Origin of the sequence: Pseudomonas sp. KSR10 (assembly GCF_022355455.1) — a bacterium.
Classification (GTDB): domain Bacteria; phylum Pseudomonadota; class Gammaproteobacteria; order Pseudomonadales; family Pseudomonadaceae; genus Stutzerimonas; species Stutzerimonas stutzeri_E.
In genome coordinates, this window is record NZ_JAKOEN010000023.1 from 64,702 (window position 1) to 121,280 (window position 56,579).

At 59.8% G+C, this 56,579-nt stretch carries 56 protein-coding genes and 1 tRNA gene (1 of these 57 running past the window's edge); 32 read left to right on the plus strand and 25 right to left on the minus strand.

Annotation, left to right across the window (positions count from 1 at the left end):
* Positions 1–212: 212 nt before the first annotated feature.
* Positions 213–539 carry an Arc family DNA-binding protein gene (locus tag MCB86_RS19940; protein ID WP_045161334.1) on the minus strand — a complete coding sequence of 109 codons (327 nt, stop codon included), beginning with the start codon at positions 537–539 and terminating at the stop codon, positions 213–215.
* A 220-nt stretch (positions 540–759) separates the two neighbouring features.
* Positions 760–942 (minus strand): PA3371 family protein, encoded by a 183-nt coding sequence (locus MCB86_RS23050; RefSeq protein WP_045161335.1) that lies wholly within the window; start codon positions 940–942, stop codon positions 760–762.
* A gap of 513 nt (positions 943–1,455) precedes the next feature.
* Here MCB86_RS23050 and MCB86_RS19945 point away from each other — a divergent pair.
* Positions 1,456–1,532 (plus strand) — tRNA-Arg (locus MCB86_RS19945).
* Between the two features lie 175 nt (positions 1,533–1,707).
* On the opposite strand, the gene MCB86_RS19950 is transcribed toward MCB86_RS19945, so the two are convergent.
* The 4 genes from MCB86_RS19950 to flgA form a co-directional block, all read right to left on the minus strand.
* Positions 1,708–2,457, minus strand: coding sequence for a flagellar brake protein (locus MCB86_RS19950; RefSeq protein ID WP_239611969.1), 750 nt, complete (start codon positions 2,455–2,457; stop codon positions 1,708–1,710).
* A gap of 73 nt (positions 2,458–2,530) precedes the next feature.
* Complete coding sequence (locus MCB86_RS19955) at positions 2,531–3,001, minus strand: flagellar protein FlgN (protein WP_045161338.1); 471 nt, start codon at positions 2,999–3,001, stop codon at positions 2,531–2,533.
* Positions 3,002–3,047: 46 nt separating this feature from the next.
* Positions 3,048–3,377, minus strand: coding sequence for a flagellar biosynthesis anti-sigma factor FlgM (gene flgM, locus MCB86_RS19960; protein ID WP_045161339.1), 330 nt, complete (start codon positions 3,375–3,377; stop codon positions 3,048–3,050).
* Positions 3,378–3,480: 103 nt separating this feature from the next.
* Positions 3,481–4,221, minus strand: coding sequence for a flagellar basal body P-ring formation chaperone FlgA (gene flgA / locus MCB86_RS19965; protein ID WP_045161340.1), 741 nt, complete (start codon positions 4,219–4,221; stop codon positions 3,481–3,483).
* 95 nt (positions 4,222–4,316) lie between these two features.
* On the opposite strand from flgA, the gene MCB86_RS19970 reads away from it, so the two are divergent.
* From MCB86_RS19970 to MCB86_RS20055, 18 genes are all read left to right on the plus strand, one after another.
* Positions 4,317–5,249 (plus strand): chemotaxis protein CheV, encoded by a 933-nt coding sequence (locus MCB86_RS19970; RefSeq protein WP_239611970.1) that lies wholly within the window; start codon positions 4,317–4,319, stop codon positions 5,247–5,249.
* The gene (gene cheR / locus MCB86_RS19975) at positions 5,245–6,111 is read left to right on the plus strand and encodes a protein-glutamate O-methyltransferase CheR (RefSeq protein WP_196298646.1); all 867 of its coding nucleotides are present in this window, start codon (positions 5,245–5,247) and stop codon (positions 6,109–6,111) included. The genes MCB86_RS19970 and cheR overlap by 5 nt, the downstream gene beginning before the upstream one ends.
* Positions 6,112–6,324: 213 nt before the next feature.
* Entirely contained in the window at positions 6,325–6,729 is a 405-nt protein-coding gene (gene flgB, locus MCB86_RS19980; protein ID WP_239611971.1) for a flagellar basal body rod protein FlgB, read from the plus strand.
* Positions 6,730–6,743: 14 nt separating this feature from the next.
* Positions 6,744–7,187 carry a flagellar basal body rod protein FlgC gene (flgC, locus tag MCB86_RS19985; RefSeq protein WP_045161344.1) on the plus strand — a complete coding sequence of 148 codons (444 nt, stop codon included), beginning with the start codon at positions 6,744–6,746 and terminating at the stop codon, positions 7,185–7,187.
* Between the two features lie 18 nt (positions 7,188–7,205).
* Positions 7,206–7,886: a flagellar hook assembly protein FlgD gene (gene flgD, locus MCB86_RS19990; RefSeq protein WP_045161346.1), complete on the plus strand. Its 681-nt coding sequence runs from the start codon at positions 7,206–7,208 to the stop codon at positions 7,884–7,886.
* Between the two features lie 31 nt (positions 7,887–7,917).
* The gene (flgE, locus tag MCB86_RS19995; RefSeq protein WP_239611972.1) at positions 7,918–9,198 is read left to right on the plus strand and encodes a flagellar hook protein FlgE; all 1,281 of its coding nucleotides are present in this window, start codon (positions 7,918–7,920) and stop codon (positions 9,196–9,198) included.
* A gap of 192 nt (positions 9,199–9,390) precedes the next feature.
* Positions 9,391–10,131, plus strand: a complete 741-nt coding sequence (gene flgF / locus MCB86_RS20000; protein ID WP_045161348.1) for a flagellar basal-body rod protein FlgF — start codon at positions 9,391–9,393, stop codon at positions 10,129–10,131.
* A 45-nt stretch (positions 10,132–10,176) separates the two neighbouring features.
* Entirely contained in the window at positions 10,177–10,962 is a 786-nt protein-coding gene (gene flgG / locus MCB86_RS20005; RefSeq protein ID WP_045161349.1) for a flagellar basal-body rod protein FlgG, read from the plus strand.
* A gap of 29 nt (positions 10,963–10,991) precedes the next feature.
* Positions 10,992–11,687, plus strand: a complete 696-nt coding sequence (gene flgH, locus MCB86_RS20010; protein WP_045161350.1) for a flagellar basal body L-ring protein FlgH — start codon at positions 10,992–10,994, stop codon at positions 11,685–11,687.
* Positions 11,688–11,700: 13 nt separating this feature from the next.
* Positions 11,701–12,804: a flagellar basal body P-ring protein FlgI gene (locus tag MCB86_RS20015; protein ID WP_045161351.1), complete on the plus strand. Its 1,104-nt coding sequence runs from the start codon at positions 11,701–11,703 to the stop codon at positions 12,802–12,804.
* A 10-nt stretch (positions 12,805–12,814) separates the two neighbouring features.
* A complete protein-coding gene (gene flgJ, locus MCB86_RS20020; protein ID WP_239611973.1) occupies positions 12,815–13,999 on the plus strand; it encodes a flagellar assembly peptidoglycan hydrolase FlgJ in 1,185 nt (394 codons plus the stop codon).
* A 2-nt stretch (positions 14,000–14,001) separates the two neighbouring features.
* A complete protein-coding gene (gene flgK, locus MCB86_RS20025; RefSeq protein WP_239611974.1) occupies positions 14,002–15,990 on the plus strand; it encodes a flagellar hook-associated protein FlgK in 1,989 nt (662 codons plus the stop codon).
* Between the two features lie 11 nt (positions 15,991–16,001).
* On the plus strand, positions 16,002–17,267 hold the full coding sequence (flgL, locus tag MCB86_RS20030; protein ID WP_239611975.1) for a flagellar hook-associated protein FlgL: 1,266 nt from the start codon (positions 16,002–16,004) through the stop codon (positions 17,265–17,267).
* Positions 17,268–17,397: 130 nt separating this feature from the next.
* On the plus strand, positions 17,398–17,712 hold the full coding sequence (locus MCB86_RS20035) for a helix-hairpin-helix domain-containing protein (RefSeq protein WP_045161355.1): 315 nt from the start codon (positions 17,398–17,400) through the stop codon (positions 17,710–17,712).
* A gap of 486 nt (positions 17,713–18,198) precedes the next feature.
* Positions 18,199–18,666, plus strand: a complete 468-nt coding sequence (locus tag MCB86_RS20040) for a YkvA family protein (protein WP_045161727.1) — start codon at positions 18,199–18,201, stop codon at positions 18,664–18,666.
* Positions 18,667–18,808: 142 nt separating this feature from the next.
* Positions 18,809–19,135 (plus strand): helix-turn-helix transcriptional regulator, encoded by a 327-nt coding sequence (locus tag MCB86_RS20045; RefSeq protein ID WP_045161357.1) that lies wholly within the window; start codon positions 18,809–18,811, stop codon positions 19,133–19,135.
* Positions 19,117–19,512 carry a hypothetical protein gene (locus MCB86_RS20050; RefSeq protein WP_045161358.1) on the plus strand — a complete coding sequence of 132 codons (396 nt, stop codon included), beginning with the start codon at positions 19,117–19,119 and terminating at the stop codon, positions 19,510–19,512. The genes MCB86_RS20045 and MCB86_RS20050 overlap by 19 nt, the downstream gene beginning before the upstream one ends.
* A complete protein-coding gene (locus MCB86_RS20055; RefSeq protein WP_045161359.1) occupies positions 19,512–19,979 on the plus strand; it encodes an SEL1-like repeat protein in 468 nt (155 codons plus the stop codon). Before MCB86_RS20050 ends, MCB86_RS20055 begins: the two co-directional genes overlap by 1 nt.
* On the opposite strand, the gene MCB86_RS20060 is transcribed toward MCB86_RS20055, so the two are convergent.
* The 7 genes from MCB86_RS20060 to minC all read right to left on the minus strand — a co-directional run bounded on the left by MCB86_RS20060 (position 19,946) and on the right by minC (position 28,374).
* Positions 19,946–21,742, minus strand: a complete 1,797-nt coding sequence (locus MCB86_RS20060; RefSeq protein ID WP_239611976.1) for a bifunctional diguanylate cyclase/phosphodiesterase — start codon at positions 21,740–21,742, stop codon at positions 19,946–19,948. The two genes, MCB86_RS20055 and MCB86_RS20060, sit on opposite strands and share 34 nt — an antisense overlap.
* A 97-nt stretch (positions 21,743–21,839) precedes the next feature.
* Positions 21,840–23,936, minus strand: coding sequence for a carboxy terminal-processing peptidase (locus tag MCB86_RS20065; protein ID WP_239611977.1), 2,097 nt, complete (start codon positions 23,934–23,936; stop codon positions 21,840–21,842).
* Positions 23,937–24,381: 445 nt separating this feature from the next.
* Complete coding sequence (locus MCB86_RS20070) at positions 24,382–25,671, minus strand: M18 family aminopeptidase (RefSeq protein ID WP_239611978.1); 1,290 nt, start codon at positions 25,669–25,671, stop codon at positions 24,382–24,384.
* 91 nt (positions 25,672–25,762) lie between these two features.
* Entirely contained in the window at positions 25,763–26,398 is a 636-nt protein-coding gene (locus MCB86_RS20075) for an RluA family pseudouridine synthase (protein WP_239611979.1), read from the minus strand.
* Between the two features lie 82 nt (positions 26,399–26,480).
* On the minus strand, positions 26,481–26,738 hold the full coding sequence (minE, locus tag MCB86_RS20080; protein WP_019341568.1) for a cell division topological specificity factor MinE: 258 nt from the start codon (positions 26,736–26,738) through the stop codon (positions 26,481–26,483).
* Positions 26,735–27,550, minus strand: a complete 816-nt coding sequence (minD, locus tag MCB86_RS20085; RefSeq protein WP_239611980.1) for a septum site-determining protein MinD — start codon at positions 27,548–27,550, stop codon at positions 26,735–26,737. The genes minE and minD overlap by 4 nt, the downstream gene beginning before the upstream one ends.
* Positions 27,551–27,642: 92 nt before the next feature.
* A complete protein-coding gene (gene minC, locus MCB86_RS20090) occupies positions 27,643–28,374 on the minus strand; it encodes a septum site-determining protein MinC (RefSeq protein ID WP_045161363.1) in 732 nt (243 codons plus the stop codon).
* A 160-nt stretch (positions 28,375–28,534) separates the two neighbouring features.
* On the opposite strand from minC, the gene MCB86_RS20095 reads away from it, so the two are divergent.
* The gene (locus MCB86_RS20095; RefSeq protein WP_239611981.1) at positions 28,535–29,485 is read left to right on the plus strand and encodes a lipid A biosynthesis lauroyl acyltransferase; all 951 of its coding nucleotides are present in this window, start codon (positions 28,535–28,537) and stop codon (positions 29,483–29,485) included.
* Here the strand turns inward: MCB86_RS20095 and MCB86_RS20100 are convergent.
* The 4 genes from MCB86_RS20100 to MCB86_RS20115 all read right to left on the minus strand — a co-directional run bounded on the left by MCB86_RS20100 (position 29,475) and on the right by MCB86_RS20115 (position 33,216).
* Positions 29,475–30,320, minus strand: a complete 846-nt coding sequence (locus tag MCB86_RS20100) for a pirin family protein (protein ID WP_239611982.1) — start codon at positions 30,318–30,320, stop codon at positions 29,475–29,477. The genes MCB86_RS20095 and MCB86_RS20100 overlap by 11 nt on opposite strands.
* Before the next feature lie 94 nt (positions 30,321–30,414).
* Positions 30,415–31,170 (minus strand): VacJ family lipoprotein, encoded by a 756-nt coding sequence (locus MCB86_RS20105; protein WP_239612129.1) that lies wholly within the window; start codon positions 31,168–31,170, stop codon positions 30,415–30,417.
* 7 nt (positions 31,171–31,177) lie between these two features.
* Complete coding sequence (locus MCB86_RS20110; protein ID WP_045161366.1) at positions 31,178–32,470, minus strand: serine/threonine protein kinase; 1,293 nt, start codon at positions 32,468–32,470, stop codon at positions 31,178–31,180.
* Positions 32,471–32,991: 521 nt separating this feature from the next.
* Positions 32,992–33,216: a DUF2061 domain-containing protein gene (locus MCB86_RS20115; protein WP_045161367.1), complete on the minus strand. Its 225-nt coding sequence runs from the start codon at positions 33,214–33,216 to the stop codon at positions 32,992–32,994.
* A gap of 255 nt (positions 33,217–33,471) precedes the next feature.
* Between MCB86_RS20115 and MCB86_RS20120 the strand changes: the two genes are divergently transcribed.
* The 5 genes from MCB86_RS20120 (at position 33,472) to MCB86_RS20140 (ending at position 38,238) form a co-directional block, all read left to right on the plus strand.
* Positions 33,472–33,786: a DUF485 domain-containing protein gene (locus MCB86_RS20120; RefSeq protein ID WP_045161368.1), complete on the plus strand. Its 315-nt coding sequence runs from the start codon at positions 33,472–33,474 to the stop codon at positions 33,784–33,786.
* On the plus strand, positions 33,786–35,441 hold the full coding sequence (locus MCB86_RS20125) for a cation acetate symporter (protein WP_045161369.1): 1,656 nt from the start codon (positions 33,786–33,788) through the stop codon (positions 35,439–35,441). Before MCB86_RS20120 ends, MCB86_RS20125 begins: the two co-directional genes overlap by 1 nt.
* 180 nt (positions 35,442–35,621) lie before the next feature.
* A complete protein-coding gene (locus MCB86_RS20130; protein ID WP_239611983.1) occupies positions 35,622–36,428 on the plus strand; it encodes an SDR family oxidoreductase in 807 nt (268 codons plus the stop codon).
* A gap of 110 nt (positions 36,429–36,538) precedes the next feature.
* Positions 36,539–37,684 carry an MFS transporter gene (locus MCB86_RS20135; RefSeq protein ID WP_045161372.1) on the plus strand — a complete coding sequence of 382 codons (1,146 nt, stop codon included), beginning with the start codon at positions 36,539–36,541 and terminating at the stop codon, positions 37,682–37,684.
* Positions 37,685–37,815: 131 nt separating this feature from the next.
* Positions 37,816–38,238, plus strand: a complete 423-nt coding sequence (locus tag MCB86_RS20140) for a hypothetical protein (RefSeq protein ID WP_045161373.1) — start codon at positions 37,816–37,818, stop codon at positions 38,236–38,238.
* A gap of 3 nt (positions 38,239–38,241) precedes the next feature.
* On the opposite strand, the gene MCB86_RS20145 is transcribed toward MCB86_RS20140, so the two are convergent.
* The 6 genes from MCB86_RS20145 to MCB86_RS20170 all read right to left on the minus strand — a co-directional run bounded on the left by MCB86_RS20145 (position 38,242) and on the right by MCB86_RS20170 (position 47,545).
* Complete coding sequence (locus MCB86_RS20145; RefSeq protein WP_045161374.1) at positions 38,242–38,472, minus strand: YheU family protein; 231 nt, start codon at positions 38,470–38,472, stop codon at positions 38,242–38,244.
* A 9-nt stretch (positions 38,473–38,481) separates the two neighbouring features.
* Positions 38,482–41,241 carry a hybrid sensor histidine kinase/response regulator gene (locus tag MCB86_RS20150; RefSeq protein WP_239611984.1) on the minus strand — a complete coding sequence of 920 codons (2,760 nt, stop codon included), beginning with the start codon at positions 41,239–41,241 and terminating at the stop codon, positions 38,482–38,484.
* A 210-nt stretch (positions 41,242–41,451) separates the two neighbouring features.
* Positions 41,452–42,651 carry an osmoprotectant NAGGN system M42 family peptidase gene (locus MCB86_RS20155; RefSeq protein WP_239611985.1) on the minus strand — a complete coding sequence of 400 codons (1,200 nt, stop codon included), beginning with the start codon at positions 42,649–42,651 and terminating at the stop codon, positions 41,452–41,454.
* 111 nt (positions 42,652–42,762) lie between these two features.
* Positions 42,763–44,505: an N-acetylglutaminylglutamine synthetase gene (gene ngg, locus MCB86_RS20160; RefSeq protein ID WP_239611986.1), complete on the minus strand. Its 1,743-nt coding sequence runs from the start codon at positions 44,503–44,505 to the stop codon at positions 42,763–42,765.
* An 89-nt stretch (positions 44,506–44,594) separates the two neighbouring features.
* Positions 44,595–46,367 carry an N-acetylglutaminylglutamine amidotransferase gene (locus tag MCB86_RS20165; protein WP_239611987.1) on the minus strand — a complete coding sequence of 591 codons (1,773 nt, stop codon included), beginning with the start codon at positions 46,365–46,367 and terminating at the stop codon, positions 44,595–44,597.
* Between the two features lie 323 nt (positions 46,368–46,690).
* Positions 46,691–47,545 carry a LysR substrate-binding domain-containing protein gene (locus MCB86_RS20170; protein ID WP_045161381.1) on the minus strand — a complete coding sequence of 285 codons (855 nt, stop codon included), beginning with the start codon at positions 47,543–47,545 and terminating at the stop codon, positions 46,691–46,693.
* A gap of 93 nt (positions 47,546–47,638) precedes the next feature.
* Here MCB86_RS20170 and MCB86_RS20175 point away from each other — a divergent pair, with 93 nt between their 5' ends.
* Positions 47,639–47,875: a DUF1127 domain-containing protein gene (locus tag MCB86_RS20175; protein WP_045161382.1), complete on the plus strand. Its 237-nt coding sequence runs from the start codon at positions 47,639–47,641 to the stop codon at positions 47,873–47,875.
* Positions 47,876–47,933: 58 nt separating this feature from the next.
* Here MCB86_RS20175 and mnmC read toward each other — a convergent pair whose 3' ends face one another.
* Complete coding sequence (gene mnmC / locus MCB86_RS20180; protein WP_239611988.1) at positions 47,934–49,907, minus strand: bifunctional tRNA (5-methylaminomethyl-2-thiouridine)(34)-methyltransferase MnmD/FAD-dependent 5-carboxymethylaminomethyl-2-thiouridine(34) oxidoreductase MnmC; 1,974 nt, start codon at positions 49,905–49,907, stop codon at positions 47,934–47,936.
* A gap of 178 nt (positions 49,908–50,085) precedes the next feature.
* On the opposite strand from mnmC, the gene pap reads away from it, so the two are divergent.
* Entirely contained in the window at positions 50,086–51,567 is a 1,482-nt protein-coding gene (gene pap / locus MCB86_RS20185; protein WP_239611989.1) for a polyphosphate:AMP phosphotransferase, read from the plus strand.
* 145 nt (positions 51,568–51,712) lie between these two features.
* On the plus strand, positions 51,713–52,897 hold the full coding sequence (locus tag MCB86_RS20190; protein ID WP_239611990.1) for a thiolase family protein: 1,185 nt from the start codon (positions 51,713–51,715) through the stop codon (positions 52,895–52,897).
* Between the two features lie 80 nt (positions 52,898–52,977).
* On the opposite strand, the gene MCB86_RS20195 is transcribed toward MCB86_RS20190, so the two are convergent.
* Entirely contained in the window at positions 52,978–54,369 is a 1,392-nt protein-coding gene (locus MCB86_RS20195) for a class II fumarate hydratase (protein ID WP_045161732.1), read from the minus strand.
* 147 nt (positions 54,370–54,516) lie between these two features.
* Between MCB86_RS20195 and MCB86_RS20200 the strand changes: the two genes are divergently transcribed.
* The 4 genes from MCB86_RS20200 to MCB86_RS20215 all read left to right on the plus strand — a co-directional run.
* Positions 54,517–55,041: a DUF2059 domain-containing protein gene (locus MCB86_RS20200; protein WP_239611991.1), complete on the plus strand. Its 525-nt coding sequence runs from the start codon at positions 54,517–54,519 to the stop codon at positions 55,039–55,041.
* Between the two features lie 15 nt (positions 55,042–55,056).
* Positions 55,057–55,356 (plus strand): BolA family protein, encoded by a 300-nt coding sequence (locus MCB86_RS20205; RefSeq protein WP_045161387.1) that lies wholly within the window; start codon positions 55,057–55,059, stop codon positions 55,354–55,356.
* 146 nt (positions 55,357–55,502) lie between these two features.
* Positions 55,503–56,438, plus strand: coding sequence for a rhodanese-related sulfurtransferase (locus MCB86_RS20210; protein ID WP_239611992.1), 936 nt, complete (start codon positions 55,503–55,505; stop codon positions 56,436–56,438).
* Between the two features lie 65 nt (positions 56,439–56,503).
* On the plus strand, positions 56,504–56,579 hold the 5' end (the start) of the coding sequence (locus tag MCB86_RS20215) for a DsbA family protein (RefSeq protein WP_239611993.1). It continues 557 nt past the right edge of the window; 76 of the gene's 633 nt are visible here — the first part of the coding sequence; its start codon is at positions 56,504–56,506; the stop codon falls past the right edge of the window.

Consider the following 56,579-nt stretch of genomic DNA (forward strand, 5'->3'; position numbering starts at 1 on the left):
GCGGCCGCTTCGCTGGTCGCGCTAAAGAATAAGGCCCTGTATCGATGAGATGCAGGGCATTTTTTTTGCGGATGCGTAGATGTCGCTCGGTCAGTATCGGATGGAACGAAGTAGCCAGAAAGTTGGATAGGATGATCACCGGCAAGAATGGCAAACGACAACGCCCCGGCTGAACCGAGGCGTTTGGACCCTTCCGCAGGCTACCGGTATTGTCAGCCTTCGTCTTTTGCGGCTTCGGTATCTTGTGCAATCAGGGAAATCAGGGCGTTCTGCTGTCGGTGGGCGAGTTGGCGGAAGCGCTGAAGGAGTTCACGCTCGTGAAGCGTCAGTTCCGGGCTATCTAGGCGCATAGCCGAATCATCGTCAAGTGCGCCTTCCTGGAGAAGGCTTTGCTCCAGACGGGCGATGATCTCAGAGTTCATGCTGCGATGATGATTGCGCGCAACCTCGGCGATACGCTCGCGCATCCCGTCTGGTAGCCGAACCACGAATTTGTCAGCCGTGCGGCTGGAATAAACTGCCTGCTTCATAGGGCGCATAGTAAACCGGTTAGTCAGGTGGGCGATGGTGGCTTATTGCCGTTCTAGTCACCGGTCTGACACCAAACAGCGGTTGCTGTTCCACGACCTAGGAAAAAGATGCTAGACGACTTAATGACGTCAATTATACGACGACAAAATGAACAGTAAAGGTTTTGGGTGGTGGCCAATAGCCTTTACTGTGATCTACCGCTGATCTGGCCCTTTAAAACCGTTCATCCTAGCGTAGGACGGGGTCGAACTTGATCCGCCGACCGAGGGCTAGGGATATGACGAAAAGCGTCCCGAAAAGGACGGTACCGCAGTCGACAAGCGTATCCCAAAGTCCCGGGAGGCTAGCCCCTATGCTCAAAACACCGCAAGCAACGCCGAGTAAAAGGAACAAGCAACCATAGACAGACATTTTTTATCTCCGTGTGGAACCTGTGGCGATTAAAACTTATCTCTTAAAAGACCCAGCGTTGCGGCTGCACAGGCTTGCTTACTTCCTGGCTGATGGTCTGCGCCGGGGCTGACAGCCTTGGTGTGGTTAGTGCGCTGGGTTGTGGTAGTGCGGCTGGAAAGCGATCCGGGCCTGGCATTTCTTGCATCGAAGTGATAGCAGCCAGAACCGCGGTGCTGAACAGAAAGGCTGGGCGTAGCATCGGCGTCTCCTTCGCATAAATGGTCTGGATGACTTAAGCATTCGCCGTGCCAGGATTTGCTCACAAAAAACTGTGTTATTTCAATGGCTTACGGTTCATCAATAAGCCGATCTCATGCGCTTTGCATGATGCGGTCAAATACTGTCGTGCAGATTGCAATGACCGAGTGGGGGTGAATTTGTATTCGGTATTTTGATGTCTGGTTGATGCCATGGGTGCCGCAGCAAGCATGACAAACGAGCCAAGGCCCGCTAACATGCTGCCCGCCATGCGTCCCAGTAGCTCAATTGGATAGAGCATCCCCCTCCTAAGGGGAAGGTTGTGAGTTCGAACCTCGCCTGGGACGCCAGTTTTTTCGCATGCGTGAAACGACGGTCAGTGCCGTATGGCAGCCGCTAGGGCTGGAGAGGACAAGGTGCAAGGCGCCGAGGCTGTACGCCGGCTCGGCTTGTCGGGATAGCGAGGCGCTTGTTGCGGTTGTTTCGTTGTGCTGCATGTTCAGCGATAGCGCGCGGAAATCTACTTCAGCTAAAACGGTCGCTTGCCTGGTCTCGTCGTGCTTCGCGTTGGAGCTGGTAGACGAATCGCTCGATCTGTCGCTGCGTCAGGCCACTGATGCGATAGAAGCGCATCCCACAGAAGGTCAAGTCCAGCTTCTCATCAAAAATAACGTGGCGTAGCTCGGCTGCGGTTGTGATGGTGCCGAAGGGCAATTTGGCGGAAAGTTGCTCATATACCCGACCCGCTTGGAGACCGTGCTGTACGTCGCCCTGGAAGCTCAGCTTGCAGCCGGTGGCCGACATGTCCAGCACTTTGCCTTCCAGGGGTTTTTTGATTGATTTACCGCTTAGTTCGACGGCGATAGGCTGCCCGCTCAATTGGGCTCGGTAAGCGTTACGCCGCTGATGATAAATGATCTGGCCGGGCAGCGGAGTCCAGTAGCAGCGTGCGTCGTCCAGTTCGCCAAGGCGCACGGCGTGCTCGTTATTCCAGGCGACGCGTACACCCTCGTAGTAGCCCTCGATCTGGAACGGCTCTCCGGCGGTCATCATTCTCTCACCGTCGTTCGGAATGAGTTCGTCTAAGGCAATCCAACCCTTTTCGCGGTTTATCTCGATCAGATAGGTCTGATAGCGCTGATTGCGTTCGGTGAAGCGAACCAATAACGGGATGCGGTTTTCCAGCAGCAATCGCAGGTTCGCATGGACCTCAACTGCGGTCTTAAGTATTTGAGGAGGCTGGGGACCTTCATCCTCAGCGAAGGGATTAGACACTTAGCTCTGCTCTCCGGCATGTAACGACGTCGGCTGCATGATAGCACTTTGCCTTTATCGGGCTGCGTGTGTTTCAAGCCTGGCTGAGCGGACGATGATTGGCGCTCCTGGCAGCAGCGCCGCGACGGTCGTAAAGGTCGGGTGCCTGGTTGGTGCCCTGCAGCACCTTCAGCATGCTTCCCACTGCATTCTGATTGGCGCGGATCAGCTTACCGTTGCGCTCGTTGGCGTTTCGGCAGGCTTCAAGAATTCCGTCGAGTTGCTCTGCCTGATCGACAATGTCCGTGCCGAGTGCCGAACTTGCGGCAAATGCCAACAGACCGCTCCTGTCGGCGCTTAGCTGTGCCGTGGCTAGCGTCTGGCTGCGAAGGGCACCATGTTGATTCAGTAGCGCAAGCAGCGCTTGTTTCTGTGTGAGCAGCTGTTCGAGCCTTGAGAGGTCGCGTTCAGCGAGCGCCTGGTATTCTGCATCGGTGAGCTCAAGAAGCTTCCGGGCGGTGCCGATATCTTCGACGAGCTGCTGAAGCAATTCAGTGTCTTGCATAGTGGCCTCTAACGCGTTGACGCTTGGCTACCTTAACTGCCAAAACTCAACGCTGGCTTTCGAACGCCAGTAGCTTCGATGCTACTCGCTGACTATCTACCTGATAACTGCCATCGGCGATGGCCTGCTTGATCTGAGCTACACGTTCTTGGTCAACGACGGGCTGCTGATTCAGTTTCTCCGACGTCTGCTGAAGGCGCTGTGCTTCGGGACTCAGCTGGACGCTTTCGCCGGATACCGATGCGCTGCCAGTACTCTTCGCTGCATCGGTAGGCGTTTGCTGAACTCCGGGGCGTTCGGTGTTTTGGACGTTGGGGCTGCGTCCGCTAGTGGGTGAATTGACGGCGCTGTTGGGCCGGTTGAAATCGATAGCCATGATCGAAACCTCGAATAAGTCAGGACGCTTGCCTGCTTTTCGGCAATGCCTCAGAAAACTTTAGCTTTTTTTGCAGATGGCGGCGGCGTCGATCTCATCTCCGCTACATATCAACTTCCACCTGGCCGGGACCGACGACGCGGGCCTTGATCGTTCGCCCGGATCGCTGGTTTTTGACCCGAATCTGGGTACCGAGTGCGCCATCGGACAATGCTTCTCCAGGCATTCTCACATTTATCGTTGAATTTTTCGCGCTGATTACTACCTGATCGCCTTTACGAACGACCTCGGCAGCAGAAATGTACGTAGGGGCAAGCACCTGGTCCGGGAGGGCACTACGGGTGATCTTGTTGCCCAGCACCTGATCGAATGCTGTCAAGTAGCCTTGAGTCAGTACGCTGACGTCACGCTCGGCAAGTGCAACATCGGCCTGTTCCACAACGCTCTCACGGGCCAGCGGGCGCCGGGCGACAATAACCTCGCGGAACAAATGGACCTGTGCCGGGACGAAAACGGACCAGGGGGCGGCACCTTCGCAACTGACTCGCAATGTGGTGCGGCCGATCGGCTGCGCGGGGCTTTCGAGCTTGACCGTCAGAGGACGATCACAGGCCGCCAGGCGCAGGCGTGGATCGAGCCTGTTGATCTCGATCTCGTGGCGCGCTCGAATTTGGCTACGCTGCAAATAGTCGGTTACTTCCCGCTCAAGAAATTCGCGGGTCGCGTCGATAAGCTGTTCAGGTCGTGTCACGCTCGCTGAGACAGCAAACTGGCTCAGCCCGCATAAAACCGATAGCAGGATCGCTCGGAAAAGCGTATTGCATGGACGCCGGAAAAAAGTCATCTGTTTGCTCATGACATGAGAGAAGCAAGGGACGTGCCGTTAGTCCAAGCTTTCATGGCATCTGAACGTCCATTTGCGCGCAAGAGGAAACTGGCATGGCCGGTGTATTGGATTCGGTTAACCAGCGTACCCAGCTGGTCGGGCAAAATCGCCTGGAGCTGCTGCTATTCCGTCTGGATGACAAGCAGCTCTATGGCATCAACGTATTCAAGGTCAAAGAGGTCCTGCAGTGCCCTCGGTTGACCGTCATGCCTCGGTCGAGTCCAGTCGTTCGTGGAGTCGCAAACATACGGGGCAATACGCTATCGATCCTCGATCTGTCCCTGGCCACCGGAAAACCGGCGCTACAGGATCTATCCAATAGCTTCGCCATCATTGTCGAGTACAACACCAAAGTGCTTGGCTTTCTGGTGCGTTCCGTCGAACGGATCGTCAACATGAACTGGGAGGCTATCCTGCCGCCTCCGAAGGGTGTTGGGCATGATCATTATTTGACAGCCGTGACCCACGTGGACGGTCAGATGGTCGAGATCATCGATGTCGAAAAGGTCCTGGCCGAGGTCGCGCCTGTATCCGAGCAACTGTCGGTAGGCATTGCGGATAAGGAAACCAGTAGCAAGGCGTCCGTTAGCCGGGTTCTGGTCGTCGATGATTCTTCTGTTGCGCGAAAACAGATTATTCGTTGTCTACAGAATCTGGGAATCGAGGTAGTGGCGCAGAACGACGGTCGTCAGGCGTTGACCTATCTGAGAAAGCTCGTTGAGGGCGGTAAGAAGCCATCCAAGGAATTCGTGATGATGATTTCCGACATCGAGATGCCGGAGATGGATGGCTACACGCTGACGACCGAGGTGCGGCAGGATCCGTCTATGCGTGATATGCATATTCTGCTGCATACTTCGCTTTCCGGCGTGTTCAACCAGAGCATGGTCAAGCGAGTCGGTGCAGATGATTTTCTTGCCAAATTTCAGGCGGACGATCTGGCCAATCGAGTGATAGAACGGATCCGGACTACGGATAACAATTGAGGCATCGTCCTCTCAATACGACTGGTGGGCATTATTAGTGTCAGGTGATCCGGATTTTGATCAGTTCCGAGTATTCCTAGAGAAGACTTGCGGCATCCTGCTCGGCGGAAATAAGCAGTATCTAGTATCCAGCAGGCTGAATAAGTTGATGGAGCAGCAAGGGCTCAAGAGTCTGGGAGAGCTGGTCAGGAAGATTCAGGCCCAGCCACGTAGCGGTTTGCGCGAGCAGGTCGTGGATGCGATGACGACCAACGAAACGCTATGGTTTCGCGACACCTATCCGTTCGAGGTGCTCAAAAACCGTATTCTGTCCGAGTTGCTGAAAGGCGCTCCAGGTCAGCGCTTGCGGATATGGTCAGCGGCCTGTTCATCGGGGCAGGAGCCTTACTCGTTGTCGATGTCCATCGATGAATATGAGCGCAGCAGTCCTAGCCAACCGAAGCCTGCGGTACAAATAGTGGCCACCGAATTGTCGGGGGCCATGCTTGCCGCATCCAAAGCGGCAGAATATGACAGCCTTGCTATTGCTCGAGGCTTATCAAGCGAGCGGCTGCAGCGCTATTTTGATGTCAAGACGCCTGGGCGCTGGGTGGTCAAGCCTGCTATTCGCAGCCGCGTCGAGTTTCGTGTACAGAACCTGCTCGACAGTTACGCAGTTCTGGGAAAATTCGACGTGGTGTTCTGTCGCAACGTCCTCATTTATTTTTCCGCCGATGTGAAGAAGGACATTCTCAAGCGTATCCACGCGACTTTGAAACCAGGCGGCTACCTGTTCCTGGGGGCATCCGAGGCGCTGAACGGCTTGCCCGAGCTGTACCAGATGATTCAGTGCAGCCCAGGCATCATCTATAAAGCGAAGTAGTGCTCCAGTCGCCTAGCGACTGCGCGACGACGCGGCAGAAATCTGTCGGTTACGAGTGACTAAGCGGCAAAAGCCTGGAAAGGGCTTGCCGCTTTTGACGCATTGCTTGTAACGGCCTCAAGTAAACTCCTTATAAATCAATAGATTGAGTATGTGGCACGGCCTTTGCTGGTGGTTTGCTAAGCAGACTTGTATCCGGCAGAGGGCCAGATCATGAGCATCAGTTTCGATAAAGCACTGGGAATCCACGAAAAGGCGCTCGGCTTTCGCGCGCAGCGTGCCGAGGTGTTGGCCAACAATATCGCCAACGCCGATACGCCGAATTACAAAGCACGCGACCTAGACTTCAGCGCCGTCCTCGCCGCACAGAACAGTAAAAATCAGGGTGGGTTTGTGGTCGCCGTTACCAGCAGCAAGCATATCGCTGCCGAAGGTATGGAGATTGCTGATCCGGGGCTGCGATTCCGCACACCTGCTCACGCATCGCTGGACCAGAACACCGTCGATGCACAGATCGAGCAGGCCGCTTACGCCGAGAATGCCATCGATTTTCAAGCCAGCTTCACCTTGCTTAACGGTAAGTTCAGGGGGCTTATGAGCGCCCTGCGCGGCGAATAAAAGGAGCGAAACCTATGTCCCTTAGCAGCGTATTCAATATTGCCGGCAGCGGCATGAGCGCCCAGAGCACTCGCCTTAACACTATTTCCAGCAATATCGCCAACGCCGAGACGGTGTCGTCCAGTGTCGACCAGACCTATCGTGCGCGTCATCCGGTATTCGCCACCCTGTTGCAGCAGGCCAACGGCTCGCCAAGTGAGTCGTTGTTCTCCGAGCAGGACCAGGCTGGTGCCGGTGTTCAGGTGCTCGGTGTGGTGGAAGACCAGAGTGAGCTGCAGGCGCGCTACGAACCCAACCATCCGGCGGCGAACGAGGAAGGCTATGTCTACTACCCGAACGTCAACGTGGTGGAAGAAATGGCCGACATGATTTCGGCCAGTCGCTCGTTCCAGACCAATGCCGAGCTGATGAACACGGCCAAGACCATGCTGCAGAAAGTACTGACCCTGGGCCAGTAACCCTTACGAGAGATTGCCATGAGCACAACAGGCGGCGTTGGCGGTACCGGTTCGGTACTCGACCAATATCAGATCAAGGATCGCGAAGTAAAAAGCAACGATCTCGGCAAGAACGAGTTTCTCGAATTGCTGGTGACTCAGTTGAACAACCAGAACCCGCTGGAGCCGCAGGAAAATGGCGAGTTCATTGCTCAGTTGGCGCAATTCAGCACGGTAGAAGGGGTTGAGAAGCTGAACTCGAGCATGGAAACCATGTTGTCGGGATATCAGTCATCCCAGGCGCTACAGGCCTCCTCACTGGTTGGCCGCAAGGTGATCGTTCCGACAGACAAGGCGGTGGTCGACACCAGCGAAACCTTCAAGGCCAGCCTGGTATTGCCCACGACCAGCAGCAACGTATCGGTCAACGTTTATGACAGCTCCGGGACGGTAGTGAACCGGATCAACATGGGCCAGCAGGAAGCGGGCAACGTTTCGTTCATGTGGGACGGCAAGGATTCGAGCGGCAAAACCTTGCCGCCGGGAACCTACCGATTCGAAGCACAAGCCACCTATCAAGGCGAAACCAAGGGGCTGTACACCTTGCTTCCCGCCAACGTAGACAGCGTCACGCTCGGACAGAACGGAGGTGAGCTGATGCTCAACCTCGCCGGTATCGGCAGTATCGGCCTGTCTAAAGTTCAGGTTATCGGTCAGTAACTACCGGCGCGTCCGGTAACAGGAGCAATTCATGTCGTTCAATATCGGCCTCAGCGGCATGCGTGCCGCCAGCAAAGATCTTAATGTCACGGGTAACAACATCGCCAACGCCGGTACGGCGGGCTTCAAGCAATCGCGCGCCGAGTTCGCCGATGTCTATGCCTCGTCTGTGCTCGGCACAGGTAAAAATCCTCAGGGTAGCGGTGTTCTGCTGGCGAACGTTTCGCAGCAGTTCAATCAGGGCAATATCAACTACACGCAAAACGCGCTGGATCTGGCCATCAATGGCAACGGCTTCTTCCAGGTCAGCAACAACGGTGCATTGAGCTATACCCGCGCCGGCTATTTTGGTACCGACAAGGAAGGCAATCTGGTCGATAACTTCGGCTACAACTTGCAGGGCTATTCGGTTGATGGCAACGGTAATATCCAGACGGGTCAAGTGAGCGACTTGAAAATCCAGACCGCCAGTCAGGAGCCGAAGGCGACGACGAAGATCACCCAGGGGTTCAACCTCAATTCGACCAATACCGAGCCGGTTAACACCCCGTTCGATCCAGCCGACCCGCTGAGCTACAACTCATCGACGTCGACAAACATCTATGACGAGCAGGGTAATGCGCACGTCATGACGCAGTATTTTGTCAAAACCGGTACTGCCAACACCTGGCAGATGAACGTGCTAATAGATGGGCGGAATCCCGCTGATCCGGTGAACAGCACTGCACCTAGCACAACAACGCTTGCCTTCAGCCCTTCGGGAAGTCTTGTCAACCCGGCCAGCGGTAGCAACGCGATAGCTGGGTGGCAGCCTGCTGTCCAGAACACTGACGGGACATGGTCCCTGAATAACGCGGCGCCAGCTGCTGGGCTGGACATGACGCTCGACATGCGGGGTTCGACCCAATACGCCAGCGCATTCGCAGTCAACAGCGTAAGCCAGGATGGTTACACCACCGGTGAGCTGGCCGGCCTCGAAATCAGCGAGAGTGGGGAAATTTTTGCTCGCTATACCAATGGTCAGTCCAAAGTGCAGGGCCAGATCATTCTGGCTAACTTCGCCAACGTTCAGGGTTTGACCCCGGTCGGCAAGACGCAATGGGTGCAGTCATTCGAATCTGGCGAGCCGGTACGCAATCCGCCTGGCAGCGGTACGCTGGGTTCGTTGCAGGCCGGTGCGCTGGAAGATTCCAACGTCGAACTGTCGGACCAGCTGGTCAACTTGATCGTTGCGCAGCGCAACTATCAGGCGAACGCCAAAACCATTGAAACCGAGAGTGCGATCACTCAGACGATCATCAATCTACGCTAACGGTTTTGCTATATGGGTCGAGGTGGCGGGAAACTGCCGCCTCGCTTTTCCAAGGTCCTTCGGGGCCTTTTTTTATATAAAAAATTTGTTGTTTTTCAATCATGTACTTAGCGTTGGTGGGGTTGGCATGTGTCTTGCTGAATCTCTATGTGCAGATTCAATTAGCGTCAATTCGTGTGTTACGGAGGTTCCATGGACAAGATGCTTTATGTAGCAATGACGGGGGCGAGCCAGAACGCTCGCGCCCAACAGGCACATGCCAACAACCTGGCAAACATCTCGACTACGGGCTTCCGACGCGACTTCGAACAGGCGCGCTCGATGCAAGTTTTTGGTGACAGTTTTCCAGCGCGTGTTTATGCGATGTCGGAGCGTCCTGGGACGGACTTTAGTGCCGGCACGCTGCAAGAAACCGGTCGAGACCTTGATGTGGCGGTCGAAGGCGACGGCTGGATCGCGGTGCAGGCACCGGATGGTAGTGAGGCCTATGCCCGCACTGGCAGTCTGAACATCGACACCCTCGGCATGCTCAGGACCGGCGATGGTTTGCCGGTACTCGGCAATGCTGGGCCGATTGCCGTGCCGCCGGAAGAAAAAGTGGAAATCGGCGCCGATGGGTCCATCAGTATCCGAGCGCTTGGCGAGGATCCGAACGTGGTGGTGACGGTCGACCGCCTCAAGCTGGTCAACCCCGATCCGAAGCAGTTGCAGAAGGGTACCGACGGGCTTATCCGGATGAAGGATGGCCAGCCCGTCGAGGCCGACGCTGCGGTCCGTGTGACTTCGGGCTTTCTCGAGGCCAGTAACGTCAATGCGGTGGCAGAGATGACGTCCATGCTGGCGTTGTCCCGGCAGTTCGAGCTTCACGTGAAAATGATGCGCACCGCCGAAGAAGATGGCGCCGCTGCGGCCCGAGTCTTGCAAATCAGCTAGTAACTAACGCGTCGCGCCCGAAAACCGGCGTACGAGGAGAAGAACATGCTTCCAGCACTGTGGGTGAGTAAGACGGGTTTGTCCGCCCAGGACATGAACCTGACCACCATTTCCAACAACCTGGCCAACGTATCCACCACGGGCTTCAAGAAAGACCGCGCCGAATTCCAGGACCTGCTGTACCAGATCCGCCGCCAGCCCGGCGGGCAATCCTCGCAGGACAGCGAGCTGCCTTCTGGTCTTCAGCTGGGTACCGGTGTGCGAATCGTCGGTACGCAGAAGCAGTTCACCGCTGGCAGCCTGCAGACCACTGAGCAGCCGCTCGACATGGCAATCAACGGCCGTGGCTTCTTTCAGGTGCTGCTGCCCGACGGCACCGTTTCTTATTCCCGTGACGGCAGTTTCCATCTGAACGCCGAAGGCCAGATCGTAACCTCCAACGGTTATGCCCTGGAGCCGGCCATCGTCGTGCCGCCGGAAACCCAGACATTCACCGTAGGCGAGGATGGCACCGTGTCGGTGACCACGCTCGGCAACCCGGCGCCGCAGATTATCGGCAATCTGCAGACCGCTGACTTCGTCAACCCGGCCGGCCTGCAGGCCATGGGCAGCAACCTGTTCCTGGAAACGGCTGCCAGTGGCGCGCCGCAGGTCAGCACGCCCGGTCTCAATGGATTGGGCACGGTCCTGCAAAACACATTGGAAAACTCCAACGTCAGCGTCGTCGAGGAGTTGGTGAACATGATCACCACTCAGCGCGCCTACGAGATGAATTCGAAAGTCATCTCCACGGCCGATCAGATGCTGTCTTTCGTTACCCAGCAGCTGTAACAGCTGTCAGCCGCTGGATTGAGGTGAATATGCGCCGCTTGTTGTCCGTCCTTCCCCTAGTGCCCGCCGTGATCCTGTCCGGCTGCATGGCGCCTGCGCCTAAGCCCAATGATCCTTACTACGCGCCGGTGCTGCCGCGCACGCCGCTGCCGGCCGCGCAGAACAATGGTGCGATCTATCAGGCGGGTTTCGAGACCAATCTCTACGACGATCGGAAGGCCTATCGGGTTGGCGACATCATCACCATCACGCTCAATGAAAGGACGCAGGCAAGCAAGAACTCCAACTCGAAGATATCCAAGGACAGCAGCGCCAATATCGGACTCGGATCGCTGTTCGGTGGCGCCGTTTCGATGGCCAATCCGTTGACAGGAAACAGCATGAGCCTCGGTGCCGAGTACGAAGCGGCGCGTGACACCTCCGGTTCCGGCCAGGCGGGGCAGAGCAATAGCCTGTCCGGCTCGATCACCGTGACTGTCTCGGACGTGCTGCCCAACGGCATCCTGGCGATCCGCGGCGAGAAATGGATGACGCTCAATACCGGCGATGAGCTGGTGCGCATTGCCGGCCTGGTGCGTTCGGACGATATCGCCACCGACAACACCGTACCTTCGACCCGTATAGCCGATGCGCGCATCACCTATTCCGGCACTGGCGCCTTCGCCGATGCCAGCCAGCCAGGTTGGTTGGATCGTTTCTTCATCAGCCCGTTGTGGCCGTTCTAAGCAGGTGCCGGCAATGAAACTGTTCAGCTCGATCGTAGTTGCCTTGCTGTGCCTGGTCGCCATTCCGGCGCAAGCCGAGCGGCTCAAGGACATCGCTACCATTCAGGGCGTGCGTAGCAACCAGTTGATCGGCTACGGCCTGGTGGTCGGCCTCAATGGCAGCGGCGACCAGACCACCCAGACGCCGTTCACGGTGCAGACCTTCAATAACATGATGGCGCAGTTCGGCATCAAGGTACCGGCGGGTGGCAACGTGCAGCTGAAGAACGTGGCGGCCGTGTCGATCCATGCCGATCTGCCACCCTTCGCCAAGCCGGGACAGACCATCGATATCACCGTTTCGTCGATCGGTAATGCCAAGAGCCTGCGTGGCGGTAGCCTGCTGATGGCGCCGCTGAAAGGTATCGACGGCAACGTTTACGCCATCGCCCAGGGCAACCTCGTGGTGGGCGGCTTCGATGCGGGCGGTGCGGACGGTTCGCGGATTACCGTCAATATTCCGTCTGCCGGCCGTATTCCCGGTGGCGCGACGGTCGAGCGGCCGGTGCCGAGCGCATTCAATCAGGGCACGACCCTGACAATGAACCTCAACCGCCCGGACTTCACCACGGCCAAGAACATCGTCGACCACATCAATGAGCTGCTTGGCCCGGGCGTGGCCCAGGCGCTGGATGGCGGCTCGATCAGCATTACCGCGCCTCTGGACCCGAGCCAGCGCGTCGATTACCTGTCGATCCTGGAAAACCTCGAAGTCGACGTTGGTCAGGCGGTGGCCAAAGTGATCATCAACTCGCGTACCGGCACCATCGTGATCGGCCAGAACGTCCGTGTGCAGCCAGCCGCCGTAACCCATGGCAGCCTGACGGTAACCATTTCCGAAGATCCGCAAGTCAGCCAACCGAACCCGCTGTCGGACGGGCAGACGGTGGTCGTGCCCAACTCCAAGGTGAAGGCGGAGCAGGAAGCCAAGCCGATGTTCAAGTTCGGCCCGGGCACCACGCTGGATGAAATCGTTCGAGCGGTGAATCAGGTGGGCGCAGCGCCCAGTGACCTGATGGCTATCCTCGAAGCCCTCAAGCAAGCCGGCGCGTTGCAAGCCGACCTGATCGTGATCTGAGGACGAACCGATGGAAAATCGACTGGGACTCGGGCGGCGTACGCCTGACAGTGGCAGCTACTCCGACCTGAACCGCCTGAACCAGCTCAAGGTAGGTAAGGATCGTGACGGCGCAGAGAACGTGCGCAAGGTCGCGCAGGAGTTCGAGTCCCTGTTCATGAACGAGATGCTCAAGTCGATGCGTTCGGCCACCGAGGTCATGGCGCAAGACAATCCGCTCAACAGTCAGGCCAGCAAGCAGTACCAGGACATGCACGACCAACAGCTATCGGTCACGCTGTCCAAAGAGGGCGGTGGCATTGGGCTCGCCGACGTGCTGGTCCGCCAGCTGGCCAAGCAGCAGGCGCCGAGCGAGAAGCCGAATCCTTTCGCTCAGGTGGCACAGACCGAGGGTGCGAAGTGGTCGAGCAACCCCAATTCGAAGATTGCTGCGGTGGATCCGACGCGCAACGATTCCCAGCTGCTCAACCAGCGTCGTCTGGCGCTGCCGGGCCGTCTGGCCGAGCGTGCAGCGGTTGAAGTTGCAGCCACGAACTCCCAGCCCAACCAGAGCGGCGGCGTCCAGCCGCTGGTCAACCTCGACTGGAAGCCGGCCACTGCATTCGCCGCCCCCAAAGACGCGCCGTTGACCATCAACGGCGTTGAGACGACAGCCCCGAGCGCACCGAGCAAGACGCGTTTCAGCTCACCTGCCGAGTTCATCGCAACCATGCTGCCGATGGCGGAAAAGGCGGCCAAGCGTCTCGGTGTCGAGCCACGTTTTCTTGTTGCGCAAGCTGCGCTGGAAACCGGCTGGGGTAAGTTGATGATCAAGCAGACGGACGGCACCAACAGTCACAACCTGTTCGGTATCAAGGCTACGGGTTGGAAAGGTGAGTCCGCGACTGTAACTACGACCGAGTATGTCAACGGCAAGGCAACCAAGCAGGTAGCAGGCTTCCGTGCATATGACTCGTTCGAGCACAGCTTCAATGATTACGTCCGGCTGCTGGAAAGCAACGATCGTTACAAGCCAGCCATTCAGGTGGCTAGCGTGTCAGGTGATTCGGAGCGTTTCGTTAAAGAGTTACAGCGAGCCGGTTACGCGACCGACCCGCAATATGCGCGCAAGATCAACCAGATCGCCCGCAAAGTACAGACATACCAGACAATAGCCGACGCGAGTTCGGCCCCTGCGGTACGGACTAGAGGCTAACCATGGCTGACCTACTGAATATTGGCTTGTCGGGCCTGAGCGCGAGCAAGAGCCAGCTGTCGATTACCGGCCACAACATCAGCAACGTCAACACGCCCGGCTACAGCCGCCAGGATGCGTCCCAGGCAACCCGCACACCGCAATTCAGCGGTGCCGGGTACGTGGGCTCGGGTACGACACTGGTGGAAATTCGCCGGACATACAGCGAGTTTCTGACCAGCCAGCTGCGCAGCAGCACCTCCTTGAGCAGCGACGTCGAATCCTACAAGAGCCAGATCGATCAGCTCGACTCCTTGCTGGCGGGAAGCACCACCGGGATTACGCCTTCGCTACAGAAGTTTTTCTCCGCATTGCAAACGGCGGCGGAGGACCCTTCCAACATTCCCGCGCGCCAGTTGGTGCTGGCTGAAGCGGAAGGGTTGGCGCGCCGATTCAATACCGTTTCCGACCGCCTGACCGAGCAGAACAGCTTCACCAACAAGCAGATGTCGGCCGTCACCGATCAGATCAACCGGCTCGCGGGGAGCATCGGCAGCCTCAATCAGGCCATCGCGACCGCGTCGGCCAACGGCAAGCAACCCAACGACCTGCTCGATGCGCGGGACGAAGCCGTGCGCCAGCTCTCGACCTATATTGGCGTCACCGTAACGCCGCAGGATGACAACAGCTTCAATATCTCCGTTGGTACAGGCCAACCATTGGTCGTGGGAAACACGGTGAGCCGTTTGGAAGTGGTGCCGGGGCAAAGCGATCCCAACCGCTACGAAATCCAGTTTGTCAGCGGCAACTCGCGGCAGGGTATTACTTCGCAGATCTCCGGCGGTGAGCTCGGCGGGGTGATCCGTTATCGCGAGGAAGTGCTGGACTCGACGATGAACTCGCTCGGCAGGCTGGCGCTTGCGATAAGCGACCAGATCAATTCGCAGCAAACCCAAGGGCTCGATCTGAAAGGGCAGGTTGGAGCGGCCCTGTTCGGTGACTACAACGCACCCTCGCTGATGGGGTTGCGTGCTACAGCTTTCAGCAACAATACGTCGGCCGCCGACGCGTCATTGAGGATTACCGATACTGGTAACCTGGCGGTCAGTGATTATCGCCTGGAGTTCGACGGAACGAATTACTCGGCCAGGCGGCTGAGTGATAACGCGAGCATCAGCGTTACCCAGAATGCGGGCCCGCCTGCCTACCTGAGCTTTGCAGACAGCGCAGGGAAGGATCAGGGCTTTCAGGTCGCCATCAGCGGCACTCCCAATGCAGGCGACAAGTTCTCGCTACAACCGACCAGACGCGGCGCTACGGACATCAAAACGGTACTGGACCAGGCGGATCAGTTGGCATTCGCGGCGCCAGTGCGGGCGCAAAGCAATCTCCAGAACGCCGGTACAGGGCAAATCAGTCAGCCGGAGACTACCGAGACGGTAGACATGGCCGCGCTGAAAGCTGCGCTTCCGGGGGATATCACTTTGACCTATGCCGCCGGCAGCCCGCCGACCATCACCGGCACCGGCGTGACTCAGGTGAGCCCGGCCGTTTTCACTCCCGGGCAGACCAACGAGCTGGCGATTACCATCGACGGCCACAGTTTTACGTTCACGGTTAGCGGCCGCCCTCAGGACGGCGACACCTTTACGATCGGGTTCAACCAGAACGGCGTGTCGGATAACCGAAACGCCCTGAAAATGGTGGATCTTCAGACGAAGCAGACGATCGGGGTCGACCCGAGCGTGCCGGGTTCAGGGAAAAGTTTTACCGATGGCTATGGCGAACTCGTCGAGCGTGTCGGGACGCTGACGGCTCAGGCGCGAATGGACAGCGATGCGACCAGTGCGATTCTCAAGCAAGCCACCGATAATCGGGACTCGCTGTCGGCAGTCAATCTGGATGAAGAGGCGGCCAATCTGATCAAGTTCGAGCAGTACTACAACGCCTCTGCTCAGATCATTCAAGTTGCGCGCACCATGTTCGATACACTGATTAGCACCTTCAGGTAATAGGCCCGCCCATGCGCATCTCGACCTTGCAAGCCTTCAATAATGGCGTATCCGGCATCCAGCGAAACTATGCCAATGCGACGCGTACCCAGGAGCAGATCAGTACCGGGAACCGCATTCTTACTCCTGCGGACGATCCGGTTGCGTCAGTGCGCCTGCTTCAGCTCGAACAGCAGCAGAGTGTGCTGAGCCAGTACAACAGCAACCTGACGGCGGCGAAGAACAGCCTGACCCAGGAAGAAGTGACGCTGAACTCGGTCAACACCGTATTGCAGCGTGTTCGCGAGCTGGCCGTACAGGCGGGCAACGGCTCGCTCGATCCTCAGGATCGTAAGGCCATTGCGGCCGAGTTGGGTCAGCGCGAGGACGAGCTGCTGTCCTTGATGAATACGCGCAATGCGCGCGGTGAGTATCTATTCTCGGGCTTCCAAGGCAAAACCCAACCTTTCGTGCGGGCTGCCGACGGGTCCTATAGCTACGCGGGTGACGAAGGGCAGCGAAAGCTGCAGGTCGCCAGCTCGTTGAATATACCGATCAGTGATAACGGCAAGTCGATATTCGAGAACGTAACCAATGCGGGGCGTTTGCAGACAACATTCGATAGCACTCTCACACCAGGCTCGACACTGGGTGTCTCGGCTCCTTTGATTCAGGATGAAGTCGCTTTCGCCGGAAGCCCGTCGTTTCCTGCCGCAGGGGTGGGCATTCGATTCACCTCCGATACCGAATACGTCGTTTATGATCTCGCTGCTCCGCCGGCAGACCCGACCAATTTGTCCGATCCGCTGATTCTGGCGTCAGGCAGGATGGATAGTGATGCGGATCAGAGCGACAGCCTGGTGTTTCGTGGCGTCGCCTTGCAGCTAGATGGCGCTGCCGTTGGTGGTGAGAGCATCGAAGTCACCTTGACGCCCGACGCTAACAAGCAGGGCTTGCTTAACACCATTGCCAGTTTCAGAAAGGCGTTGGAAGATCCTGGAACAACCGGCGGCCAAGTGCGTGATGCTGTCGCCGTCACCTTGACCAATCTCGATCACGGCATGGTCAGCGTTGATGAGGCGCGCGGCAATATTGGGGCTCGTCTGAACGTCATCGAAACCACGCAAACCGACAACGAAGATGTGGCGCTGGTCAACAAGGGCGTTCAGGCCGAACTGCGTGAGCTGGACTACGCCGAGGCGCTGTCCCGACTGTCCATGCAGACGGTGGTGCTCGAAGCCGCGCAGCAGAGCTATGTGAAAATTGCCGGCCTGAGCTTGTTCAACGTTATGCGCTGAGCCGTCCAGCGGGGAATGGTTCACAGAACAGTGGTCCCGATTTGACTTGCCCTCGTTGCGGCTTAGAGTGTCCTGGCGGCGCATGGAGTACCGCGCTGTTGCTAATCCAACACTCATAGGGAAGTGAACAATGATTAAGTCTTTTGTCTCCGCAACAATCTTCGCATTGCTCGCCAGCGTTTCCGTTGGCAGCTATGCCGCTAAAGCCGAGCCTGTCGACTCAACACAGGTTGCAGTAGCTCAGGTTGAGGCAATCAACCTCAATTCAGCCGATGCTGAAACTCTGACTCGAGAACTCAAAGGAATCGGCGCCACGAAGGCCAAGGCTATCGTCGCGTACCGAGAAGCCCATGGCCCGTTCGCCTCGGTTGAAGATCTGCTGGAGATCAAAGGAATCGGTGCTGCAACCTTGGAAAAGAACCGAGCCAAATTGAGCTTGCATTGATCGGAGGATTGCGTTCAGGGAAGCCGGTCTTATGACCGGCTTTTTCGTTCCTACGATGGGCATTGTCTCGATAGCGAACTCACCATAGGGAGCCAATTTCCCCGCCTCGAGACTTTCAATCGGACCTAGCCTGACCTGAACGCCAAGGGGCCGGCTGTTGTCCTTGTTAGAACGATCAGTCGGCTTTGTCCATCCCTTTTGAAGTCGAAATTGCCTTAAAAAAGCGTTGACATGTTACGGTTATGCACATTCTTGGTGCCGGAACCTGAGTGTTTCTCTGTTAGCGCTAAGCAATTTGCTGGACATTCTTAAGTTACTGATTTCAAAAGGTTTATGTTTGCTGAGCAAAAACCCATCGATCTGTTTGTAGGCCGCGCCAGACGGGGGTTTGAGCCAGTCATCCAGAATCTGTTCACAAGGTTATCCACAGGATCTGTGGATAATTGCGCAGCTCTTCTACGGCGCGGCTTTGAGAGGAGATATTCGGTGAAAGCACCTTGGAAATTCTTCAAATACTTCCCAATGGCGCAACGAGTGCTCGCTCGGGGAAGGTTACCGATGGTGCTTCTCGCCGTCGCCCGCAAGCGTTCGGCACGAGGCGGGCTCGTCAAGGGGCTTCGAGAGGATCTCGGCCTGCTGCAGGCCTTGTGCGTGGCCTGGTGGCGGGGAGAGTACAGGGCCATCAGCAGGCCTGCCTTAGTCGCTGTCGTGGCTGGATTGCTGTACTTCCTGACACCGATGGACGCTATCCCCGACTGGATTCCTGGCCTTGGTTTCGTCGACGATCTGGCGGTGCTGGCCTGGGTAATGCGTAAGTGGTCAGGCGAGTTGCAGGCATTTCGCGCCTGGAAGGACAGCCAGTCGGCGGATGTGCAAGCCGATATTGATCGCCTACCCTCGGCGGAAGAGCCCATGGCGGAAGGCGTCAGCCGAGCCCGCAGCGGTCGAGTATGACAGGCGGGGGGGTTCGGGGTTAATCCTTTGGTGTGTAAGTTCGCCTCAGCTTTCACTCTTTAGTGCGGCTTGTTACGGCAAAAAATCGCTGCCGTGCTGTTAAGATCCGGTTTTATTCACGGGACAAAGGGCGGGGTAGCGGATGAGTGTCCAGGTCATCATGCGCGATGGTGTGCCAGAGTATGCCGTGCTGCCGTGGGACGAATATCAGGCTCTGCTGCTGAGTACGCGTAACCAGAACATGACGGTCGCGGCGGAAGCCGGGGCTGCGGTTGCATTGCCCAGGTTCAGCGAGCTGTCCTCATTGCGGGAAGCCAAGGGAGTGAACCAGGAAGCGCTGGCGCGCTCTGCGGGCATCAGTCCGGCTTATCTGGCGCTCATCGAAAGCGGCGACCGTGATCCCGGAGAGGCTATACGCCGCGCGCTGGCCCGCGCAATGGAGATCGAAGGATGGCAGCCGGAAGCTTGAGAGACACCGCGGCGTCGATTCGCATCAGCCGTCCTCATTGGCAGGCGCTGCTGGATGAGTTGAGCGAAGCCCGACGCCAGCGGCATCTGGTGACCTACCGTGCCTTGGTCGAGCGACTTCAGCTCCCGGTGCCGGCCATGCAGACGTTGACGGCGGCGCTAGAGCATCTGGCAGCGCTGGATGCACGTGCTGATCGGCCGTTGCGTAGTGCATTGGTGATCAGTCAGGGCGCCAGTCGCTTGCCCAAAACGGGTTTTTTCGAATGCGCTACGCGTCTCGGGCGGTTTTCCGGTCCGGCAGACGGAGCTGCAGCCGCGTCCTGGCACGCTGGTGAGGTTGCGCGCGTATTCGAGTTCGATTACCCGGAGGCGCCGTGATGCTGCATAAGGTCCGAGCGCGAGGCGGTTATTGGATCGCCCGTAGACTGATGGGTACACGCTGGGCTGTACGGCAGCCGAAATTGTGGCGTTGGATGGAAGGCCAATTTTCTCGCATGGCCGCGATTGGGGACCCGAAGGCGCAGAGCTTTTACGGCCACATCCTACTGTTTCGAGGTCAGGGATTTGGCGCAAGGCAGGAAGGCATACGCTTGCTTCGCCTGGCTGCCCAGGGTGGCGACGCCAAGGCTGCATACCAGATGGGTATCGTCTGCCTTGGCGAGGACGCCACTCATGGTCCCGACGGCGCTCAGGCTGCTCATTGGTGGACGCTTGCAGTCGAGAGAGGGCATCCGCTCGCTGCGGCCCGTTTGGCCCAGCTGTATGCCGCTGGCGGCCATGGGCTGGCACCTGATAAGCAACAGGCTGAACGTTATAAGGCTCGCGCCGCCAAGCTCGGGCTCTGATTTCTCAGCCGCTGCCGTTGCGTGTCAATCGTGTACAGGCTGAACCCTGCTTCTTGCTTAGCTTGTCGCTTGGCTTCCGAGGCCAATGCGGCAAGACATGCCGCATCGAGTTCGGCGCCGCAACCTGGCTTCAGCTGGACGGCACCAACCGAGAGCGAAAGCAGAGGATAGCGTTGCTGACCACCTTGCCTTCCTTCAGCGATGAAGCATCCTTCAACAAGATGTTCATTGCGATAGAACGATCGGCAACGCTGTTCGAATGCTTCGAACAATTGGCTAATTCTCGACGCCCACTCGTCTGATTTCATTACCAGCATGAAGTCATCGCCGCCTATATGGCCGACGAAATCACAGCTCGAATCGATCTGCTCATCGAGGCAGTGGGCCAGACATAGCAGAACCTCATCTCCCTTGGCGTAACCGTAAAGATCATTGAAGGGCTTGAAATGATCGATATCCACGTAGCAGATCACAGCTTCCCGGCCCTGTCGTAACAGGCGTGTCAGGCATTGTTGAATCGGCACGTTGCCAGGCAGCAACGTCAGTGGGTTGGCATGGCGCGCCTGCTGGATCTTCATTTCGGTAATCAGTTTGAGCACGTCGATTACCCGGCCCAGCCCGTGATAGCGGCCATTGACGGTAATTACGAAGTCTTCGTCGATGCGCTGCCGGGCTCGACTGGTCAACAGTCGGCTGACTTGCTGCAAAGATTGGCCAAGCTCTACCGCGAGAAAGTCATCGCTCATCAACCTACTGATGGGTTTGCGCGCCAGCAGGTCGGTCGCAAACGGCTTGAGCAGGGCGTCGGACAGCAGGCTTCGATGAACGATGCCGACGGGTATATCCATCGCATCGAGCACCGCGACGGAGTTCAGATTCGCCTGCAGGCGGAACAGTTCCAGCACATGCCCAACCGGATGAGAGGCAATGACCGCGGATTGCTTCAGCACCAGCGGGGTCAGGTCGGGATGCTCCTCGTTGGGTGTTTCGTCGCGATTGCCGTTGCTTGGCAGAAGCACGGTTGCGTCGATGTTGGGTTCTTCTTCCGGGCGTCCCAGCAAATAGCCCTGAACAAGGTCGATGCCCATATCCGAGAGGATTCGGAGTTCTTCGCTCAGCTCGATGCCTTCTGCGATGACCTGCGCTCGCGAGGCTCGTGCGATTTTCATGATCGACTCGACGAACTCACGTTTGATCGCGTCCCGGTGAATGCCGTCGATGAAGTAACGGTCGATTTTCACATAGTCGGGGCGCAGCTCAGACCACATGCGCAGGCCGGAATAGCCGGCGCCAAGGTCATCCAGCGCGATTGAAAAGCCCATGTCGCGATAGTGGTGCAAGGCGGCATCGAGTAGCTCGAAGTCATCCGTCGGGGTCTGTTCCGTCAGTTCGATCACGACCCGGTCGGCTGAAATTTGGTACTTGTGCAACAGCTCCAGCGTACGGCCCGGCTTGTGGGTTACGTCCAGCAAGGTTTCCGGCGAGACATTGAGAAAAAGTTTGCCTTGCAGCTGCTGCTGACTGTAGCGGCGACAAGCACTTTCACGACAGGTCATCTCGAGCTCGTTGAGCCGCCCCGCGTGTCGGGCGGCGGCGAGCAGGTTGATAGGGGAGTGCAGCGGGGTATTGGAGGGGCCGCGTGTCAGTGCTTCGTAGCCAAGTATGCGCCGTTCGGAAAGCGAAAGGATGGGCTGAAAGAGGCTGGTGATGTCGCCGTGAGCGAGGATGTTATCCAGCGTGCTCAACTGCTCGGTGACGGTCATGGTGATCCCGTGATGGCCAAAAATGCGAAGGGCCGCACAAGTGGCGGCCCTTCGCATTTCACGACTCTATGATGTCATTTTGATGACATTCGGACGGCTAGCGCTCGACGGAGTTATTCTTGGCCATCACGTCCTGCAGGCCCAGGTAGTCCAGCAGGATTCTGCCGCTTTCAGACAGGTAGGCATCATCCTCGGGTTTGATCTTCTTGTCTTCGACATGCGGCGTCGTTTCGTCTTCCCTTTCGAGCTTAGTCAGCGGTTCCTCGCCCTTGGCCTTTCGCAGCGTATTCTCCAGCGCTAGCTGGCGGTTCTCGATACGTTCCTGCTGCGCCCGGCGCTTCTCCTCGTTGAGGCTGATGGTCGTCTCGTGAGTAAGCTCCTGGGCCAGGGCGAGGCGATCTCGGGTGAAAACGAAATCGGGATTTTCGCTGGTTCGCCCTTCGTGACGGGCTTTGAGTTCGGCGAGGAATGGCTTGAATGGGTTCATGTCAGGGTTGATCGCAGCACGAATGCTGTCCCAGGGCATGGCTTCAGGCAGCGCGCTCTCGCCGATTTCCTTGGTGTCGACTTCGGCTGGATAGGAGATATCCGGAATCACACCCTGGTGCTGAGTACTCTGGCCGGACACCCGGTAGAACTTCGCCAGTGTGAGTTTGAGCTCGCCATGATTGAGCGGCTGGACGGTCTGCACGGTGCCCTTGCCGAAGGTTTGGCCGCCGACGATGAGCGCTCGGTGGTAATCCTGCATCGCGCCGGCGAAGATCTCCGACGCCGATGCCGATAGACGATTGACCAGCACGGCCAGCGGTCCTTTATAGAACGCCCCCACCTGTTCGTCGGCAAGCACGTCGACGCGCCCGTCGCTGTTGCGAACCAGTACCGTCGGGCCCTGATCGATGAACAGACCAGTCAGCTCCGTAGCTTCCTGAAGCGAACCACCACCGTTGTTGCGCAGGTCAATGACGACGCCATCGACCTTCTCCTGCTGCAGCTCCGTCAACAGCTTCTTCACGTCCCGGGTGGTGCTCTTGTAGTTCTTGTCGCCGGCGCGAAGGGCCTTGAAGTCCAGGTAGAAGGCAGGCACCTCGATGACCCCGAGCTTGTAGTCGCGACCGTTCTGATTGAGGTGGAGCACGGATTTCTTGGCTGCCTGCTCCTCAAGCTTGACCGCTTCACGAGTAATGGCGACGACCTTGCTGCTCTGGTCGTTGGGCGCGTTGCTTGCTGGTACGACCTCGAGGCGAACGACTGAACCTTTCGGACCGCGGATCAGTTTGACGACCTCGTCGAGGCGCCAGCCGATCACGTCGACCATTTCCTCGTCGCCTTGGCCTACGCCGACGATTTTGTCCGCGGGGGCGATCTGCTTGCTCTTCTCGGCGGGGCCGGCGGGAAACAGTCGTACCACCTTGACGTACTCATTGTCGCTTTGCAGCACGGCACCAATGCCTTCCAGGGAAAGGCTCATGTTGATGTCGAAGTTTTCCGCATTGTCGGGCGACAGGTATTGGGTGTGCGGATCGTAGGATTGCGCGAAGGCATTGATATAGGCCTGGAAGACGTCTTCGCCACGGGTCTGCTCAAGACGCGACAGCTGGTTCTTGTAGCGCTTGGTCAGCAGCTCCGTGATCGCCTTTGGCTCCTTACCGGCTATCTTCAGTCGCAACACCTCATCCTTGACGCGTTTACGCCAGAGATCATCCAGCTCTTTCTCGTCCTTGGGCCAGGCGGCGTTCTCGCGATCGACCAGCAATTCTTCGTCGAGTGTGAAGTCGAAGCTGTCCACCCCTTTTTCCAGCAGGCTCAGCGCGTATTGAAGCCGGCTCTGCAGGCGCTCAAGGTGAACCTTGTAGATCGCGAAGCCGGGCTCGAGGTTGCCGTTTTTAAGGAAGTTGTCGAATTCGTTGCGCCAGGGTTCGAACTCGGCCAGATCGCCTGCGGTGAAATAGCTGCGCGACGGATCGAGCATCTTGATGTAGCTGTCGAAAATCTTCGACGAGCGGGCGTCATTGAGGGGTGGCTTGTTGTAATGATGGCGCTTGAGCAACTCGACGATGTTGAGGCTGGCAATTACCTGATCGCGGTCGGGCTGCAGGTAGTCCCAGTCGTGTCCGGCTGCAGGTTTGGCCTGGGCGATGCTGGCCTGAAGGCCGAGCAACAGGGCTAAAAAGCCCGTAGTCAATGATCGTTTCATTTCGAAGGAGCGACACGAGGCTGGGTAATAACGCATATTAGGCCATCAAATCAGGCGCCGGGGCGGGATCCGCCCGGCGGAAAATAACAACAGCCCGGTGGAATCTGACGGGCTAGTACGCCGTGACAAAGAATCACATCAGGATGCCAGGGCGAGTCCCGCACAACACCACCATACCGATTTGGTTATCGATGGTTGGGGCGGGGGTATCGCTATGTGACCTGAACAGAGAATTATCAGCGGCCTGCATTGCCAGAATAGCGGCCGAGCGGGCACAGGTCTGACCCACTATGGAGGCAGCAAGAAGGCATTGCAAGGCGTTGAGGGCCTGGGGGTGGATGAAGCGCACCGCTCCAAGCCGTGGCGATGGCAGGTAAGGGTCCGGGTCACGGCTGCAGTCCCTTGCGCCTGGGTTCCAGGCGCACACCACGACTGCTTCATGCAATCAAGGCAGCTCGGCGCTTGAATAGAACGCAGTGAGTACCTTGACCAGATGCGCCAGGTCCTGGCTGCCCGCTAACTCGCGAATCGAGTGCATACCAAAGGTCGGCAGGCCAATATCCACTGTGCGCACGCCAAGCTGACTGGCGGTGATAGGTCCGATGGTCGAACCGCACCCCATGTCGCTTCGGGTAACGAAGCTCTGAACCGACACCTCATTTTCCAAACAGAGATGACGGAAGAAACCAGCGGTTTCGCTGCTAGTGGCATAACGCTGATTGCTGTTGACCTTGATGACCGGCCCGGCATTGAGTTTCGGGCCGTGATTGCCGTCGTGCTTGTCGGCATAGTTGGGATGCACGGCGTGTGCATTGTCGGCAGAAATCAGCAATGAGCGGTTGATGCTGCGCTGGAAGGCCTCGCTTTCAGGCAGCACCCGACGCAATACCTGCTCGAGGAATGGCCCATCAGCACCGCACATCGACGCGGAGCCGACTTCTTCATGATCGGTACAGACCAGGATGCAAGTTTCTTCCGGGCCGGCCCGTAGCAGGGCCTGCAGCCCGGCGAAGCACGACAGCAGGTTGTCCAAACGGGCACCTGCGATGAAGTCGCCGTTCAGGCCGATGACGGCCGCGCTCTGGGTGTCGTAAAAACTCAGCTCGAAATCCAGTACCACGTCCGCTACCAGCCCATGCTCGCGGCTTAGCTGGTCGGCCAGCAAAGCACGAAAGTCCGGGCGGTCTTCGCTGGCGATCTGCGCCAGAATCGGTGGCAGCTCGTTCTGGGGGTTGATTGCCCAGCCTTGATTGGCGTCCCGGTTGAGGTGGATGGCGAGGCTGGGGATGATCGCGATCGGCAGTTTGAAATCGATCAGCTGGCTTTCGATTCGGCCGTCACGGCTATAGGTCACGCGTCCGGCCAGCGACAGGTCCCGATCGAACCAGGGCGCCAGCAGCGCACCCCCATACACTTCCACACCCAGCTGCCAGAAGCCCTGGCGCTGCAGCTCCGGCTGGGGTTTGACCCGCAGGCAGGGGCTGTCGGTGTGGGCACCGACCATGCGCATGCCGTGCTCGATGACCGATTTGCTGCCGAGTTGAAAGGCGATGATCGCGGAGTCGTTACGGGTCACGTAGTAGCGGCCACCTGGCTCGGTATGCCACGTCTCGCTTTCGTCCAACGACTTGTAACCGGCAGCCTGAAGGCCCCGCGCTAGGCTGCGGGTGGCATGAAACGGCGTTGGAGAAGCCTTGAGGTAATCGATCAGACCCTGGTTGAGTTCTTCGCGCATGACGAGCTCCTGACTGCAAGGCCAAGGAGTTTACCGTATTGACGGGGACTGACTCGATGGTCACTCACAACCGGGCGCGCGAGTGCAGCATTTAAAAGGGAGCCGGGCAGTCGAAGCGCATGCGCTTACCCGTCTGGGGGTGGGTCAGGGCGAGCATGCTGGCGTGCAGGCAAAGTCGGTCATGGGCCGCCAACGCCTGCTCATGGGCGTAGAGTCGATCGCCGAGCAGCGGATGGCCAATCGAAAGCATATGTACACGCAGCTGATGCGAGCGCCCAGTGATCGGTGTCAGTTCGACTCGGCTGTAGTGGCCGCAACGCTCGAGCACGCGCCAGTAAGTCAGGGCATGCTTGCCCAGGTCATGGTCGACCACATGCCGCGGTTTGGTCGGCGGGTCGTAGCGCAGCGGCAGGTCGACGCTGCCGCTCTGCTGCCCGGGCTCGCCCCAGCACAGCGCGGTGTAGGCCTTTTCGGTTTCGCGGTCGTGAAATTGCCGCGACAGCTCGCGGTGACTATCGGCATCGCGCGCGAGCACGATCAGGCCGGAGGTTTCCCAGTCCAGGCGATGGACGATACGTGCCTCGGGGTAGCCGTTTTCCTGCAGGCGCGTCACCAGGCAGTCCTTGTTGTCATCGGCGCGACCGGGCACGGACAACAACAGGGTGGGTTTATTGATCACCAGCAGGGCGGCGTCCTGGTGGATCATCTGGATGTTGCTTAGGGGCATCTTGGGATTCCGCAAACGCAATCGGCGACCGAAGTCGCCGATGATTCTGCCGTGGCAAGCGAGCGGGCCGCTGCCCGCTCGATCAACGATCCGGCAGGGTGATGTTCAGCTCGAGGATCGAGCAGCTGCCCTGGTCTTCCAAGGCGACCTGGACCTGGTCGCTGTCGATGTTGACGTACTTGCGGATCACCTCGACCAACTCTTTCTGCAGGGCGGGAAGGTAGTCCGGCTGAGTCCTCTGGCCGCGCTCGTGGGCGACGATGATCTGCAGACGTTCCTTGGCGATGTTGGCGGGCGTTTCCTTCTTCTTGCGCTCACGAAAGAAGTCGAGAAGGTTCATTCGCGGCCTCCGAACAGTCGTTGCAGGAAGCCCTGCTTCTTCACGTCGAGGAAGCGATGATTCACTTCCTTGCCCAGCAGGCGATCTACCGCATCGCTGTAGGCCTGGCCAGCATCGCTTTGGTCGTCGAGGATCACCGGTACGCCCTGGTTGGATGCCTTCAGCACCGCCTGGGATTCGGGAATGACGCCGAGCAGACGGATCGACAGGATTTCCTCGACGTCTTCAACGCCGAGCATCTCGCCTTTGACTACGCGTTCGGGGTTGTAGCGGGTCAGCAGCAGGTGTTCCTTGATCGACTCATCGCCGTTCTCGGCACGGCGGGACTTGCTGGCCAGTAGGCCCAGCATGCGGTCCGAGTCGCGAACCGAGGAAACTTCCGGGTTGGTCACGACGATGGCTTCGTCGGCGAAGTACATCGCCAGGTGTGCGCCTTTCTCGATGCCGGCCGGAGAGTCGCAGATGACGAATTCAAAGGTTTTGGCCAGCTCGTCGATCACTTTGCCAACGCCTTCGAGCGTCAGGGCGTCCTTGTCACGGGTCTGGCTGGCGGCCAGCACGTAGAGGTTTTCGAGGCGCTTGTCTTTGATCAGCGCCTGGGTCAGGGTAGCGTCGCCATGAATGACGTTAACGAAGTCATACACCACACGGCGCTCGCAGCCCATGATCAGGTCCAGATTACGCAGGCCAACGTCGAAGTCGACGATGACGGTCTTGTGGCCGCGCAGAGCGAGGCCGGTACCGATGGCGGCGCTGGTAGTGGTTTTACCGACGCCACCCTTGCCGGAAGTGACTACGAGGATCTTGGCCAAGGTGATTCACCCTAAATATGGAAGTCGGGACCTTCAGCCGAGTCGGCGTCAGGAGGCCCGTTTTGGTGCTTGAAAATTCGCGGCAGTATCCGTTAAAGGCGGGTGATGTTCAACACGTCGCCGGATAGCTTCATCTGTACGGCTTCGGTCCACAGCGGATCGCGACGCAAGTCTTCGGCAACCTTGTAATGACCAGCAATGGAGACCATTTCAGCGGCGAGCTGCTGACAGAATATTCGCGCATTGGTGTCGCCCTTGATGCCGGCCAGGGCACGCCCGCGTAGCGGACCGTACACATGGATGTTTCCATCGGCGAGAAGTTCCGCGCCCGGGCTGACGGCGGCCAGCACAATGAGATCGCCACCCTGGGCATAGACTTGCTGACCGCCGCGAATCGGTGTGGTCACCACGCGAGTGGGTCGATAAGTCGGTTCAGCCGGCTTGGATGGTTCGGCCGGGCTCTTGTTGGAGAGGTCGAGCTTACGTTCCTTGGCTCCGGACGGCGGCAGTATCGGCAGATCCAGCGCCGAAGCCGCCTCGACCACCTGCGGGTCGGCAGCTCGCAGCGCCAGCGTGCGCAGGCCGTGCTTGCGGCACAGTGCAATAAGCGCCGGAAGGTCGAGACCACACTCGGCGGGCAGCTTGTCCAGTGCGAGCACTAGAGGCGTGTTGTTGAAAAAATCCGGGGCCTGCGCGACCTTCACGGCCAATTGCCGATCGAGACGCTCCAGGTCGTTCTGCGTCAGCTCCAGGACGGTGATGGCAAGCATGCTGCCCTTGAGCTGGAATACGGGGGGCTGGTCAGGAGAATCGGCTTGGCTCATGGTCTGCCTGCTGCGGTAAATGGCGAGGACTTATAGCGGGGCAAACCGCTGCCTGCAAGTCTCGCCGGGCCGATCGGGTGGGCGCCATGCATCGAGACGCCGCCGCATACAGAGGCGATTTATCGCTAGAATGCGCGCTTTTACCGGTTCGAGCTTGCCAATGGATCGATCTCTTTTCCACGCATCCTTTCTCCATCCACGGTTTTGGTTGTTATGGCTAGGCCTGGGTCTGCTGTGGCTGGTGGTGCAGCTGCCGTATCGGGTTTTGCTGCTCCTGGGGCGTGGGCTCGGTGTCGTTATGTACCGAACTGCGCGCTCGAGACGGCATATCGCTCGGCGCAACCTGCAGCTGTGTTTTCCCGAGTTGAGCGACAAGGACCGGGAGCGGCTGCTACGCGAAAACTTCGCCTCGATGGGCATCGCCTTCTTCGAAATGGCCATGAGCTGGTGGTGGTCCAAGAATCGCTTGCAGAAGCTGGCGCAGGTAAAGGGTCTCGAACACTTGCAGCAGGCACAGGCCGAGGGTCAGGGGGTGATTCTCATGGCGCTTCACTTCACTACGCTGGAAATCGGTGCGGCCTTGCTGAGCCAGCTACACACGATCGATGGCATGTACCGTGAGCACAAGAATCCGGTATTCGATTTCGTGCAGCGACGCGGGCGAGAGCGGCATAACCTGGACGCCAGCGCGATCGAGCGTGAGGACGTACGGGCGATGCTCAAGGTGTTACGGGCCGGCCGGGCGATCTGGTACGCGCCGGATCAGGATTACGGCCGCAAACAGAGCCTTTTCGTGCCCTGGTTCGGCATCAGCGCGGCAACCGTGACAGCCACGACCAAGTTCGCCCGCTTGGGTAAAGCGAGGGTCATTCCCTACACGCAGGAACGTCTTGCCGATGGCTCAGGCTACCGCCTGGTGATCCATCCGCCGCTGGCGGATTTTCCTGGTGAAAGCGAGGAAGCCGATTGCCTTCGCATCAACGAGTGGGTGGAAGACGCGGTACGGCAGCATCCTGAGCAATATCTCTGGGCGCATCGGCGCTTCAAGACCCGTCCCGCTGGCGAGCCGAGCCTTTACCGCAAACTGCCCAAAAAGCCGATTAATCCGTAAGAACGCCGTCGCGAAAGTCACGCAGGGCCTGCTCGATCTCCTCGCGGCTGTTCATCACGAACGGACCGTACTGAACGATCGGCTCGCCAAGGGGGCGTCCCGCCAGCAAGAGAACCCGGGCGCCAGCGCTGGACGCCAATTGCAGCTCGCCTTGATCGGATAGACGGGCCAGCTGGTTTTTGCCGAGCCGCTTGCCGGCCACCGAAATCTCACCGTCGAATACGTACAGCATCAACCGGTGGCCGTCGGGCAGCTGCGGCTCGATGCTGCTGCCAACGGGGAGCCGCAAATCGAACAGCTGCGGTTCGGTATCGGGTCGTTGCACGGCGCCTGGCTGGTCGATGCCTTCGGCTCGAAACTGCCCGGCGATGATCACCGCTTCGATGCCGCTAGGCAGTGTTATGCGCGGAATTTCCGCGGGTGCGAAGTCGCGGTAATCCGGATCGCCCAGCTTGCTTTTCGACGGTAGGTTCAGCCACAGCTGGAAACCACGCATTGCGCCGCGCTCCTGCTGCGGCATCTCACTGTGGATTACGCCGCGTGCGGCCGTCATCCATTGCACGCCACCGCTTTCCAGCAGGCCGACATTGCCAAGGTGATCCTCGTGGCGCATGCGGCCTTCGATCATGTAGGTGATGGTTTCGAAACCTCGATGCGGATGCGGTGGGAATCCGGCGATGTATTCGTCGGGATTGTCCGAGCCGAATTCGTCGAGCATCAGAAAAGGATCGAATCGCTCTGGAGCGGCGCCGCCGAACAGACGGGTCAGACGGACACCGGCTCCGTCGGACGTCGCGCGGCCGCTGCTGATGGCAAGAATTTCACGTGTGGACATGGCAGGTCGCCCTCGTTGCGTATCAAGAGAAGCGTACTGCTGACTGTTCGATCAAAGGGTGAGGATTTCCTGTGTTTGCTATCGAATAATCGGATCATTCCGCGATCTGCAGTTCCCGCGCGCGGGTATAGACGTAACGGACCTTTTCATACTCGAACGGAGAATTGAGCTGGCCGTAGCGAAGACTGGTGCTGTCGCGGAGACCGATCAGCCGCAGCGCGGTGAGGCCGAACTCGCCACCGCTGGCCTCGGCGTAGCTGAAATAGTCGACCTGCCGTTCGACGCCGAAGTCCATCGCCTGCCCGGCGGTATCGCGAAGATTGGACGGCCCCAGCGCCGGTAGGATGAGGTAGGGCCCATGCGGAACGCCATAGAAGCCCAGTGTCTGGCCGAAATCCTCGTTGTAGCGGGGCAGTCCCATGCGGGTGGCCGGGTCCCAGATCCCCCCAACGCCAATGATCGTGTTGAACAGCAAGCGAGCGGTGGTGTTCATAGCACGCTTGCCCTTGAACTGCGCGACGCTGTTGAACAGCGTCGGTATCTCGCCGAGATTCCTGAAAAAGTTGTTGACCCCGGTGCGGACGACCCGCGGTGTGACATAGCGGTAGCCGCGCACCACCGGCAGCATCACCCACTGATCCAGGCGGTAGTTGAAGTAGTACATGCGTCGGTTCAGTGACTCCCAGGGGTCGTAGATGTCCAGGGCGTCGAAAGTGGCGCGCTCGAACTCGCGCTGATCCAGGCCGGGATTGAACTTCAGATTGCGCAGCGGATAGGTGAAACCGTCTGCGTCGGGAATCGGCGTCTGGGCGCAGGCGATACCGCTGAACAGCAACAACAGCGTGAGCAGATAACGTCTAGCCACGGAAAAACTCCAGCATATCTTGAGCATTGACCCGGTAATTGAGATTGCCGCAATGGCCTCCACGCGGATAAAGCGTCATCCGCTCACCGAAGGTCCTGCGCAGGAAGCCCAGATCGCCCGCGCCGAGAATGATGTCGTCCGCGTTGTGCATGACCGCGATTTTCGGGCTGTTATGCAGGTATTCCTCCAGTGCGTAGAGACTGACCTGCTGCACCAGCTGCGTCAGGCTGCCACCATCCTGCTGAGCACGCCACATGGGGATCAGTTGCTCGGTGATGTAACAGTCGAAATCGCACAGCAGGGCGCGCCGGAAGAAGGGCTCCAGGCTGGTGCCTTCGTCTATTGGATAGCCGGGTGGCACGATCAGGCCGCGGCGGTTGATCAGGTCGGAAGTGAACACGATGTCAGCGGCGGAGAAGCGGAATACCGAACCGACCAGCATCGCCATCTGTTCGTCGGTCAGCCGCAACGCCGACTGCTGAAAATCGAACAGCATGGCCTCGTCGAGATTGATTGCGCCTTTCTGACGGTAGTAGCGGGTGAGCTTGTCCAGGATGACCTGATAGAAGGTCGTGGTGCTGTCGATCGCCTCGACTTGGGTCTGTACCAACTTGTCCAGGTTGTTGATCGAGGTGTACAGATTCACAGGCGGATTGATCATCAGCACGCGTTTGAAGTTGAAGCTCTGGCGTGTCTCGTCCAGCTTGCTGACGAAGGCGGCGTTGAGCGCGCCGAGGCTGTAGCCGATGAGATGAAATTCGGTCACGGGCAGGTTGTGCTGCTGGGCTCGGACCGCTTGCATTACCCGATACAGGTCCTTGGCATCGTCAGGGCTGTAGCCGGGGGTGGCGTAGCGCGAGGCGGCGGCAATGAAGTCGAAACTGGTGGGTGAGGACAGTTGCACCACATGGTACCCGGCCCCGTAGAACAGCCGCTTCAGCGATTCGGTCTTCTCCGCCGAATAGCTCGCGCCGGTGCCGGAAATGATGAACATCAGCGGGGCAGGGCCGGGCTGCCGCGCCAGGCGATAGGTCAGGCGTTTCACGGCCCAGAAGTTATCGGGCAAGGTGAATTCGCGCTCGGGCCGCAGCCGCAATTGATAGTCGGCCTGATCGATATCGTCGTCACTAGGCACGACGGCGCGCAACGCGGCCGGAGTCGTGGCGATCGTTGCCTCGAACGGGTTGTTCAAGGGATAGCCATATTGTTCGACACTGACATTCGCGGCCTGGGCAGGCGCTACGACCAGAGTGAACAGTGCGCTCAGGCACAGCAGCAATCGCATGTAAGGGGCACTCCTGGGACTGGCTTGGACGATCAGCGAACTCATGATAACTGCAGCTCGCTGCTGATCGATGCTGGCATGGAATACGGCTGTCGCGCCCGGTGCTGTCTTCGTGCCGAAGCTGCGGATGTGGTCATGACCGGGAAGGTGGAGCTGGCGCTGCGATGAAGGCTCGATTCCGTGGCGATGGCATTGTTATGAGGGAACATCCTTATCAGGCCTCTGCGACCGGTGGCTGGGTGTTGAAACGTGCGATTGCCGATCTGGCGCTCAGCTTTGTCGTTGCGTGTCCTGCATCTCCTAGCGGACGCTGATGACAAGATGCCACCGAAGCGCAGCGCGTCAAACATTGACCACAAAGGGACCAGCTGGTTGCGTCGTGCCCGTTCGGCGACAACCTGCAGGCTCGGGATGGTGAGCCCTGAGGATATGCACCGGCACCCGGCGGGCTTTTGCTAGCCGCTGCATCGCTATGGGCGAGGCGGGACACTGCCGGCGAGTCTGCCTGTGAGCGGCCAACTTCAGGCCTGATGATGTAGCCAGGCGTGAGCGGGAATCTTTTCATGCACGGTTTGGCGCTTTTCCAGCCGCTGCCAGACCTTCTCGTGGAAGTAGAAACCAACCGAATTGCAAAGCGGTTCGATTGCAGCCACCAGACCGCCGGCAGCCACACTTCCCGTCAGGGCGTAGGTCACCGTAAAGGCGATGCAGAAGTGCATCAGGGTGAATGTGATTGTCTTGGTCATGAAGCCCCCTTCAGAACAGAGTTGAGAATTGTTCTCTGCTGGTTGGGAGTCTCGCTTCGTCATGCCTCTATTGGAAATCGTCGCGCTTGATGGTCGGGATAAATCCGCTCTATCTCTGTTGAACTGATTGGAAAGGCTCTAGCCCGGCGGTTCTACAAAATAAAAACCAGACTATGGTCGAGTGGTGTTCGGTCTGGCGGGCCCTAAAGTAGCCGCCTGCCCTCATCAGTGGGCGGAGATACGGTGGAGACAGAAATGCAAAATGAAGATGTTTACCGGCAGATCTATGCCAACCCGCGCTTCCAGGAACTGGTTGCAAAACGTGGTCGCTTCGCCTGGCTGCTGTCGGCCGTCATGCTCGGCGCTTATCTCGCCTTTATTCTGTTGATTGCATTCGAGCCAGCAGTCCTGGGTATCCCGCTTGCCGCCGATACCGTGACCACCTGGGGCATTCCGGTGGGTGTCGGCGTGATCTTCATGGCGTTCATTTTGACTGGCGTCTACGTCCAGCGTGCCAACGGCGAATTCGATCGTATCAACCAGGAAATCCTCAACGAGGCTCAGCAATAATGATTGTGCGTTTATTGATGGCAGTGGCGCTAATGGTTGCCTCGCCTTTGCTACTGGCCGACGCCCTCACTGGCGACGTGCAGAAACAGGCGGTCAACTACACGGCCATTGCCATGTTCGTTGCCTTCATCGCGTTCACGATGGGCATCACCAAATGGGCGGCCAAGCGCAACACGTCGACATCCGACTATTACACCGCCGGCGGTAGCATCACCGGTTTTCAGAACGGCCTGGCAATCGCCGGCGATTTCATGTCCGCAGCATCATTCCTGGGTATTTCAGCACTGGTCTATACCAGCGGCTACGACGGCTTGATCTATTCCATCGGTTTCCTGGTCGGTTGGCCGGTCATCCTGTTTCTGATGGCTGAGCGCCTGCGCAACCTGGGCAAATTCACCTTCTCCGACGTGGCGTCTTATCGTCTCGGTCAGACGCAGATCCGCATCCTCTCGGCCTTCGGCTCGCTGATCGTGGTGGCTTTCTACCTGATCGCCCAAATGGTCGGTGCCGGCAAGCTGATCCAGCTGTTGTTCGGTCTCGATTATTACGTCGCCGTGGTGCTGGTTGGCGTACTGATGGTGATGTACGTGCTGTTCGGCGGCATGCTGGCAACCACCTGGGTGCAGATCATCAAGGCGGTCCTGCTGCTGTCCGGCGCCAGCTTCATGGCGATCATGGTGATGAAGGCGGTCGACTTCGACTTTGGCAGTCTGTTCGCCGAAGCGGTGAACATACACGAGAAGGGCGCTGCGATCATGAGTCCGGGCGGCCTGGTGTCTGACCCGATTTCTGCGATCTCTCTCGGTCTGGCCCTGATGTTTGGCACTGCCGGTCTGCCGCATATTCTGATGCGCTTCTTCACCGTGGCCGATGCCAAGGAAGCCCGCAAGAGCGTGTTCTACGCCACTGGCTTCATCGGATATTTCTACATCCTGACCTTCATCATCGGTTTCGGCGCCATCCTGCTGGTCAGCACCAACCCCCAATTCAAGGACGCAGCGGGCGCCATCATTGGTGGCACCAACATGGTCGCCATCCACCTGGCGAGCGCCGTCGGCGGCAACCTGTTCCTCGGCTTCATCTCCGCGGTGGCCTTCGCGACCATTCTTGCCGTTGTGGCCGGCCTGACCCTGGCGGGCGCCTCGGCGGTTTCCCATGACCTGTATGCCTGCGTGATCAAGAAGGGCAAGGCCAAGGAAGAGGACGAGATGCGCGTCACCAAAATCACCACCCTGACGCTCGGCGTCGTGGCGATCCTGCTGGGCATCATCTTCGAGAAGCAGAACATCGCCTTCATGGTGGGGCTGGCCTTCTCGATCGCGGCCAGTTGCAACTTCCCGGTGCTGTTCCTTTCCATGTACTGGAAGGGCTTGAGCACGCGGGGCGCACTGGTCGGGGGTTCGTTGGGCCTGGCCACTGCGCTGATCCTGACCATCATCAGCCCAACCGTATGGGTCGATGTGTTCGGCTATGCCGAGGCCATCTTCCCCTACAAGTACCCGGCGCTGTTCTCGATGGTCGTCGCGTTCGTGGGCATCTGGTTCTTCTCGGTCACCGACAAGTCCAAGTCGGCGGGTCTCGAGCGCGAACGTTTCTTCTCGCAGTTCGTTCGCTCGCAGACCGGACTGGGTTCCAGCGGAGCGGTTGCTCACTGATCGCGAACTCGCAGTACCGAAAGGCAGCCTCAGGGCTGCCTTTTTTGTGTCTGGCGATGGCCATGCTGGCTGCCAATCGGGCTCGGGACATGGCCGTCATTCAGCATTTCGATAGAGGCCGGAGCCCAGGCCGGCTTTCGCTAGACTCGTGGCAACTCAACGAACAAAAGGTTACAAACGATGCAAAACCGCATGATGGTCACTGGCGCCGGTTCAGGTCTGGGTCGCGAAATCGCTTTACGCTGGGCTCGCGAGGGCTGGCAATTGGCGCTCTCGGATGTCAACGAGGCCGGTCTGGCTGAAACGCTGAAAATGGTTCGTGAGGCCGGCGGCGACGGTTTCACCCAGCGCTGCGACGTGCGTGACTACAGCCAGCTGACGGCGCTGGCGCAGGCCTGTGAAACCAAGCTCGGCGGTATCGACGTGGTAGTCAACAATGCCGGCGTCGCGTCCGGTGGCTTCTTCGATGAGCTGTCGCTGGAAGACTGGGACTGGCAGATCGCGATCAACCTCATGGGCGTGGTCAAAGGCTGCAAGGCCTTCCTGCCGCTGGTGCAGAAGAGCCGCGGCAAGATCATCAACATCGCCTCCATGGCCGCGCTGATGCAAGCACCGGGCATGAGTAATTACAACGTGGCCAAAGCCGGCGTAGTGGCGCTGTCGGAGAGCCTGCTGGTCGAACTCAGACAGCAGGAAGTCGGCGTTCACGTGGTCTGCCCCTCGTTCTTTCAGACCAACCTGATGGATTCCTATCGTGGTCCGACGCCCAACATGAAGGCGCAAATCAGCAAGTTGCTCGAGGCATCGCCCATCACTGCCGCCGATATCGCCGATTACATCTATCGGCAGGGGGCCGAAGGCGCATTCATGATCCTGCCGCACGAGGAAGGCCGCATGGCCTGGAAAATCAAACAGCAGAACCCGCAGGCCATCTACGACGAGATGGCCGCGCTGGCGGTGAAGAAGCGCAACAAGAGCAAAACCTGACTGTTCGGTCCGTTTTGCTTGCCGTGACCTGGGGTCGGGAGTAGGGTTGCCTGTCCGATCCTAGTCCGACTCGTGGATTCACTGTGAAAAACCCATCTCGCTGGCTGCTCATGCTGGCTCTGGTGCTCGCCGCCATCAATCTTCGTCCCGGTATCACTTCTTTTGCGCCCCTGATCGAACGCATCGCGGCGGAACTTGACCTCAGCCGAAGCCTGATCAGCCTGACCACGGCGTTGCCTGTGCTGCTGATGGGCTTGCTGGCACCGCTGGCACCGCGGCTGGCCGTGCGTTTCGGTCTGGAGCGGACCATCAGCCTGTGCCTGGGCCTTATCGGTGTGGCGCTGGTGCTGCGACTGTGGGGCGAAAGTGCGGCGGTGCTGATCGGCACGGCCGCCATGGTTGGTGCCGGGATCGCGGTCGCAGGGCCGCTGCTGTCGGGCTTCATCAAGCGCTATTTTCTCGATCGCATGGGCAAAACCGCTGCTTTCTATTCGTTGAGCATGGCCGTTGGCGGCACCATCGGTGTGGTGCTGACGGCACCCGCGACGCAATGGTTGGATGAGCGCTGGACCTGGGGGCTTGCGCTCTGGGCAATACCGGCGCTCCTGGCGCTGACGTTCTGGTGGCAATTACCCAACCAGCCGGAGGCCGCTGTAGAGCGGCGCGCCGGGCTACCCTGGGGCGAGCCGCGCGCCTGGCTGGTGAGCATCTACTTCGCCCTTCAGGCCGGGTTGTTCTACGCCTTGGCGACCTGGTTGGTTGCGCGTTACCACGAGGTCGGCTTCAGCCTGTTGCAGAGCAACGCCTTCTTCAGCGGCTTCATGCTGATCGGTCTGCCCAGCGCATTCGCCATGCCCTGGTTGGCCCAGCGCTTCGGTAAACGGCACCTGCTGATGGCTTGCTGCGGAGTGCTGGCTACGGCCTGTCTGCTGGTCATCGCCTGGGTTCCGCAGGTCCAGCCGCTAGGGGTCTGCATGCTGTTGGGCGTGGCCTTGAACGGCACTTTCTCCATGTCGCTGGTGCTGCCGATGTATGAAGCAAGCACACCGCTGGCAGTGAGTCGCCTTACCGCAATGATGCTCTGCACCGGCTATTGCCTGGCGTGCTTCACGCCGGTACTGACCGGTCTGGGTCGTGATATTGCGGGCGACTATCGCGGGCCGTTCCTGGTGCTCGCGAGCATGGCGGCAGTAATGTCGGTGCTCGCCTTGCGTCTGGCTCCGCGGCGTGACCAAACGGCAGCAGCTGCCGCCTGAAGTCATGCATCCGAGACGAGGTGTGGCCTGCGTCACCGCCTGGATAACGCGAAGTCGCCAGAGCCGCAGTAGACCCTGGAACGCCAAGCGGATTTGGTTGAACATGTCGGGCTTTCTTCTGGAGTGTCCCTGTGGAGCCGGAATCCATCGTTTACGGCAGCATCCGCGACTGGCCCTCGGCCGATGTCGAGCAATGCCGGCTGCGCCGTACGGTCAATCGCCGTGCACTGAACAGTCTGCCGCAAGGCGAGGGTTGGCCCTTCATCGGCCGTGAGATGTTCTCCTGCTGTGCCGGCGATGGGTTGTATCAGACGCAGGTGATTCATTTCGGCGCCAGCTACCGCGCAGTCGAATACGAATGGGCGCTCTGGGTGCGCAACTTCGAAGCCCTGCTCGACGAGCTCTACTGGACCAGTGCGGTGGTCCATCTGGAAACCGAGCTCAACGGCACGCACACGTTTCGCTGGGAAACCGAAAGCGGTTCGCACAGCCCGCATCAGCGTGATCTGCGCATGCGCTGCGCCTGGGAGCGTGACGGCGGCGTGCTGGGTTGAGGCTCAGTCCAGCAGCCATTCCTTCGGCACGTCGCGCCTGAGCGCCAGCTGACATTGCTGGTGATCCGCATCGAAGACGATCACCGCCGTACCCTTGCTCAACGCCTGACGTACCCGTTCGACACGGGTTTGCAGCGGCGTCTCGTCGCCGTTGTCGGTGCCCTCGCGAGTCACGAAATCCTCGATAAGGCGGGTGAGGGTATCGGGTTCGAGCTGGTCATGGGGAATGAGCATGGAGTCGGCTCAGGTGGGATGGTTGGGTTCGGTAATCGGGGAGCTTAAAAAGCGATCCAGACAAGCATACAGCTGCTCGGTGTCCAATGGCTTGCCGATGAAGTCGTCCATACCGGCCTCGCGGCCCTGCTCGCGATGATCGTCGAGGACATGCGCTGTGAGCGCAATGATTGGCACGGGTGCGAGACCCTGTTCAGCTTCAATGCGGCGAATCTGCCGGCTTGCCTCAAAGCCGTCGAGCTCCGGCATCTCGCAGTCCATCAGGATCAACTGCGCGGCGGAGGGATCATCGCGATAGGCCGTCACGGCACGGCGACCATTCTCGGCGATCATCACTTCGTAGCCACGCTTGCGCAACAGGCTGGTGACCACCATCTGACTGACCGGATTGTCTTCGGCAACGAGAATGCGTGAACGTGATGTCGCCGCGTTGTGGTCTAGCCTGGCCGCATCGACTGGTGTACGGCCCATCGGCTGATAGAGCCGATGTAGCGCATCACGCAGTGGGCCAAGCAAAAGCGGCAGTGGCAGATTGACCAGCCGCAGCGTTGGCGCCAGGACCAATGATTCGGTTTGCGGGGGGCACAGTAGCAGCACGCGCTGATTCGGCTGGAGCTGGTTGCTCAGCGATGCCAGCCAGTCCTGAGGCCTTCCGGGCCACGGCGACATCAGAACCAGCAAGGGTGTCGTGGCGTGATCGTCCAGGTAGCGCGGCAGTCGTTGTGGCTCTTCGCAGCGCACCACCCGCATGCCCCAGCGCATCAGCAGATTACCCATGGCGTCGAGCGCATGGACGTCTTGAGAGGCCATCACCGCAGTACGGCCTTCGAGCAGTGCGGTGAGCGGATCATGGTTGCCGCACGCGTCGTGCAGCGGAATGGAGAAACTGAAGCGGCTGCCCTGGCCCGGTGTGCTCTGGACGTCAATCTGGCCGCCCATCATTTCCACCAGCTCCTTGCTGATCACGAGTCCCAGGCCACTGCCGCCGTAGCGGCGATTGGTACTGGAGTCGCCTTGGGCGAAGGAGACGAACAACTGTGCGAGCACCTCGGCGCGCATGCCGATGCCGCTATCGGTTACCGAGAAGGCCAGCCTCCGGGCATCGGCCGGCCCTTGAGTCGTGACTTCCAGCATGACGCAGCCGCGCTCGGTGAACTTCAGGGCATTGCTCAGCAGGTTCAGCAGCACCTGCTTGAGTCGGGTCGGATCGCCCCGTTGTCGCCGTGGCACGCCCGTCGCGAGGCTCACATGCAGGCGGAGCTCCTTTTCCAGGGCCTGGGCGGTGAACAGACTGATGGTCTCGGAAACCAGTGCTTCGAGGTCATATTCGATATCTTCCAGAACCAGTTTGCCGGCACCGATTCGGGCGTAGTCAAGGATGTCATTGATCACCGACATCAACGAGGCGCTGGAGCTGGAAATGGTGTCGAGATAGAAGCGCTGGTTGCGGTCCAGCGAAGTTTCGCGCAGCAACTGAAGCATTCCGAGCACACCGTTGAGCGGCGTGCGGATCTCATGGCTCATTTTCGCCAGGAAGCGGCTTTTGGCCTGGTTCTCGCTTTCCGCTCGCTCGGCGGCCTGGCGCGAGCGGAAACCTTCCTCCTTGAGCAGGTTGATACGGTCGGCAAGGCCAATGGAAAGCGTGATCAGCTCAAACGCGATACCGACTTTGACGATCGACGAGCCGTACAGACCGAGCAGGTTGAAGCCCAAGGAGCCAGCCGTGACGATGACGAAGGTTATCAACAGCACACCCCACGCCAGGGTGTAGTAGAGGCCGTACCGAACACCACGGCGCCAGACGAACGCACCGGTTAGCAATAGGCCGATGGACGTGCTGATCACCATGACGCTGGCCAGAATGCTCCAGGTTTGCAGATCGAGGACCAATCCGGACAGCAGTGCGCCAAACGACACAAGGAATGCCACCAGCAACGCGAAATCGAGCCGTGGAAAATGCTCGCGAGTGTGTAGAAAGTGGCGACTGAACTGGATCGAGACCAGGCAGTGGCTGAGCATCAGGGCATAAATGCCCAACGCGACAAAGCCGCCGTCATCGTTCAGCCATTTGACCAGCAGACCATCGAAGCTCAGCGCAAACAGGCCCACGTTGAGGTTGTAGACCAGATACCAGAAATAGGCCGGCTCGCGCAGCGATACAAACAGGAACAGGTTGTAGCAGAACATCGCGAACAGCACGCCGTAGAAGGCGCCAACGAAGCCCATCGACTCTTCGGCCGCCGCCGCGTTCGCAGCGTAGCTACTGAAATACAAGGGCACGTACAGCGTGCTGGTGCTTTGTACGCGCAGGAGCAGTGTCGAGTTGCCAGGTTCCAGGTCGATCGGAAACCAGATATTACTGACTTTGACCGAGCGTTCGCTGAACGGTTGGCTGTCGCCTGACTCCTGTCGGCTTATACGGCCGTCCGGATGGCGCACATACAGTTCGATGTGGTCGAGCAGTGGGTAGTTGATCTCGACGAAACCGCCGATGGCCTTGCTCAGCTGGTTGTCCAGGTCGACGCGAAACCACCATGTGTCGCTGTTCTTGCCCTTATTGACGTGCTTGTCGGTAACCGGCTCGAACGTCTTCTCCGGCAGGTCGAACACCTCGGTTACGCCCAGTTCGGCGGCGGGGTCGCGCAGAAAATAGGTCCAGCTGCCCAGTGATTGACGGAAATCCTCCGAGTCCACCGGGACGGGAGCAAATGCCCAGCTCTGAACAGACAGGCAAAGGAGGAAGAAGGCCAGGCAAAGACGCGGCAACATGTTGAGACCCGGAATCGTGCAAAAGTCGCAGGCGGATCAGGCGCGGTAGCCAGATCACGCGACTGCGCGCAGTTTTCAGTAACGCGAATGGCAAGCCAGGTTCGCCTGAGGCAATCCATATATTTCAGACACTTGCGACTTTGCCCGGATCGAAGCCGCCTCGCAATCGGCAATTGCCTCAACTTGGCGGCGCATCATGAAACACGAAGCTCAATCGGACGAATCGTCAGATCGCTTGTCGAAGATCGAATCGACTGGTGGCACGCGGGTGTCGTTCTCCATCTGAGCGTCGTGCTCGAGCTGATGACTGAAGTTTTCCAGGGAATCCTGGCCCGTGTGTGCGTCGCTGGCGAAGACTGGCGGACTGAGCAGGTAGCTGCAGACCAGGCGGCTCATCGCGGCAAGGCTGTCGATATGGGTGCGCTCATAGCCATGGGTTGCGTCGCAACCGAACGCGACCAGGGCGGTGCGGATATCGTGCCCGGCGGCGATCGCCGACTGGGCATCGCTGTGGTAGTAGCGGAACAGGTCGCGGCGCACCGGGATGTCGTGGCCTTCGGCCAACTTGATCAGGTGTCGCGACAGATGGAAATCGTATGGGCCGCCGGAATCCTGCATGGCAACCGTGACGGCGTGTTCACTGGATTCCTGGCCTTTGGCGGTCGGCGCGATATCGATGCCGACGAACTCGCTCACATCCCATGGCAGCGCGCCCGCTGCACCGGAGCCGGTTTCTTCGGTGATGGTGAACAACGGGTGGCAGTCGATCGGCAGCGCCTGACCACTCTCGACCACGGCCTTCAGGGCCGCCAGCAGCGCAGCCACGCCAGCCTTGTCGTCCAGGTGACGGGCGCTGATGTAGCCGCTGTCGGTGAACTCCGGCATCGGATCGAACGCGACGAAGTCGCCGACGTGGACGCCCAGCGCAACGGTGTCGGCACGGCAGGTAGTAAGGGCATCCAGGCGTAGCTCGACATGGTCCCAGCTGATCGGCATTTCATCGATTGCGGTATTGAACGCGTGCCCAGAGGCGAGCAACGGCAGCACGCTGCCGCGAATCACTCCGGTGTCGGTGAACACGCTGACGCGGCTGCCTTCGGCAAAACGGCTGGACCAGCAGCCGACCGGCGACAGCCCCAGTCGGCCGGTTTCGTGGATTTCACGAACGCTGGCGCCGATGGTATCCAGGTGCGCGGCGATCGCTCGATCGGGGCTGTCCCGACGGCCTTTCAGCGTTGCGCGGATCGTGCCGCGGCGGGTTAGCTCGAAGGGGATACCCAATTCCTTCAAGCGTTCGGCAACGTAACGCACGATGGTGTCGGTGAAGCCGGTAGGGCTGGGGATCGCCAGCGTTTCCAACAACACGCGTTGCAGGTAATTGAGATCGGGTTCGGGAAGCTTTGCAGTCATGATCGATCCTTGTGGGGCAATGGATGGATGCCGCCATGCGGTTGAATGAATGCGAGTGAGGCCTGTCACGAAGGAGGCGGCGATGGCCGCCAAGTCCTTGCTGCCTTCTGTCTAGAGGGTGTTGTGGCTTAGCGGAAACAGCAAATCGATGAATCGCTCCGCGGTTGGCTGAGGGTGATGGTTGGCCAGACCGACACGCTCGTTGGCCTCGATGAATACATAGTCCGGTTGATCCGCGGCGGGCACCAGCAGGTCCAGCCCGACCACTGGGATGTCCAACGCCCGCGCCGCGCGAACGGCTGCGTCGATCAGTTCGGGGTGCAACTGGTCAGTGACGTCCTCGAGGATGCCACCGGTATGCAGGTTCGCCGTGCGACGCACCACGAGATGCTGCCCGCGCGGCAGGACGCTTTCGTAGTCGAAACCGGCATCTTCGATGCAACGCTGGGTTTCCTTGTCGAGCGGGATGCGGCTTTCGCCACTGGTGGCGGCCTGGCGGCGGCGGCTCTGGGCTTCGATCAGCTCACGGATGCTATGGCTGCCGTCGCCCACCACTTCGGCGGGGCGGCGGATGGCGGCCGCGACCACTTCGTAGCCGATAACCACGATGCGCAGATCGAGCCCCGCGTGGTAGCTCTCGATCAGCACCCGTTGATCGAACTGTCGTGCCTGGGTAATCGCGTCCTCCAGATCCTCGACGTTGCGCAGGTCCACCGATACGCCGTGGCCCTGTTCGCCGTCGACCGGCTTGACCACCACGCTGCCGTGCTCCTCGAGAAACGCCGCGTTGCTTTCTGCCGACCCCGCCAGCTGCTGGGCCGGAAGCTTGAGCCCAGCCCTTGCCAGGGTACGGTGGGTGAGGCATTTGTCCTGGCACAGCGTCATGCTGACGGCAGAGGTCAGGTCAGACAGCGACTCGCGACAGCGCACCTTTCGCCCCCCATGGGTGAGGGTGAACAGGCCGGCCTCGGCGTCATCGACACTGATCTCGATGCCACGCCGGCGTGCCTCGTCGACGATGATTCTGGCGTAGGGGTTCAGCTCCGCTTCCGGGCCGGGACCTAGAAACAAGGACTGGTTGAAGGTGTTCTTGCGCTTGACGGTGAAGGTTTGCAGGTCACGGAAGCCGAGCTTGGCGTACAGCGCCTTGGCCTGCTTGTTGTCGTGCAACACCGACAGGTCCAGATATGCCAATCCCCGTCCCTTGTAGTGCTCGATCAGATGGCGAACCAGCGCCTCGCCCACGCCTGGCCGGGTACAACTGGGTGCGACCGCCAGGCACCAGAGACTGGAGCCATTCTCGGGATCGTTGAACGCCTTGTGGTGGTTGATTCCCATGACGCTGCCGATGACTTGCCCGGAGTCGTCGTCCTCGGCCAGCCAGTACACCGGGCCGCCCTGTTCACGCGGTGTGCACAGTTCAGGGTTGACCGGCAGCATGCCGCGCGACTGGTACAGGCAGTTGATCGCGTTCCAGTCCGCTTCGCTCTGCGCGCGGCGGATCGCGAAACCACGGAAACTGCGGCGGGCGGGGCGGTAGTCGGTGAACCAGATACGCGAGGTGTCGGACGGGTCGAGAAACAGCTGCTGCGGCGCGTGGGCCAGCACTTGGTGCGGTGCCGCCACATACAGTGCGATGTCGCGTTCGCCGGCCTGCTCATGAAGCAGGTCGGCGGCCAGGTCCGCTGGGTCCGAATAGGTGTTGCCGATCAGGATCCGCCCCCAACCACAGTGCAGCGTGACGGGCGCCTGTGGCTCTTCCTGGCCGTCCTCGGCGAGGCGTTGCTGCAAGCGCTCATAGGTCGGCGTCTGGCCGCGTAACAGCCGCTGTCCGTAGGCTTGAGACTTCTGCATGGTGCTTTCCTTGAAGCTGCCGTGACGTCGCGCAACGCAGGCGAAACAATAAAAACCTGCACAGGACGCGCGCCGTCACGATTGGGAATTTATAAGCCTTGCTCGGTCAACCATAGGTTGACTGCCGCCAGTTGCCACAGTTTCGATCCGCGTAGCGGAGTCAACTGACCCTCGGGATCGCTGAACAGCTTTTCGAGCATCGTCGGGTTGTACAGGCCGCGATCCTGGCTCGGATCGGTCAGCAGCTCGCGCACCCAGTTCAGGGTTTCGCCCTGCAGATGCTTGAGCCCGGGCACCGGGAAATAGCCCTTCGGTCGATCGATCACGGCGGCTGGGATGACCTTGCGTGCCGCCTCCTTGAGCACATATTTGCCGCCGTCGGGCAGCTTGTACTTGGCAGGAATGCGCGCCGACAGCTCGGCGACGTTGTGATCGAGGAACGGCACCCGCGCCTCCAGGCCCCAGGCCATGGTCATGTTGTCGACGCGCTTGACCGGATCGTCCACCAGCATCACGGTGCTGTCGATCCGCAGGGCTTTGTCGACCGCGGCGTCGGCGCCCGGTTGTGCAAAGTGTTGGCGCACGAAATCGCCGGAGAAGTCGCCCTTGACCCATTTTTCCTGCATGGTCTCGGCGTATTCCTCGTAACTGCGATCGCGAAATGCTTCCAGATAGGCGGCGACCGGGTCCTGCGCGCCGTCGACCTGCGGATACCAGTGATAACCAGCGAACAGCTCATCGGCACCCTGGCCGCTCTGCACCACCTTGCAATGCTTGGAGACCTCACGCGACAGCAAGTAGAAGGCGATGCAATCGTGGCTGACCATGGGCTCGCTCATCGCCTGGAAGGCGGCAGGCAGGCGTTCGAGAATCTCTTTCTCCTGGATGCGCAGTTGATGATGGCGCGTCTGGTAATGCTCGGCGATCAGATCGGAATATTTGAATTCATCGCCGCGCTCGCCGCCGGCATCCTCGAAGCCGATGGAGAATGTCAGCAGATTGTCCGCCGCGCCCGCCTCACGCAGCAGGCCGACCAGCAGGCTGGAGTCGACGCCACCGGACAACAGCACACCGACGTCGACGGCGGCCCGCTGGCGAAGCGCCACGGACTGGCGCAATGTCGTCAGCGTCCGCTCCTGCCAATCCTCGAAACTGTATTGCTGTTCCTCCTCCGTCGCGCCGAACTGCAACTGCCACCAGCGATGCTGGCTGGTTTTGCCAGTGGCATCGACGCGCATGAAGGTGCCCGGAGGCAGCTTCTCGATGCCGGCGATCAGCGTGTCCGGCGCCGGCACCACCGCGTGAAAACTCATGTAGTGGTTGAGCGCCACCGGATTCAGCAAACCGGCGATATCGCCGCCTTTGAGCAATGCCGGCAAGGCGGAGGCGAAACGCAGGCGGTCGCCGGTTTTCGACAAATAGAGCGGCTTGATGCCCAGGCGGTCGCGGGCGATGAAGAGTTCTTGCTTGTCGCGTTGCCAGATGGCGAAGGCGAACATGCCATTGAGCCGCGGCAGCAAGGCGTCCCCCCAGGCATGGAAGCCCTTGAGCAGCACCTCGGTATCGCCTTCGGAAAAGAAGCTGTAACCCAGCGCCTCGAGCTCGGCGCGCAATTCGGGGTAGTTGTAGATGGCGCCGTTGAAGACCATCGAAAGGCCCAGCGCCGAATCGATCATTGGTTGGCCAGACGCCTCGCACAGATCCATGATTTTCAGACGGCGATGGCCGAGCGCCAGAGGGCCCTGGCTGTTGAAACCGCACGCGTCGGGTCCACGTGACGTCAGGTGATGGGTGATACGTTCAACCGCGGCCAGATCGGCCGGTTGATTGTCGAAGCGAAGTTCGCCAGCTATGCCGCACATAAGGTCCTTACCGGTTTTGCCGTTGGGGAGTGTGACTGACGCACGGAACCTGAAGTTCAGGTTTTCAGACCAGCGCGTACCGCTCTGGATCGCTGTCTGCAGCACAGCAGGTGCGCTGCAGACGCCGCCTGAATCGAGTTCTGTCCGGTCAGTTTGGCTTTACACCAAAACAAACAAATGCGGTGAGGTCAAACCACGAAGCTTGCGCAAACCGCGGCTTAGGAGAGAAAAACATGCCGTGATGACAATCGATCAGGCCGAGACAGCGATGCCCGTTGCTCGCGATCCAGGCCCGTTTGCGCTTCGATGTCGCGGCGGTGCGACTAGAGACGGAAACCTTCAACGATATGCTCGGCCAATGTTTCACTGACCTGCGACTGGCTACGATCGTTGCGCAGCAGCACCGTGCTGCTGATCGGCAGTTCCGGAAACCCTTCGGCCGGGCCCAGCAGGCGCATATCCGGAGTCAGCAGGCTCTGCATCTGCGCGGTGACGGCCAGGCCTGCGCCGACCACGGCCATCAATGCCGATAGGCTCGGGCTGGTGTAGGCGATTCGGAACGGAATACGCAGGCTGTCCAGCGCATTGCAGGCCCAGGCGCGGCAGAAACACTCGCTATTGAACACCGCCAGCGGAATCGGCCGTTGCTCGTGGGCGTTGAAGCCGGCCGCCTCGGCCCAGACCACCCGTTCGCGCCGCAGCAACTGACCGATCTCGGACCCTGGCTCGCGGGTGACGATGGTCAGATCCAGATCGCTGCGTTGCAGCAACTGGAACGACGGTTCGCAATGCACCTCCACTTGGACCAGCGGATAGGCCTGCGCGAAGCGCGAAAGGATGCCGGGCAGAAAACGCATCACGTAGTCGTCCGGGGTACCGATGCGCACCGACCCAACCATATGCGGCTCACGAAAAGTGGTCAGTACTTCGCCGTGCAGCTTGAGTATCTGCCGGGCGTAACCGAGCAGAACCTGGCCCTCGGCAGTCAACCGAACCTGTCGACCATCGCGCTCGAAAAGCGCGCGTTGCAGGACATCCTCTTCGAGCCGTTTCATCTGCATGCTGATGGCCGACTGGGTGCGATTGACAGCGTCGGCCGCGCGGGTGAACCCCCCGTGATCAGCGATGGCGACGAAGCTGCGCAACAGCTCGGCGTCGATACTGGGATAGTTGGCCATTCATCAATCTCCGAGATGGATGTCATCATCAACATTCGTTGGATTGATCATAACGCTGGCTGGACACTGATGCCATCCACCAGGAGGTGCATCATGAAAAGCCATGTCGAGTTCGATAAAACCGCTCATCTATCTGCCAGCCGCAGCGTATCGCTTACCGCGCTGCTGCGTGCGGTCTGGCAGCGAGTAAGCCGCTGGCATGCGCTGTATCGGCAGCGGCAGCAACTCGCCGCGCTCAGCGACGATATGCTCAAGGACATCGGGCTGAGCCGTGCCGACATCGAAACGGAAGCGAACCGTCCTTTTTGGGACGAACCCTATCAGCGGTGATGCAGCTGGTCCCTCGACTGTTGATCGCATGCTCGAGCGCGCGCCCGCTCAGGCCTGTTCACTCCGTCCGGCGGATGAGTTTGCGCAGCAGAAATCGGTTCGGATGGCAGGCCTCGGCGATGGTGCGTGGCACGGGCAGTGGTTCGCCATCGAGCCAGGCGGCCAGCAGTTCGCCGGCCAGCGGCGTGGTGATCACGCCGCGGGAGCCATGGGCGGTGTTGACGTAAAGGCCGTCCAGCCAAGGACAAGGCGTGTCGGGCACCTGGCGAGCATCCTTGCCCAGTACGGCGTAGGCATCGGCGAATGGTGCGGGATCGGCCAAAGGGCCGACGATCGGCAGATAGTCCGGGCTGGTGCAGCGGAAGGCTACGCGGCCGTGCAACTGATCGATCGGGCTGGCACCGGCCTGCAGGCGCTGACACAGATCGGCTGAAATTTCCTCGAGCATCTCCAGATTGGCGCGATGTTCCGCTTCGCTTGGCGCGGGATCGCTGTCGGCGAAATTGAAGCTCGCGCCCAGGGTGTGCATGCCGTTGCGCGGCGGGGCGACATAGCCCTTGGCGCAGAGCACAGTTTGCAATTCAGCGCTTTGCTCGGTCGCCGGCAGTCCGGTGATCTGACCGCGAATGCGCTTGAGCGGTAGCCAGGCGCTCTGGCTGAAGCGCGCCACGTCAGCTGCGCCGGCCAGCACCACCACCGGCGCTTCGGCCAGTATCTGTTCGCCGTCCAATGCCTGCCAGCAACCCTCTGCGCGGCGTAGTTCGACGGGGTGTCGATGCCGCAGCAGTTCGATGGCGGGTTGATCGAGCATCCACCGGCACAATGCCGGCGGGTGCGCCCAGCCAGCGTCGGGGTAGAACAGGCCGCCATGGTCCAGTGCCACTCCGGCCAGCCGCTCGGCTTCCGAGCGCTCGACGGCATGCAGCAGGCTGGGCGAAAAGGCGTCGGAGAGTGCGGTTTGTCGCGCGGCTTCCTTGTCGTCGAAAGCGATCTGCAATACGCCACAGGCGTCCCAATCCTGCCCTCGTTGCAGGTTGCGTAATAGCCGGCGTGTATAGCCGAAACCGCTGACCACCAATTGCGAAAGCGCCGTGCCGTGAGCCGATAGCTTGAGATAGAGCACCCCCTGAGGATTGCCAGAACCCTCCTGGGCGATATCGCCGTGTCGCTCCAGCACCGTGACCTGCCAACCCCGGGCCGCCAGACTGGCGGCGCTCGCGCAGCCAGCCAGTCCGGCACCGATGACCAGAGCCCTGCGTTGTGCCGGTTTGTACGAGGGGCGCGCGAACCAGGGCTTGTCCGGTTCTTGCGATACCGCGATGACGTGGCCTTGCAGGCTTTCCCATTTTTGGCCGAAACCGGGGATTCGCTCGATCTCGAAGCCGGCATTCTTCAACGCCCGACGCACGCTACCGGCGCTGGTGAAGGTCGCTAACGTCGCGCCCGGGGCCGACAGCCGCGCCAGTTGGGTAAATAGTGGGGGTTGCCACATGTCCGGGTTTTTGGCCGGGGCGAAGCCATCGAGAAACCAGGCATCGATCTGGGCATCCAACGCGCTCAGGCACTCGAGTGCATCGCCCACCAGCAAGGTCAGCACCACCCGGCCGAAGCGAAACTGCTGAAAGCCCGGGTTGATCGCCACGTACTGATCCAGTAGTTGCCGCGTCTGCGTCTGCAGCTCGGGCCACAGGCCCAGGGCGCGCTGAAGGTCGTCGGGTGCGAGAGGGTGCTTTTCGGCGCTGACGAAATGCAGCTTGGTTCCCGCTGGCGCGGTACGCTCGAACAGCGCCCAGGCACAGAGAAAATTCAGTCCTGTGCCGAAACCTGTTTCGCCGATGACGAATCCTTCCCCGGCCTGCAGCGCGGCGAAACGCTCGGCAAGTCGGTTTGGCTGCAGGAATACATGTGTGGTTTCTGCCATGCCGGAGGTGCGTGAAAAGTACACATCGCCATACAGGCGCGATTGCGGCTGGCCGTTCTCATCCCAATCGAGCTCGGCGGGCTGGAAGCCGGGAGTGTCAGGGGCGGGCATCAGGCGGTTCCTAGGAAGGATGCGAAAGGCGCGATTCTAGCAGTGGCGGGAAACCCATTGCGGGTACGCTTTGTCGCATCGATATACGATGCTTTATTGGATGACGGGCTGTAAGTCGCTTGGCTGCGTCTTCCGAACAGAGCCCTTCGGGGTTGCTGCAGTCATTTTGGAGAACACGATGTTCGAGTCCGCGGAAATCGGCCACACCATCGACAAGGCGACCTATAACGCGGAAGTGCCCGCCCTGCGCGAAGCATTGCTCGAAGCCCAATATCGGCTGCGGGAGCAGGCGCGCTTTCCAGTGCTGATCCTGATCAACGGCATCGAAGGGGCGGGCAAGGGTGAGACGATCAAGCTGCTCAATGAATGGATGGACCCGCGCTTGATCCGCGTCGACAGCTTCGATGTGCCGACCGATGAAGAACTCTCGCATCCGCCAGCTTGGCGTTATTGGCGCCGTTTGCCGCCGAAGGGACAAACCGGCATTTTCTTCGGTAACTGGTATAGCAAGATGATCGAGGATCGGGTTCACGGTCGGATCAAGAAGCCCGATCTCGAACTGGCGATCGACCGGGCCCAGCGTTTTGAACGCATGCTCTGCAAAGAGGGCATGCTGATCTTCAAGTTCTGGTTTCACCTGTCCAAGGACCGCATGCGTCAGCGCCTCGATTCGCTCAAGGACGACCCCTTGCATAGCTGGCGAATCAGCCCGTTGGATTGGCAACAATCGAAGACCTACGACCGGTTCGTCAAATACGGTGAGCTGATCCTGCGCCGTAGCAGTCGGGACTTTGCGCCCTGGTACGTCATCGAGGGCAGCGACGAGCGTTATCGTAGCCTGACCGCGGGGCGGTTGCTGCTCGAAGGCCTCAATGCCGCGCTGGATGCGGCCGCTCAGCAGCCCGTGCAGCCACACACCGCGCCGGTCGAGCTGAACATCGATCGGTTGGGCCTGCTCCGTAGTCTCGATCTCGATCAGAAGCTCGACAAGGAGGCGTACAAGGAACAGCTGGTAGAAGAACAGGCACGCCTTTCCCGGCTGCTACGCGATCATCGCCTGCGCAAGCGCGGCGTGCTGGCACTGTTCGAGGGCCACGATGCTGCGGGCAAGGGCAGCGCCATCCGTCGTGTCACCGGCGCGTTGGATCCGCGCCTGTATCGCACGGTGCAGATCGCGGCGCCCAGCGAGGACGAGCGTGCCCAGCCGTGGTTGTGGCGATTCTGGCGTAACGTGCCGGCGCGCGGGCAATTCACCATCTTCGACCGGTCCTGGTACGGCAGGGTATTGGTCGAGCGGGTCGAAGACTTTTGCTCGCCGGACGAATGGTTGCGTGCCTACAGCGAAATCAACGATTTCGAAGAGCAACTGGTGGAGGCTGGCGTGGTGGTGGTGAAGTTCTGGCTGTCGATCGACAAGGAGACGCAGCTGGAGCGTTTCAAGGCGCGCGAGAAGACCCCGCACAAACGCTTCAAGATCACCGAGGAGGACTGGCGCAATCGGGACAAATGGGACGACTACGGCCATGCGGTGGCGGACATGGTCGACCGCACCAGTACCGAAATCGCGCCTTGGACGATGGTGGAGGCCAACGACAAGCGCTTCGCCCGGGTCAAGGTATTGCGCACCCTCAATGACGCGCTGGAAGCCGCGATCCGCTGAGCGGGCGGCGAGCGGGGCGCACGATGGTCGACCATATCCCCGCTGAATGGTCGTCGCCTTCGGCAAATGGCTGGAACTATGCTCGGGCCATCGTCAACAGGCCGGCCGCAGTCGTCGCGGTCCGCCCAACCATTCGAGGTATGCCATGCGTGAAGTAGTGATCGTCGACAGCGTACGGACCGGCCTGGCCAAGTCCTTCCGCGGCAAGTTCAACATGACCCGCCCTGATGACATGGCGGCGCATTGTGTCAATGCACTGCTGTCGCGCAACGGCCTGGACCCCAAGCTGGTCGAGGACTGCATCGTCGGGGCCGGCTCCAACGAAGGCGCGCAGGGCTACAACATCGGCCGCAACGTCGCGGTTCTGTCGAATCTGGGCATTCAATGCGCCGGTATGACGCTCAACCGGTTCTGCTCGTCCGGCCTGCAATCGATCGCCATCGCCGCCAACCAGATCGCCTCAGGCTGCAGTGACATCATCGTCGCCGGTGGGGTCGAATCGATCACCATGACGGCCAAGAGCAAGAACACCGACAACCTGTACAACCCGATCCTGCAGGAGCGGGTGCCGGGGCTGTACCACAGTATGGGCCAGACCGCCGAAATGGTCGCGCGTCGCTACAACGTGACCCGCGAGCAGCAAGACCTCTATTCGTTGCAGAGCCAGCAGCGCACCGCACGCGCCCAGGCGGAAGGGCTGTTCCAGGACGAAATCGTGCCGATGAACGTCCGTTATTTCACCGAGGACAAGAACACCGGCGAGCGCACCGAGCACGAGGGTGTGGTCGATCGCGACGACTGCAACCGCCCGGATACCACCCTCGAAAGCCTGTCAGGCCTCAAGCCGGTGTTTGCTGACGACGGATCGGTGACGGCTGGCAACGCCTCGCAACTGTCGGATGGCGCATCGATGACGATGGTGATGAGCCTGGACAAGGCCCTCGAACTCGGCCTCAAACCTCGCGCGTTCTTCCGCGGCTTCACCGTGGCCGGCTGCGAGCCGGAAGAAATGGGCATCGGCCCGGTCTTCTCGGTGCCGCGTCTGCTCAAGGCGCGCGGCCTGCAAGTCAGCGATATCGACCTTTGGGAGCTCAACGAAGCCTTCGCCTCGCAGTGCCTGTATTGCCGCGACACGCTGGAAATCGACAACGCGAAGTTCAACGTCAACGGCGGCTCGATCTCCATTGGCCACCCGTTCGGCATGACGGGTTCGCGCACCACTGGCCATCTCATCCGCGAATTGCAGCGCCGCAACCTGCGTTACGGCGTGGTGACCATGTGCGTTGGCGGGGGCATGGGCGCTTCGGGCCTGTTCGAAGCGGTGCGCTGAGTCTTCTCCGCAAGCGCCAACAAAAAACCCGCGCCAGATAGCGCGGGTTTTTTATGGCTGATCGGCTCGCTGGTCAGCGTCTAGCTGCGACTGGATTCCAGCATGGTTTCCGGGCGCACCCACTGATCGAACTCTTCGTCTGTGAGATAGCCTAGCGCCAACGCAGCTTCGCGCAACGTGGTCCCTTCACCGTAAGCCTTTTTGGCGATCTCGGCTGCCTTGTCGTAACCGATATGCGGGTTCAGCGCGGTCACCAGCATCAGCCCACGCTCCAGATGCTCGGCCATGCGCGCGGCGTCCGGCTCCATTCCGACGATGCAGTGCGTATTGAAGTTGCGGCAACCGTCGGCCAGCAGCCGGATCGACTCGAGCAGGTTGTGCACGATCACCGGTTTGAACACGTTGAGCTGCAGATGCCCCTGGCTGGCGGCGAAGCCCACCGTCACGTCATTGCCCATCACCTGACAGGCGAGCATCGACAACGCTTCGCACTGGGTCGGATTGACTTTGCCCGGCATGATCGAGCTGCCCGGCTCGTTGGCGGGCAGCCGCACTTCAGCGAAACCGCCGCGTGGGCCCGAGCCCAGCAACCGCAGGTCGTTGGCGATCTTCATCAACGCGGTGGCCAAGGTTTTCAGCGCGCCGGAGAGAGCGACCAGCGGTTCATGCCCGGCCAACGCGGCGAACTTGTTTGGCGCTGAGACGAAGGGCAGGCCCGACAGTGCGGCCAGCTCGGCGGCGATCGCTTCGGCAAACCCGTGCGGCGCGTTAAGCCCGGTGCCGACAGCCGTGCCGCCCTGGGCTAGCTCGAACACTGCGGGCAGGGCGTGGCGAATCGCCTGCTCGGCGATATCCAGCTGGGCGACGAAGGCCGACAGCTCTTGACCGAAGGTCACCGGTGTCGCGTCCATCATGTGCGTGCGGCCGGTCTTGACCAACTGGCCGTGCCGCGCCGCCTGCTCGGCGATACCGCCAGACAGCTCGGCGATGGCCGGCAGCAGGTCGTGATGGACGGCCCGCGCGATGGCGATGTGCATGGCGGTCGGGAAGCAGTCGTTGGAGCTTTGCGCGCGATTGACGTGGTCGTTGGGATGCACCGGGCTCTTGCCTCCACGCGCTCCGCCGGCGAGCTCATTGGCGCGTCCGGCGATCACCTCATTGACGTTCATGTTGCTCTGGGTACCGCTGCCGGTCTGCCAGACCACCAGTGGAAACTGGTCGTCGTGCTGGCCATGGAGCACCTCATCGGCCGCCTGCTCGATCAGGCGTGCGATATCCGGCGGCAGATCACCGATACGGTCGTTGACCCGCGCCGCAGCCTTCTTGATCAATGCCAGCGCGTGGCATACGGCAAGTGGCATTCGCTGATCACCGATGGCGAAGTTGATCAGTGAACGCTGTGTCTGTGCGCCCCAGTAAGCCTGTTCCGGTACTTCTACAGGGCCTAGGCTATCGGTTTCGGTGCGTGTCATGCCGTACTCCATCTATGAGGTCTTCCTGTTAGGTCGTCAGCTGATGGCACTGGTTCAATGGGTAGCCTGACTGTTCCTTGAGCGATTGGAACTCCGCGCGCAGAATGTGTCCATTGAGTTCATCCATCGTTCGGCAAGGATCATCCAATGCGCGCTCTTCATACTTCCGGGCTTCGTGCCTTCGGCCTTTGTGGCGTCCTGTCGATCACACTGCTCGTGGGGCATGCCAGCGCTGACAGCCGCAGCCATGCGGCTCAGGCTGAGCGCTTTCTCGAACTGGTCAATGCCGATCGTATCGCGGTACCGGTATACGCCCAGGTTCAGCAGATGTTCGCCGAGCGGTTCGCCCAGACCCAGGCGCCGGAAAGCAAACGAGGGTTGCTGGAAAGTTACCAGTCCAAGGCCGACGCGGCGCTGGATAAGGCGATCGGCTGGGAAGAGGTCAAACCTGATCTGGTGGCACTGTACACCGAGACGTTCAGCGAGCCGGAGCTCACTCGATTGAATGAATTCTACGAATCCGAACTGGGCAAGAAGATGCTTACGCAGCTGCCGCAGCTCAACGCGCGTTCGGCGCAGGTGACCCAGACCAAGCTGCAGAATGCCGTGCCCCAAGTGAACAAATTGCTGGCTGAAATGACAGCCGAACTCGATACCCAGAAGAAGCCTTGAGGGAGCCTGTCAGGCATGTCCAAACTATTCGTCATTGAAAATACCCTGCAGGCAGCCCTGCAGCCCATGTATCTGCAGGTGCTGGATGAAAGCCACATGCACAGCCGTGGGCAGGAGACGCACTACAAGGCGGTGATCGTCAGCGAGCAATTCGCCGGCCTCAATGCGGTCAAGCGCCATCAGAAGGCATACGCCGCCATGGGCGAACTGATGCAGCAGATCCACGCGCTCGCGCTGCACACCTATACCCCCGAGGAGTGGGCGAAGCAGGGCGCAGCACCGGACTCTCCGGTCTGCGCCGGTGGACACAAATAAGCGCTGAGCAACCCACCTGGCTTTCGCTTGGTGCCTGATGCGTGTTTATTGATAGAATGCGCGCCGCGCCGGCTCACGCCGGCGTTGTCGTTTTCGCATTCCCGGTCCGCCCTTTACGTGGGTGACCACTGGAGGAAATTCCCCGCATGACCCAGAACATCGTCGTCGCGGCGCTGTACAAGTTCGTCTCCCTGCCGGACTACGTCGCGTTGCGTGAGCCCTTGCTCGAAACCCTCAATGCCAATGGCATCAAGGGTACTTTGCTGCTCGCCGAAGAAGGCATCAACGGCACGGTTTCCGGTACCCGCGAAGGTATCGATGCGCTACTCGCCTGGTTTCGCACCGATGTGCGCCTGGCTGACATCGACCACAAGGAATCCTATTGCGACGAACAGCCGTTCTATCGCACCAAGGTCAAGCTGAAGAAGGAAATCGTCACCCTCGGCGTGGAGGGCGTCGACCCCAATCAGCGTGTTGGCACCTACGTCGAGCCGCGGGACTGGAACGCACTGATCGACGACCCCGAAGTGCTGCTGATCGACACTCGCAATGACTACGAAGTGGCCATCGGCACGTTCGAAGGCGCGATCGATCCACAGACCAAATCCTTCCGTGAATTCCCCGACTACATCAAGGCGCACTACGACCCGACCAAGCACAAAAAGGTCGCGATGTTCTGCACTGGCGGCATTCGCTGCGAGAAGGCCTCCAGCTACATGCTGGGCGAAGGGTTCGAGGAGGTTTATCACCTCAAGGGCGGCATCCTTAAATACCTCGAAGAAGTGCCGCAGGAGGAGACGCGCTGGCGTGGCGACTGCTTCGTGTTCGATAACCGCGTGACCGTGCGCCACGACCTCAGCGAGGGTGATTTCGACCAGTGCCATGCCTGTCGCACACCGATATCGCTGGAGGACCGGCAATCGGAGCACTACGCTCCAGGTATCAGCTGCCCGCATTGCTGGAATACGCTCAGCGAGAAGACGCGCACCAGCGCGCGCGAGCGGCAGAAGCAGATCGAACTGGCGCTCAAGCGCAATCAGCCGCACCCGATCGGCCACAACTACCGCGAACAAGGCGCGTAGCCAAAGCCGCTTGGGCCAGATGACGGTGCGCAGTTTGCGCTCCACCCGATAGAACCGGAGCCCCTATGCGCACTCGACTGATCTATGTGATGGACCCGATGTGCTCCTGGTGCTGGGGCTTCGCGCCGGTGGTGCAGGCGT

Coding starts and splice junctions, on each gene's coding strand:
- MCB86_RS19940 (WP_045161334.1), bottom strand. CDS start 539: ATGCGCCCTATGAAGCAGGCAGTTTATTCCAGCCGCACGGCTGACAAA.
- MCB86_RS23050 (WP_045161335.1), bottom strand. CDS start 942: ATGTCTGTCTATGGTTGCTTGTTCCTTTTACTCGGCGTTGCTTGCGGT.
- MCB86_RS19955 (WP_045161338.1), bottom strand. CDS start 3,001: ATGCAAGACACTGAATTGCTTCAGCAGCTCGTCGAAGATATCGGCACC.
- flgM (WP_045161339.1), bottom strand. CDS start 3,377: ATGGCTATCGATTTCAACCGGCCCAACAGCGCCGTCAATTCACCCACT.
- flgA (WP_045161340.1), bottom strand. CDS start 4,221: ATGACTTTTTTCCGGCGTCCATGCAATACGCTTTTCCGAGCGATCCTG.
- MCB86_RS19970 (WP_239611970.1), top strand. CDS start 4,317: ATGGCCGGTGTATTGGATTCGGTTAACCAGCGTACCCAGCTGGTCGGG.
- flgB (WP_239611971.1), top strand. CDS start 6,325: ATGAGCATCAGTTTCGATAAAGCACTGGGAATCCACGAAAAGGCGCTC.
- flgC (WP_045161344.1), top strand. CDS start 6,744: ATGTCCCTTAGCAGCGTATTCAATATTGCCGGCAGCGGCATGAGCGCC.
- flgD (WP_045161346.1), top strand. CDS start 7,206: ATGAGCACAACAGGCGGCGTTGGCGGTACCGGTTCGGTACTCGACCAA.
- flgE (WP_239611972.1), top strand. CDS start 7,918: ATGTCGTTCAATATCGGCCTCAGCGGCATGCGTGCCGCCAGCAAAGAT.
- flgF (WP_045161348.1), top strand. CDS start 9,391: ATGGACAAGATGCTTTATGTAGCAATGACGGGGGCGAGCCAGAACGCT.
- flgG (WP_045161349.1), top strand. CDS start 10,177: ATGCTTCCAGCACTGTGGGTGAGTAAGACGGGTTTGTCCGCCCAGGAC.
- flgH (WP_045161350.1), top strand. CDS start 10,992: ATGCGCCGCTTGTTGTCCGTCCTTCCCCTAGTGCCCGCCGTGATCCTG.
- MCB86_RS20015 (WP_045161351.1), top strand. CDS start 11,701: ATGAAACTGTTCAGCTCGATCGTAGTTGCCTTGCTGTGCCTGGTCGCC.
- flgJ (WP_239611973.1), top strand. CDS start 12,815: ATGGAAAATCGACTGGGACTCGGGCGGCGTACGCCTGACAGTGGCAGC.
- flgK (WP_239611974.1), top strand. CDS start 14,002: ATGGCTGACCTACTGAATATTGGCTTGTCGGGCCTGAGCGCGAGCAAG.
- flgL (WP_239611975.1), top strand. CDS start 16,002: ATGCGCATCTCGACCTTGCAAGCCTTCAATAATGGCGTATCCGGCATC.
- MCB86_RS20035 (WP_045161355.1), top strand. CDS start 17,398: ATGATTAAGTCTTTTGTCTCCGCAACAATCTTCGCATTGCTCGCCAGC.
- MCB86_RS20045 (WP_045161357.1), top strand. CDS start 18,809: ATGAGTGTCCAGGTCATCATGCGCGATGGTGTGCCAGAGTATGCCGTG.
- MCB86_RS20050 (WP_045161358.1), top strand. CDS start 19,117: ATGGCAGCCGGAAGCTTGAGAGACACCGCGGCGTCGATTCGCATCAGC.
- MCB86_RS20055 (WP_045161359.1), top strand. CDS start 19,512: ATGCTGCATAAGGTCCGAGCGCGAGGCGGTTATTGGATCGCCCGTAGA.
- MCB86_RS20060 (WP_239611976.1), bottom strand. CDS start 21,742: ATGACCGTCACCGAGCAGTTGAGCACGCTGGATAACATCCTCGCTCAC.
- MCB86_RS20065 (WP_239611977.1), bottom strand. CDS start 23,936: ATGAAACGATCATTGACTACGGGCTTTTTAGCCCTGTTGCTCGGCCTT.
- MCB86_RS20070 (WP_239611978.1), bottom strand. CDS start 25,671: ATGCGCGAAGAACTCAACCAGGGTCTGATCGATTACCTCAAGGCTTCT.
- MCB86_RS20075 (WP_239611979.1), bottom strand. CDS start 26,398: ATGCCCCTAAGCAACATCCAGATGATCCACCAGGACGCCGCCCTGCTG.
- minE (WP_019341568.1), bottom strand. CDS start 26,738: ATGAACCTTCTCGACTTCTTTCGTGAGCGCAAGAAGAAGGAAACGCCC.
- minC (WP_045161363.1), bottom strand. CDS start 28,374: ATGAGCCAAGCCGATTCTCCTGACCAGCCCCCCGTATTCCAGCTCAAG.
- MCB86_RS20095 (WP_239611981.1), top strand. CDS start 28,535: ATGGATCGATCTCTTTTCCACGCATCCTTTCTCCATCCACGGTTTTGG.
- MCB86_RS20100 (WP_239611982.1), bottom strand. CDS start 30,320: ATGTCCACACGTGAAATTCTTGCCATCAGCAGCGGCCGCGCGACGTCC.
- MCB86_RS20110 (WP_045161366.1), bottom strand. CDS start 32,470: ATGCGATTGCTGCTGTGCCTGAGCGCACTGTTCACTCTGGTCGTAGCG.
- MCB86_RS20115 (WP_045161367.1), bottom strand. CDS start 33,216: ATGACCAAGACAATCACATTCACCCTGATGCACTTCTGCATCGCCTTT.
- MCB86_RS20120 (WP_045161368.1), top strand. CDS start 33,472: ATGCAAAATGAAGATGTTTACCGGCAGATCTATGCCAACCCGCGCTTC.
- MCB86_RS20125 (WP_045161369.1), top strand. CDS start 33,786: ATGATTGTGCGTTTATTGATGGCAGTGGCGCTAATGGTTGCCTCGCCT.
- MCB86_RS20130 (WP_239611983.1), top strand. CDS start 35,622: ATGCAAAACCGCATGATGGTCACTGGCGCCGGTTCAGGTCTGGGTCGC.
- MCB86_RS20135 (WP_045161372.1), top strand. CDS start 36,539: ATGCTGGCTCTGGTGCTCGCCGCCATCAATCTTCGTCCCGGTATCACT.
- MCB86_RS20145 (WP_045161374.1), bottom strand. CDS start 38,472: ATGCTCATTCCCCATGACCAGCTCGAACCCGATACCCTCACCCGCCTT.
- MCB86_RS20150 (WP_239611984.1), bottom strand. CDS start 41,241: ATGTTGCCGCGTCTTTGCCTGGCCTTCTTCCTCCTTTGCCTGTCTGTT.
- MCB86_RS20155 (WP_239611985.1), bottom strand. CDS start 42,651: ATGACTGCAAAGCTTCCCGAACCCGATCTCAATTACCTGCAACGCGTG.
- ngg (WP_239611986.1), bottom strand. CDS start 44,505: ATGCAGAAGTCTCAAGCCTACGGACAGCGGCTGTTACGCGGCCAGACG.
- MCB86_RS20165 (WP_239611987.1), bottom strand. CDS start 46,367: ATGTGCGGCATAGCTGGCGAACTTCGCTTCGACAATCAACCGGCCGAT.
- MCB86_RS20170 (WP_045161381.1), bottom strand. CDS start 47,545: ATGGCCAACTATCCCAGTATCGACGCCGAGCTGTTGCGCAGCTTCGTC.
- MCB86_RS20175 (WP_045161382.1), top strand. CDS start 47,639: ATGAAAAGCCATGTCGAGTTCGATAAAACCGCTCATCTATCTGCCAGC.
- mnmC (WP_239611988.1), bottom strand. CDS start 49,907: ATGCCCGCCCCTGACACTCCCGGCTTCCAGCCCGCCGAGCTCGATTGG.
- pap (WP_239611989.1), top strand. CDS start 50,086: ATGTTCGAGTCCGCGGAAATCGGCCACACCATCGACAAGGCGACCTAT.
- MCB86_RS20190 (WP_239611990.1), top strand. CDS start 51,713: ATGCGTGAAGTAGTGATCGTCGACAGCGTACGGACCGGCCTGGCCAAG.
- MCB86_RS20195 (WP_045161732.1), bottom strand. CDS start 54,369: ATGACACGCACCGAAACCGATAGCCTAGGCCCTGTAGAAGTACCGGAA.
- MCB86_RS20200 (WP_239611991.1), top strand. CDS start 54,517: ATGCGCGCTCTTCATACTTCCGGGCTTCGTGCCTTCGGCCTTTGTGGC.
- MCB86_RS20205 (WP_045161387.1), top strand. CDS start 55,057: ATGTCCAAACTATTCGTCATTGAAAATACCCTGCAGGCAGCCCTGCAG.
- MCB86_RS20210 (WP_239611992.1), top strand. CDS start 55,503: ATGACCCAGAACATCGTCGTCGCGGCGCTGTACAAGTTCGTCTCCCTG.